The 48,740-nt window shown below is 71.4% G+C and carries 44 protein-coding genes and 1 pseudogene; 34 read left to right on the top strand and 11 right to left on the bottom strand.

The genetic code is table 11. From position 1 onward, the window contains the following. Positions 1-191: 191 nt before the first annotated feature. The 6 genes and pseudogenes from AB0M54_RS30815 (at position 192) to AB0M54_RS30790 (ending at position 3,584) form a co-directional block, all read left to right on the top strand. Positions 192-446 carry a hypothetical protein gene (locus AB0M54_RS30815; protein ID WP_364475192.1) on the top strand — a complete coding sequence of 85 codons (255 nt, stop codon included), beginning with the start codon at positions 192-194 and terminating at the stop codon, positions 444-446. 309 nt (positions 447-755) lie between these two features. Further along, positions 756-1,031, top strand: coding sequence for a hypothetical protein (locus AB0M54_RS30810; protein WP_364475190.1), 276 nt, complete (start codon positions 756-758; stop codon positions 1,029-1,031). Positions 1,032-1,242: 211 nt separating this feature from the next. Continuing rightward, positions 1,243-2,121 (top strand): cyclase family protein, encoded by an 879-nt coding sequence (locus tag AB0M54_RS30805; protein WP_364475188.1) that lies wholly within the window; start codon positions 1,243-1,245, stop codon positions 2,119-2,121. A gap of 362 nt (positions 2,122-2,483) precedes the next feature. After that, positions 2,484-2,810, top strand: a pseudogene (locus tag AB0M54_RS30800) (YihY/virulence factor BrkB family protein); the annotation flags it as partial. 91 nt (positions 2,811-2,901) lie between these two features. After that, a complete protein-coding gene (locus tag AB0M54_RS30795) occupies positions 2,902-3,432 on the top strand; it encodes a YhjD/YihY/BrkB family envelope integrity protein (RefSeq protein ID WP_364475186.1) in 531 nt (176 codons plus the stop codon). After that, the gene (locus AB0M54_RS30790; RefSeq protein WP_364475196.1) at positions 3,429-3,584 is read left to right on the top strand and encodes a hypothetical protein; all 156 of its coding nucleotides are present in this window, start codon (positions 3,429-3,431) and stop codon (positions 3,582-3,584) included. Before AB0M54_RS30795 ends, AB0M54_RS30790 begins: the two co-directional genes overlap by 4 nt. A 57-nt stretch (positions 3,585-3,641) precedes the next feature. On the opposite strand, the gene AB0M54_RS30785 is transcribed toward AB0M54_RS30790, so the two are convergent. Continuing rightward, complete coding sequence (locus AB0M54_RS30785) at positions 3,642-4,349, bottom strand: alpha/beta hydrolase (RefSeq protein WP_364475184.1); 708 nt, start codon at positions 4,347-4,349, stop codon at positions 3,642-3,644. 84 nt (positions 4,350-4,433) lie between these two features. Here AB0M54_RS30785 and AB0M54_RS30780 point away from each other — a divergent pair, with 84 nt between their 5' ends. Next, the gene (locus AB0M54_RS30780; RefSeq protein ID WP_364329301.1) at positions 4,434-5,003 is read left to right on the top strand and encodes a TetR/AcrR family transcriptional regulator; all 570 of its coding nucleotides are present in this window, start codon (positions 4,434-4,436) and stop codon (positions 5,001-5,003) included. A 51-nt stretch (positions 5,004-5,054) separates the two neighbouring features. Continuing rightward, positions 5,055-6,083 carry an alpha/beta hydrolase-fold protein gene (locus AB0M54_RS30775; protein WP_364329298.1) on the top strand — a complete coding sequence of 343 codons (1,029 nt, stop codon included), beginning with the start codon at positions 5,055-5,057 and terminating at the stop codon, positions 6,081-6,083. Positions 6,084-6,207: 124 nt separating this feature from the next. On the opposite strand, the gene AB0M54_RS30770 is transcribed toward AB0M54_RS30775, so the two are convergent. Continuing rightward, entirely contained in the window at positions 6,208-7,398 is a 1,191-nt protein-coding gene (locus AB0M54_RS30770) for a hypothetical protein (RefSeq protein ID WP_364475182.1), read from the bottom strand. Positions 7,399-7,691: 293 nt separating this feature from the next. Between AB0M54_RS30770 and AB0M54_RS30765 the strand changes: the two genes are divergently transcribed. Beyond that, positions 7,692-10,487 carry a BTAD domain-containing putative transcriptional regulator gene (locus tag AB0M54_RS30765; protein WP_364475181.1) on the top strand — a complete coding sequence of 932 codons (2,796 nt, stop codon included), beginning with the start codon at positions 7,692-7,694 and terminating at the stop codon, positions 10,485-10,487. On the opposite strand, the gene AB0M54_RS30760 is transcribed toward AB0M54_RS30765, so the two are convergent. From AB0M54_RS30760 to AB0M54_RS30745, 4 genes are read right to left on the bottom strand one after another with little or no spacing between them, the layout of a single operon-like run. Beyond that, positions 10,477-11,400: an MsnO8 family LLM class oxidoreductase gene (locus AB0M54_RS30760; RefSeq protein ID WP_364475179.1), complete on the bottom strand. Its 924-nt coding sequence runs from the start codon at positions 11,398-11,400 to the stop codon at positions 10,477-10,479. The two genes, AB0M54_RS30765 and AB0M54_RS30760, sit on opposite strands and share 11 nt — an antisense overlap. Then, complete coding sequence (locus tag AB0M54_RS30755) at positions 11,397-11,891, bottom strand: hypothetical protein (RefSeq protein ID WP_364475177.1); 495 nt, start codon at positions 11,889-11,891, stop codon at positions 11,397-11,399. Before AB0M54_RS30755 ends, AB0M54_RS30760 begins: the two co-directional genes overlap by 4 nt. Further along, positions 11,888-12,733: an alpha/beta hydrolase fold domain-containing protein gene (locus tag AB0M54_RS30750; RefSeq protein WP_364475175.1), complete on the bottom strand. Its 846-nt coding sequence runs from the start codon at positions 12,731-12,733 to the stop codon at positions 11,888-11,890. Before AB0M54_RS30750 ends, AB0M54_RS30755 begins: the two co-directional genes overlap by 4 nt. A 9-nt stretch (positions 12,734-12,742) precedes the next feature. Then, the gene (locus AB0M54_RS30745; RefSeq protein WP_364475173.1) at positions 12,743-14,203 is read right to left on the bottom strand and encodes an MFS transporter; all 1,461 of its coding nucleotides are present in this window, start codon (positions 14,201-14,203) and stop codon (positions 12,743-12,745) included. A 171-nt stretch (positions 14,204-14,374) separates the two neighbouring features. On the opposite strand from AB0M54_RS30745, the gene AB0M54_RS30740 reads away from it, so the two are divergent. The 9 genes from AB0M54_RS30740 (at position 14,375) to AB0M54_RS30700 (ending at position 23,568) form a co-directional block, all read left to right on the top strand. Further along, entirely contained in the window at positions 14,375-15,328 is a 954-nt protein-coding gene (locus AB0M54_RS30740) for a helix-turn-helix transcriptional regulator (RefSeq protein WP_364329274.1), read from the top strand. Then, positions 15,325-15,813 carry an SDR family NAD(P)-dependent oxidoreductase gene (locus AB0M54_RS30735; RefSeq protein ID WP_364329337.1) on the top strand — a complete coding sequence of 163 codons (489 nt, stop codon included), beginning with the start codon at positions 15,325-15,327 and terminating at the stop codon, positions 15,811-15,813. Before AB0M54_RS30740 ends, AB0M54_RS30735 begins: the two co-directional genes overlap by 4 nt. Before the next feature lie 362 nt (positions 15,814-16,175). Continuing rightward, positions 16,176-17,825, top strand: a complete 1,650-nt coding sequence (locus AB0M54_RS30730) for an FAD-binding protein (protein ID WP_364475171.1) — start codon at positions 16,176-16,178, stop codon at positions 17,823-17,825. An 81-nt stretch (positions 17,826-17,906) separates the two neighbouring features. Then, entirely contained in the window at positions 17,907-19,097 is a 1,191-nt protein-coding gene (wecB, locus tag AB0M54_RS30725) for a UDP-N-acetylglucosamine 2-epimerase (non-hydrolyzing) (protein ID WP_364329268.1), read from the top strand. 25 nt (positions 19,098-19,122) lie between these two features. After that, positions 19,123-19,731 (top strand): VCBS repeat-containing protein, encoded by a 609-nt coding sequence (locus tag AB0M54_RS30720; protein ID WP_364475169.1) that lies wholly within the window; start codon positions 19,123-19,125, stop codon positions 19,729-19,731. Positions 19,732-19,778: 47 nt separating this feature from the next. Beyond that, the gene (locus AB0M54_RS30715; RefSeq protein WP_364475168.1) at positions 19,779-20,366 is read left to right on the top strand and encodes a hypothetical protein; all 588 of its coding nucleotides are present in this window, start codon (positions 19,779-19,781) and stop codon (positions 20,364-20,366) included. 74 nt (positions 20,367-20,440) lie between these two features. Next, positions 20,441-21,157 (top strand): hypothetical protein, encoded by a 717-nt coding sequence (locus tag AB0M54_RS30710; RefSeq protein WP_364475166.1) that lies wholly within the window; start codon positions 20,441-20,443, stop codon positions 21,155-21,157. A 17-nt stretch (positions 21,158-21,174) separates the two neighbouring features. Then, positions 21,175-22,350 (top strand): MFS transporter, encoded by a 1,176-nt coding sequence (locus AB0M54_RS30705; RefSeq protein ID WP_364475164.1) that lies wholly within the window; start codon positions 21,175-21,177, stop codon positions 22,348-22,350. Positions 22,351-22,395: 45 nt separating this feature from the next. Continuing rightward, positions 22,396-23,568: an acyltransferase gene (locus AB0M54_RS30700; RefSeq protein WP_364475162.1), complete on the top strand. Its 1,173-nt coding sequence runs from the start codon at positions 22,396-22,398 to the stop codon at positions 23,566-23,568. Between the two features lie 64 nt (positions 23,569-23,632). Here AB0M54_RS30700 and AB0M54_RS30695 read toward each other — a convergent pair whose 3' ends face one another. Further along, positions 23,633-24,784: an endonuclease gene (locus tag AB0M54_RS30695; protein WP_364475161.1), complete on the bottom strand. Its 1,152-nt coding sequence runs from the start codon at positions 24,782-24,784 to the stop codon at positions 23,633-23,635. 286 nt (positions 24,785-25,070) lie between these two features. Between AB0M54_RS30695 and AB0M54_RS30690 the strand changes: the two genes are divergently transcribed. Continuing rightward, complete coding sequence (locus AB0M54_RS30690; protein WP_364329251.1) at positions 25,071-26,567, top strand: alpha/beta hydrolase; 1,497 nt, start codon at positions 25,071-25,073, stop codon at positions 26,565-26,567. Positions 26,568-26,578: 11 nt separating this feature from the next. On the opposite strand, the gene AB0M54_RS30685 is transcribed toward AB0M54_RS30690, so the two are convergent. Further along, the gene (locus AB0M54_RS30685; RefSeq protein ID WP_364329248.1) at positions 26,579-27,358 is read right to left on the bottom strand and encodes a PaaX family transcriptional regulator C-terminal domain-containing protein; all 780 of its coding nucleotides are present in this window, start codon (positions 27,356-27,358) and stop codon (positions 26,579-26,581) included. A 129-nt stretch (positions 27,359-27,487) separates the two neighbouring features. Between AB0M54_RS30685 and AB0M54_RS30680 the strand changes: the two genes are divergently transcribed. The 8 genes from AB0M54_RS30680 to AB0M54_RS30645 all read left to right on the top strand — a co-directional run bounded on the left by AB0M54_RS30680 (position 27,488) and on the right by AB0M54_RS30645 (position 36,087). Beyond that, positions 27,488-28,615: an ABC transporter substrate-binding protein gene (locus tag AB0M54_RS30680; protein WP_364475159.1), complete on the top strand. Its 1,128-nt coding sequence runs from the start codon at positions 27,488-27,490 to the stop codon at positions 28,613-28,615. Further along, positions 28,612-29,382: an ABC transporter ATP-binding protein gene (locus AB0M54_RS30675; RefSeq protein ID WP_364475157.1), complete on the top strand. Its 771-nt coding sequence runs from the start codon at positions 28,612-28,614 to the stop codon at positions 29,380-29,382. The genes AB0M54_RS30680 and AB0M54_RS30675 overlap by 4 nt, the downstream gene beginning before the upstream one ends. Continuing rightward, a complete protein-coding gene (locus AB0M54_RS30670) occupies positions 29,379-30,050 on the top strand; it encodes an ABC transporter ATP-binding protein (RefSeq protein WP_364475155.1) in 672 nt (223 codons plus the stop codon). The genes AB0M54_RS30675 and AB0M54_RS30670 overlap by 4 nt, the downstream gene beginning before the upstream one ends. Then, entirely contained in the window at positions 30,047-30,907 is an 861-nt protein-coding gene (locus AB0M54_RS30665; RefSeq protein ID WP_364329236.1) for a branched-chain amino acid ABC transporter permease, read from the top strand. Before AB0M54_RS30670 ends, AB0M54_RS30665 begins: the two co-directional genes overlap by 4 nt. Beyond that, positions 30,904-31,848 carry a branched-chain amino acid ABC transporter permease gene (locus tag AB0M54_RS30660; RefSeq protein ID WP_364475153.1) on the top strand — a complete coding sequence of 315 codons (945 nt, stop codon included), beginning with the start codon at positions 30,904-30,906 and terminating at the stop codon, positions 31,846-31,848. Before AB0M54_RS30665 ends, AB0M54_RS30660 begins: the two co-directional genes overlap by 4 nt. Positions 31,849-31,860: 12 nt before the next feature. Beyond that, positions 31,861-32,469 (top strand): DUF1345 domain-containing protein, encoded by a 609-nt coding sequence (locus AB0M54_RS30655; RefSeq protein WP_364329230.1) that lies wholly within the window; start codon positions 31,861-31,863, stop codon positions 32,467-32,469. 540 nt (positions 32,470-33,009) lie between these two features. After that, on the top strand, positions 33,010-35,304 hold the full coding sequence (locus tag AB0M54_RS30650) for an IPT/TIG domain-containing protein (protein ID WP_364475151.1): 2,295 nt from the start codon (positions 33,010-33,012) through the stop codon (positions 35,302-35,304). 117 nt (positions 35,305-35,421) lie between these two features. Next, complete coding sequence (locus AB0M54_RS30645) at positions 35,422-36,087, top strand: hypothetical protein (protein ID WP_364475149.1); 666 nt, start codon at positions 35,422-35,424, stop codon at positions 36,085-36,087. 4 nt (positions 36,088-36,091) lie between these two features. Here the strand turns inward: AB0M54_RS30645 and AB0M54_RS30640 are convergent, their stop codons facing one another. After that, positions 36,092-36,958: an alpha/beta hydrolase gene (locus AB0M54_RS30640; RefSeq protein WP_364329221.1), complete on the bottom strand. Its 867-nt coding sequence runs from the start codon at positions 36,956-36,958 to the stop codon at positions 36,092-36,094. A gap of 121 nt (positions 36,959-37,079) precedes the next feature. On the opposite strand from AB0M54_RS30640, the gene AB0M54_RS30635 reads away from it, so the two are divergent. Beyond that, positions 37,080-38,312 carry a PP2C family protein-serine/threonine phosphatase gene (locus tag AB0M54_RS30635; RefSeq protein WP_364329334.1) on the top strand — a complete coding sequence of 411 codons (1,233 nt, stop codon included), beginning with the start codon at positions 37,080-37,082 and terminating at the stop codon, positions 38,310-38,312. 22 nt (positions 38,313-38,334) lie between these two features. On the opposite strand, the gene AB0M54_RS30630 is transcribed toward AB0M54_RS30635, so the two are convergent. Next, positions 38,335-39,246 (bottom strand): GAF domain-containing protein, encoded by a 912-nt coding sequence (locus AB0M54_RS30630; protein ID WP_364475147.1) that lies wholly within the window; start codon positions 39,244-39,246, stop codon positions 38,335-38,337. 170 nt (positions 39,247-39,416) lie between these two features. Between AB0M54_RS30630 and AB0M54_RS30625 the strand changes: the two genes are divergently transcribed. Further along, a complete protein-coding gene (locus tag AB0M54_RS30625) occupies positions 39,417-40,772 on the top strand; it encodes an FAD-dependent oxidoreductase (protein ID WP_364475145.1) in 1,356 nt (451 codons plus the stop codon). A gap of 157 nt (positions 40,773-40,929) precedes the next feature. Next, positions 40,930-42,423 carry an RtcB family protein gene (locus AB0M54_RS30620; protein WP_364475143.1) on the top strand — a complete coding sequence of 498 codons (1,494 nt, stop codon included), beginning with the start codon at positions 40,930-40,932 and terminating at the stop codon, positions 42,421-42,423. A gap of 6 nt (positions 42,424-42,429) precedes the next feature. Here AB0M54_RS30620 and AB0M54_RS30615 read toward each other — a convergent pair whose 3' ends face one another. After that, entirely contained in the window at positions 42,430-42,969 is a 540-nt protein-coding gene (locus AB0M54_RS30615; RefSeq protein WP_364329208.1) for a LuxR C-terminal-related transcriptional regulator, read from the bottom strand. 267 nt (positions 42,970-43,236) lie between these two features. Between AB0M54_RS30615 and AB0M54_RS30610 the strand changes: the two genes are divergently transcribed. The 4 genes from AB0M54_RS30610 to AB0M54_RS30595 form a co-directional block, all read left to right on the top strand. Next, entirely contained in the window at positions 43,237-44,316 is a 1,080-nt protein-coding gene (locus AB0M54_RS30610) for a hypothetical protein (RefSeq protein ID WP_364475141.1), read from the top strand. A gap of 82 nt (positions 44,317-44,398) precedes the next feature. Beyond that, positions 44,399-48,157: a hypothetical protein gene (locus tag AB0M54_RS30605; RefSeq protein ID WP_364475139.1), complete on the top strand. Its 3,759-nt coding sequence runs from the start codon at positions 44,399-44,401 to the stop codon at positions 48,155-48,157. A gap of 4 nt (positions 48,158-48,161) precedes the next feature. Further along, on the top strand, positions 48,162-48,401 hold the full coding sequence (locus tag AB0M54_RS30600) for a hypothetical protein (protein ID WP_364329199.1): 240 nt from the start codon (positions 48,162-48,164) through the stop codon (positions 48,399-48,401). 76 nt (positions 48,402-48,477) lie between these two features. Continuing rightward, the coding region (locus tag AB0M54_RS30595; RefSeq protein ID WP_364475137.1) for a hypothetical protein at positions 48,478-48,740 on the top strand (263 nt) is incomplete at its 3' end.

The raw sequence follows: 48,740 nt of genomic DNA, 5'->3' as shown, positions 1-48,740 counted from the left end.
CCGCACCGACGCCCAGAACCTCACCACCGCCGCACCCTGGACCTCACCCTGGCTACCCCAGAGTTACGGGAAACAGTTCCTGCCAGGGGCTTAGGTTCTCCCGCTGGACGCTTCCCGGGAATCCCGGTAGACGAAGCCGCCTGAACCGAGCGGTCGGGGTACCGGTACCGGGCTGCCGCCCGGTCGCGGTCGTGGCCGAAGATTCTGCCGATGCGGTCGAACCGGTGGTGATGGCAGCCGAGCAGCAGGCCGCTGCCGATGAGGCGGCAAGCCTGCCGCTGACGCGTGTAGCCGCCGCACTTGAACGGGGCGATCAGAGCGAGATAGGGCACGAACAGCGCCAGAGCAACGAAGGTCGCGAGACGACGCTGGTCTGCGAACCAAAGCAACACCGCCACGATGACCAGCACGATTCCGATGGTCGCACGCTCAGCGACCTTGGATGACTTGGCCATAGACGGACGTTAATCGCCTTCGGATTGTGGTGGAACATGTCGTCAAGGTAATCAATCCGACAGGGAATAGAGTGTGCGTAGAGCGCCAATACCGGCGAACCCTACTCCTTTCTTCCGGCATGCTCATCTGCCGCGATCCGCGCGGGCCGGTGACCGTGTTGGCGGTTGCCTGATTCCGTCCGGCGGCACTGACCCTGGAGCTCCGGTTCATGTGCATCGCGATCAGGGCAGCCAATCGGCGTTCCACGCCGCAAGTTGGACATCGACCGAGGGGACCTTTCCCGTCTTGCTTACACCTCAGTGACGCACAACCTTCTCGGCGATCTGGACACTCTGAGCAACGACCAGCATCGCAACGGTTCCGGTGGCGGTCTCGGCATCCCACGTGAACAGGTGATGCGCCTCGTCTCCGGTGACCTGTCGGGCGAACGCATTCTCGGAAGGCGTCGCGGGCCGGAAGACTGGGTGATGGAACAGGTCCGCGCAGGCAACCCACACGACGTCTGTGAAGGTGACCTCGACGCTGTGGTGATAGGTCAGGTCGTTGTCTGCGGTGGGGGCGGGGTACGAGATTGAGGAACCTCCTGATGGGACACGGGATTGACTAGATGTGTCACGAATGCGGAGGGGAGCTTGATGTAGCAGAGGTTCGTAACGCGGTGCTGCGTGGAAGATGCGGTAGGCCCATCGGATCCGCTCTGCGGGGGGTTGAACCGCCGATCGGGTCAGCATCGGACCCGGCGACCCGCCAACCGGGAGGATGCCGACATTTACTAGTGTCGCGATCATGGATGAATCAGAAGAGCTGCCGAGCAACTGGGGCCGGTGGGGCGACGATGACGAACTGGGCACCTTGAACCTGATCACCGATGAAGTGCGCGCAGCGGCCGCGGTGGAAGTGCGCCTCGGCCGTTCGGTTTCTCTGGCTGTGCCGATCCAGCCGGCGCCGGTCTTCAGCGGCCCGTTCGGGCCGCAGACGGTTGAGGCGTCACCGGTCCAGCACATCATGCAGTTCACCGGGAGTCCGACGTTGGCCGGCGCTGACGTCATGCTGGTCACCAACCACCACATTTTGTCGACACACCTGGATGCGTTGTCGCACGCCGTGCAGGACGGTCAGGTGTATCCCGGACGTCCGGTGAACGAGGCCATCACCATGGGCGGCGTCGTCCGAGGTTCGACCGCGTCTTTCGCCGCTGGGATCGTGACCCGGGGGATCCTGCTCGACCTCGCGGCCGACGGGCCGGTGCCTGTGGACCACGCGGTCACGTCGCAAGATCTCGAAGCCGCAGAGGAACGTTACGGCGTGCGGCTCGAGTCGGGTGACGCGCTCGTCGTACGGTTCGGGTGGGTGAAGACGCGCTACCGCGGCAATCCGATGCCGGGTATGAGCATCGATGCGGTGCGCTGGATGCACGCCCGCGGCATGTCCGTCTATGCCGGGGACCTCTCGGACTCCCATCCGTCGCTGGAGCCGGGCCGCCCCTCGGCGATGCATGGGGTGGGCCTGCCCCGGCTGGGCATGCCCTTGATCGACGCCGTGGACGCCGATGAACTCGCTGCCGTCTGTGAGGAACTCGGCCGCTACAGCTTCATGTTCGTCGCCGCGCCGCCGCGCATCCACGGGTTGACGGGAGTTCCCGTCAACCCAGTCGCGATCTTCTGACGAGCTCCAGCCCGTAGCACTCCGCGCAGGAAACTACCGCGGGTTGCGCAGGTACTACGTAGCTCCACGGCACCGGCGACGGCTTCGCAGCCGTCATTCGAGACCGCTACCAACGAACCCGACGCACTCTCCGGCAATCAGTCCGACCGGCACACCGATTCGGCTCAAAGCACCGATGAGAATCGCGGAACCCGTCAAGGTCCGTCGTACTTCATCTCGAACGCCCATCCCGGGTCGGCCGGCCGTGCTCCGGCGGCGGCGCCACCGCGAGGGCAGCCAGGCGTAGCTGTTGAGGGCCAGCCCGAGCGAGCCAGAAGTGAAGGTCTTGCGTAACCGGGTGGTCGGCGGGGTATCCGGTCGCCGTGACAGGTCGGCGTTTCGTGCGGACGGGTGCGGCGGCCTGGCGGCGGCTGCGCCGCGTCGGCTGGCTGGACCACGTGGTGCGGGCCGGTCTGCGGTACGACACGGCCGACGGCGGCCGGCTCGCCGCCGCCGTGACCTACTACTCGTTCTTTGCCACGTTCTCGCTCGGACTGCTCGGCGTCGCGGTCTTCGGGTTCATCCTGGACGACCCGGCGGTGCTGCGGTCGGTGGAACGGTACTTCGCCGAGAACCTGCCCCACGTCGACGTCCTGACGTTGCGCTCCGCCCGGAACACGGTCGGCGTCATCGCGTTCATCGGGTTGCCTATCGCGGGATGGTTCTGGGTCGACGTGTTGCGCTCGTCGATCCGCAAGATCTGGCAGCTGCCCCGAGTATCCGGGCAAGCTGGTCGTCCGCGTGCTCGTCGATCTCGTCGTGCTGGCCGGACTGGGCATTCTGCTGGCCGCCTCGCTCGCCGTGGCCTTTGTGACCGCCGTGGCCGCGAACCGGTTGGTCGACGCCGCGGACACCGACACCGGCTCGTCGCGGTGGGTGCTGGCGACGGTCGGGCTCGTGCTGGGCCTCGGGGTGAACACGGTGCTGGCCGCCGGCATGCTCACCGGACTGCCCCGGGTGCGGATGCCGCTGCGCCGAGTGCTGGGACCGGCGCTGCTGGTCGCCGTGGGTCTGGAACTGCTCAAGACCCTCGGGCGGTTGTACGTGCAGCGCACCGAAGCCAATCCCACATATCACCTCGTCGGCGGGTCGGTCGGGCTGCTGGTGTTCCTCAACGCCGTCAATCAGCTCGTCCTGTTCGCGGCGGCGCTCACGGCGACGAGCACGACCGGCCGCCCGGCCGACCTCGCGTCCGAGGGCGGCGGCGAAACGCCGCCCGCGACGACGTCCGGGCAGGCGGCGTCCGGGCAGGCGGACCGGGTGGATCGATGACACGAGTGAAAGGCGCGGCCACGGCGGCCTCCAGCCAGGCGTCCGGGCCGGACGGCGGACGGGTCCCCGCCGGCGAGGTGCAGGCCGAACACGGCTTCGACATCTTCAAGAACAAGCAGGACAACTGCGAGAAGGTCGTCCTCAAACCCTGACCGTCACACGCGTCCGGCCACTGCTACCTCTGCGGTGGCCGGACGCTGCGTTGCTGGTCAGCCGATCTTCAGGAGGAGCCCGGCGAGCTCGTCCGGGACGGTGATCATGCAGTCGTGGCCGCTGTGCAGCTCCCACACCCGGTCGGTGTCCGGCGCCGGGCGCCGGGTGATGCCCTCGATCTCGTGGCCGACGCAGTGGATGTGGGTGCGCGGGATCGCTGCCACGGCCGGGTCGTCCAGACGCACCGGCTGCTCGTAGGCGAGCGCCGGCTCGTCGACCAGCATCGTGCGCAGCCAGGCGACGTCGTCCGGGTCGGTGACCCCGAACAGGCCCAGCGGGGCCGGCCACTCGGGCATCGGCGGGACCCGCCACGGCGCCTCGGACGCCGCGGCCTGGTCGAGCAGGACGCGCGTGATCGGCATGACGTCGGTCGCGGTCTCGCCGTCGGCCGGGACCATCGCGTCGAGGTAGACCAGGTGGCCGATGCGGCCGGGGACCCGGTTGGCGGCGGCCGAGATGACCAGCCCGGCGTAGCTGTGCCCGACGAGGATCACATCGGTCAGGTCCTCGGCGACGATCAGGCCGGCCACGTCGTCGACGTACGTCTCGAGGCCCACCTCCGGGCTCAGCAGGTGCGCGGTGTCGCCGTGGCCGGTCAGCGACGGCGCGAGGACCCGGTGCCCGGCCGCGGCCAGCAGCGGCGTCACCCGGTCCCAGGCCCGGCCGCTGTGCCACGCGCCGTGGACCAGCAGGTATGTGCTCATGAAACTTCCTCTGGCATGATGGAGAAGCGGGACGTTGTCCCGTTTGACGATACGGGACAGTGTCCCGTTTAAGGACGGGGTGTGGTGGGCGACACCGGGAAGCCGAAGCGTGCCGACGCGCGACGCAACGAGCAGGCCCTGCTCGACGCGGCCGCCGCGGTCTTCGTCCGGTCCGGCGTCGAGGCGCCGATCCGCGACATCGCCGCCGAGGCCGGCGTCGGGACGGCCACGATCTACCGGCACTTCCCCGCCCGGGCCGACCTGATCGTCGCCGTCTACCGGCATCAGGTCGAGGAACTGGCCCAGGAGGGTCCCGCGCTCTTGGTGAGCTGCGCTTCGCCGTACGCGGCCCTGCAGAAGTGGTTCGATCAGTTCACCGGCTTCGTCGTGACGAAACTCGGGCTCGCCGCGGTGCTGCAGTCCGACGACCCCTGCTACGACCCGCTGCACTCCTACTTCCTCGAGCGGCTCGAACCCGTCTGTGCCCGGCTGCTCACGGCCGCCGCCGACGCGGGCGAGATCCGCGCCGGCCAGGACCCGGTCGAGCTGATGCGCGGCGTGGGCGGCCTCTGCGCCGGCGGTAACCGACCCCGGTACGACGCCCGCCGGCTGGTCGGGCTGCTGATCGCCGGCCTGCGGACCGGGATCGCGTAGGTTCGTCGTACCCTCTCGTGAACCCTGGCTGTCCCGGCACGTCGAGAGGGCATGACACCGTTCGCTGAAGAGCTCGCCGGCCACCTGCACCGGGAGCAGATCGACTCCGTGCTGCTGCGGGGAAATCCGCTCGGTGACCCGCATGTGCGGCCGCTGTGGGTCTATACACCGCCCGGCTACGACACGTCGGGCGACCGGCGTTACCCGGCCGTCTTCGTGCTGCAGGGCTACGCCGGGCAGGTGACGATGTGGGCCAACCGGACGCCGTTCCGGCCGACGGTCACCGAGGCGGTCGACGGTGTCTTCGCCCGGGGTGAGGCGCCCGGGTGCGTGGTCGTGTTCGTCGACGCGTGGACGGCGTACGGGGGATCGCAGTTCGTCGACTCGCCCGGCATCGGCGCCTACCACTCGTACCTGTGCGACGAGGTCGTGCCGTGGGTCGATCAGCATTTCCGGACGATTGCGGCGCCGTCCGGGCGGGCCGTCGCCGGGAAGTCGTCCGGCGGCTTCGGCGCGATGATCACTCCGATGCTGCGGCCGGACCTGTTCGGCGCACTGGCCACGCATGCCGGTGACACCCTGTACGAGCACAGTTACATCGGCGAGTTCGGCAAGGCCGCGCGGGCGCTGCGGGAGTACGACCACGACATCCAGAAGTGGTGGGCCGACTTCCACGACCGGCCGGCGCTGTCCAAGGAGCACGACATCCCGCTGCTGCTGGCCCTCGGGTGCTCGGCCGCCTACTCGGCGGATCCGGACGGCACCCCGCGGCTGCCCTTCGACCCGAGTTCGGGCGAGCTGATCCCGGAGCTGTGGGACCGGTGGCTGGCCTGGGACCCGGTCCGGATGATCGACCGGTATGCCGACGCGCTGCGTTCCCAGCGGGCGATCTGGATCGACGCCGGCACCCGCGACGAGTGGTACCTGGACCTCGGCGCCACCGCCTTCCGCGACGGCCTGGAGCGCATCGGCGTCGAGGCCGACCGCGTCCACTTCGAGCTTTTCCCAGCCGGCCACGGCGCCATCGACTACCGCTACCCGCAGGCGATCGCCTGGCTGGCACAGCGCCTGGCGGCCTGAGCGGCGGCCCGGCGGCGACGCCTGGCCGCCCGGCCCGCGGCGGTTGCGGCCGTCGCGCGTCGACGGCTATGCGTAGCTGAGCCGGCCCCCGCGCGACCGGGGACCGGCTCGTGCACCCGGTGGATCAGATTCGGCCGGCGGTCTTCTCGGCCGGCGTCAGCTCGACCTGCGGCGGAGCGTCGGGGGCAACCATGCGAGGCAGCGCCCGGTCGAAGTAGGCGGCCAGCGTCGGGCTCGGCAGGACGCGGTAGAACGGCGGCAACGCCAGCACGCCCATCAGCGTGCCCCACTCCGCGGCGCGGGTGCGCTGATTCGGGGTGCCGTGGTGGTTCGGGCTGTCGAAGTTGCAGTCGCCGATGTTGCCGAACGCCTCGATGAAGTGCTTGATGCGGATCCACCGCATGGTCGCGCCGCGTCGGTGGGCCAGGAAGTACGAGCTGAAGGAGTCGGCCATCAGCTCGGTACGCCGGGTCGCCTCCGGAGCCGGCAGGTCGCTGTCGCGCAGGCCTTGCTGGTACTGGATGTGGTGGCCGAACTCGTGGCCGAGGATGGCCTGCGGCGCCACGTCGCCCAGGCCGACGCTCCGGAAGCCGGCCAGCACCCCGTCACCCACGACGATCTTGTCGGTGGGCAGACCGACGCCGGGGACCTCCACACCCTCCGGGGAGTACGCGAACGCGTTGAACGTGAAGATGGGCGCGTCACCATTGTCGTAGACGGGCAGCCCGGCCAGCTCACGGACCGCCTCCGCCGCTTCCCGCGCCTCCTCCGGAGACGAGCCGAACACCACCTGCAGTACGCGCGCCGTCCGGGTCGTGTCGAGCATGGCGTTGCCGTGTGCCGGCAACATCTCGATGCCGGACGCATCGATGTCCCAGAACCCTTTCAGGGCCGGGAAGGTGCGCCGCAACACCGTCGTGTCCTCGCCGTCGAGCCCGAAGAAGCGCTGGTGCTCGGGCTCCGGGAAGAACAGCGCGTCGTACATCGGGGTGTTGAAGAGAAGAAGAATCGAAGCACCGAGCCGGTCCTCGTCGGTCCAGCCGGCGATGGTCGTGGCGAGCCAGTCCTCGAGCGGGGTGGACCCGCATTCGTCATCGTCGGGGTTCAGGACGGCCTGTGCCACGTCGGACAGGTCGTCGTCGATGCCGAGCCGGCGATCGAAGGCGGCTATCCGTTGTTCGTAATCGGCGGGCAGCAGGTGCTCGAGGTGGGCGATCAGCTCCTGTGGCCGGTCGGCCGGTGCGGCCTGCGCGGGCGCGGACAGGCCGAGGACCGCGACGGCCGCGGCGAGCGGCAGGGCGAGATATTTACGCATGAGCTGAGGCTCGCGAAAGCATGGTCCTATGTCGCCAGCATATCGATCGATCTGTGGCGCCTCCGATGGTACGAAAGTGCCGGGAACAGGACCGGGCCACCCCCGTATTACATGGCCCGGGCCCGTCCGAGGTTCCTCCGTATCGCCTTCCGGTGGCCGGCTCGACCATCGTGACAGTGAGTGTGGTCCCGTACCGTTAATGAAATGTTGTCGCCGAGGCCGGCGGATGTGAGGCTGGTCCGCGGAAAGCGTCGGCCTGCCGTCGCGTGTGCGTTCGAGGACGGGAGATCGCGGTGGAGGTCCGCCTGCTGGGCCCGGTGGAGATCTGGGCCGCCGGCCGGTCGGTCGAGCTCGGTCCACCGCAGCGACGGCACACCCTGGCGGCCCTGGCGGTCGACGCGGGTCGCCCGGTCACCATCGAGACGCTGGTCGCGCGGGTGTGGGACGAGCCGCCGCCGACGGCAGCCCGGGTCCTGCAGGTGCACATCACACACCTTCGGCGGGTGCTGGTTTCGGCCGCGGGCACGCCACCGGCCCATCTGCTGCGCCGCTCCAGCGGCTACGTGCTCGATCTCGCGCCCGAACGGGTCGACGCCCACCGGTTCGCCGACCACATCCGCCGCGCCCGCGACGCCGACCCGTCCACCGCGCTGACCCTGCTCCGCACGGCCCGCGGCTGGTGGCGGGGCGAGCCGCTCGAGGGGCTGACCGGGCGATGGGTGGAAAGCTGCCGTTATGCGTACGGGGAGCAGCACCTCGCCGCTTCGGTGGCTTGGGGCCTCGTCGAGCTGCGCGCCGGTAACCCGCTCGCGGTGCTCGGACCGCTGGCCGAGCTCGCGGGTGATCACCCGCTGACGGAGCCGTTGGCCGACGTGGTGATTCGGGCCTACGCGACCGCCGGTCGGCCGGCCGACGCGCTGGCGTACTACGCCGAGTTCCGCCGCCGGCTCGCCGACGAGCTGGGCGCCGACCCGAGCGCCACGCTGCAGGCCCTCCACCAGGCCATCCTGCGCGGGGAACCGGTGGCGCCGCGGGAGCCGGCCGAGGTGGCGGCCCCCGTTGTCGTGCCGGCCCAGCTGCCGGCGGATGTTCCAGGCTTCGCCGGCCGTACCTTGGCGCTGCACACCCTGGACAATCTGCTCGCGGAGAAGGAGCTGGCCGTCGCGGTGGTGTCCGGCACCGCCGGGGTGGGCAAGACCGCCCTGGCCGTGCACTGGTCCCACGCGGTGCGGTCCCGCTTCCCGGACGGCCAGATCTTCATGAGCCTGCGCGGCTTCGACCCCACCGGGCGGGTCGTCTCCCCGCAGGAGGCGCTCCGCGGGCTGCTCGACGCGCTCGGCGTCGCACCCGAGCGCGTGCCGGCCACGCTCGACGCGCAGGTGGCCCTGTACCGCAGCGTGGTGGCCGGTCGGCGGTTACTCATGGTGCTGGACAACGCGCGCGACGTCGAGCAGGTCCGCCCGTTGCTACCGGGTACGGCCAGCGTTGTCGTCGTGGTGACCAGCCGGGCTCAGCTCACCGGGCTGCTGGCCGGCGGCGCGTCCTCCGTACCTCTGGGCCTGCTGTCCCGGGTGGAGGCCGAGGAGCTGCTGACCAATCGGCTCGGCCCGGGGGTCGTCGCGCAGCGTGATGCTCTCGATCAGGTCATCACCGCGTGTGCCCGGCTGCCGCTGGCGTTGAGCATCGCTGTGGCCCGTACCCGGCAGACGAATTTTCCGCTGAGCGCGCTCGCCGCCGAGCTCGGTGAGGCCAGTGACCGGCTGACCGCGTTGGAGGTCGGCGATCCGGCCGGTGACGTCCGGGCGGTGCTCTCCTGGTCGTACGCGGCCCTGAGCGATGCCGCCGCCGGCTTGTTCCGGCTGCTCGGGCTGGCCGTCGGACCCGAGATCGACGTCCCGGCGCTGGCGAGCCTGGCCGGGCGGGACGTTCGCGCGCCCCTGCGCGAGCTGGCCCGGGCCAGCCTGGTGACCGAGCACGCGCCCGGCCGCTTCAGCCTGCACGACCTGCTGCGCGAGTACGCCGCCGAACTCGCCCGGCGCGACGATGCGGAGGATGCCCGCCGGTCGGCCACGGTCCGCCTGCTCGACCACTACACGCACACCGCGTACGCAGCGGATCGCCTGCTCAACCCGGCCCGCGAACCCATCGCGCTGCCGCTCGGCGAGCCGGCCGACGGCGCGCGCCCGGAGCGGCTCGAGGACCTCGCCGCCGCGATTGCCTGGCACGGCGAACACCATGCCGTCCTGCTGGCCGCGTTACGGCAGGCCGCCGCGACGGGGCTCGACCGGCCGGCCTGGCAGCTCGCCTGGTCGCTGGACACCTATTCGTCGCGGAAGGGCCACCTGCACGATCAGCTCGAGGCCTGGCAGACCGCCATCGAGTGCGCCGGCCGCCTCGGCGAGCCGCGGGCGAGCGCGTACGGGCACCGCAACCTGTCCCAGGCCGACACCAAGCTCGGCCGCTACGTCGAGGCCGACGACAACCTGAAGCGCGCGCTGGAGCTCTTCACGACCGCGGGCGACCACGTCGGCCAGGCGCGCACCCAGCACCACCTCGCGTGGCTGTGGGGTCAGCAGGAGCAGCCGGCGATCGCCCTCGACCACGCCCGGCAGTCCTTGGCGCTCTTCGCCGGCACCGACGACCGAGCCGGCCAGGCCGAGGCGCTGAACGCGATCGGGTGGTACCACGCGATGCTCGGCGAATTCGAGCACACCTTGTCGCACTGCCGGCAGGCGCTGGAGATCTTCGAGGCGGACGGCGACCTGCACGGCGCCACCAGCACCTGGGACAGCCTGGGATACGCCCACCACCACCTCGGCCACCACACCGAGGCCATCGACTGCTACCAGCGCGGCATCACGTTGGCCCGCACCCTGGACCACGACTACTTCGTCGCCGAACTGCTGGCACACCTCGGTGACACCCACCTCGCGGCCGGGCAGCCCGCCGAGGCGCGCCTCGCGTGGACGGAGGCGGAACGACTGCTGACGGCGCTCGACCACCCGAGCGTCTCCGGTGTCCGGGAGTCGCTGCGCCGGCTCGACGACCGGGTCGGCGCACCCGACCACAGGTTGAAAATCAGCGGCTGACGTTCTCGCCAGGCTCATGGCATCGCCTCGACCAGGAGCTCGTAGGTGCGGATGCGGTCGCGAGGTCGGGCGCGAGCGTGTTGACGACGACCTCCTCGACGCCGTGCGCGGCCGCGAGCTCGGTGAGGCGTACGCCGACCTCGGCCGGGTCACCCACCACGATCGCCCCCGCGTCGTGAGCCGCGTGGATCCGCTCGGCTGCCGTCCAGGGGTGCCGGTCGGCTTCTCCCTCGCACGGCAACGGCTCGTTGGCGCCCAGATCCTTGCGGGCCCGCCACAGCAGATAGTCCGCGGCCAGCACGCCGGCCCGGCGACCGTTGGGGCTGACGAAGACCCGGACGGCCAGCGTGGGCCGCCGCACCGACCGGGCGGTGTAGGCGGCCAGGGCCGGACCGGCGGCAGGGCTGAGGAAGTGGCCGAAGCAGTAGTCGATGCCCTGCTCGCCGGCCAGTTCGGCGGCGACGGTGCCGCTGCCCAGCAGCCACAACGCGGGCCCGCTGCCCGAAGACCGGCCGGCACGTAGCTGAGCCAGCGTCCGCCGCAGCAGGTCCACCTTGGCCGGAAAGGTGGCGGCCGGTCCGCCGGCCCGCCCGATGCCCAGGTCGACGCGTCCTGGATGCAGGTCGGCCAGCAGATGGAACGTCTCGGCGACGTGGGCCGGGTCGTGCCGGGGCAGCAGGACGCCGCCGGTGCCGATCCGCATCTGCTTCGTGTTCTCCAGCAGCGTGGCGGCCAGCACGACCGGGGCGGCGCCGGCGAAGGTCGCGCTGTTGTGATGTTCGGCCACCCAGAACCGGCGGTAGCCGAGGTCGTCGACGGCACGGGCGAGCCGCACCGTGTCCCGTACCGCCCGGGCGGTGTCCCGATCGTGCGCGACCGGCGATTGGTCCAGGACGGACAGGGCGACACTCACGAGTGGATCTCCGACCGGCCGCGGGCGGTGACCGGCACTATCCGGAAGTCGCGCTGGAACACCAGGTTGTGCAGATCGCCGGTGATGATGGCGCGCAGCGTCGGAGCCTGGGTCGCGGCGTCCTCCGCGGAGAAGACGTTGAACGGCCAATCCTTGACGGTGACGCCCCGCAGGTGCGGGTGGTGAAAACCCTGCCCGTAGTGCGCGATCAGGGCCAACGGAGGAAGGCCGGTGGCGCGCTGCTCGGGCCAGCTCACGGTCCACTGTGCGATCAGGCCGCCCGGGTCGCTCCGCAGGCCGGTTGCGGCGATCTCCCCGGTGCCGAGCAGCAGATGACGGTTGACCTCCTCCAGGACCCCGGCGGCCACCGGGTCGAGATGTCGCACCGCGGCGGCGAAGAGTGTCTCCTTGCCCGCCCGGTCGGTGGCGGTGCCGTGGGTGCCGTCGCGCAGATCGGCGAAGTGGCGCACGAGCGCGTCGAACGGGTTCATGTGACCCTTCCTTGCTGGAGGACGCCGGCGAGGGCGTGGCCGAGAAAGACGCGCAGTGAGGGCTCAGGCGCGAGAAAGGCGCCGTGGGCGGTGCCGGGCAGTTCGCGATAGTGCACGGGCACGCCGGCGTCGGCCAGGCGCTGCCGGTAGCCGCGGACGTCGTCGAGGACCGGGTCGAGGGCGCCGACGGCAAGTACGGCCGGGGCCACGCCGGTCAGGTCGGCCGCCTCCGCCGGCGTGCTGTAGAGAGCCGGGAAGCGGTCGTGAGCCGGAGTGCCGCCGAGCCCGGAGGAGACGTGCGGGTCGGCGCCGCGGTAGGCGCTCCAGGCCGCGACGAGTGCGGCGGGTTGGGGGAAGGCGTACGGGTCGCGCCGGTACGACGGGGCACGGCACTCCGGGTCGATCGGTGGGTAGGCCAGCACCTGCGTGGCCAGGGCACCACCCCGATCGCGGACGACCAGGGCAGCGCACGCGGCGATCGTTGCGCCGGCGCTGTCGCCTCCGACGGCGACGGTGCTGCCGTCGGCGGCCGCGGCCTCCTGCGCAAAGGAGAGGACGGTCAGCACGTCCAGCAGCGCGGCCGGGTGCCGGTGGGTGGGCGCCAGGCGGTAGTCGACGCTGACCACGGTCACGCCGGCCACCCCGGCGAGCTCGGCGCAGGCGTGATGCCACGCCCGCGCCGAGCCGCCGCGCCAGCTACCACCGTGGGCCCAGACCAGCCACCCGGCGCGTTCCCCAGGGGGCTCCAGAACGCGGACGGGCACGGCGACCGGATGGCCTGGGACCCGGATCCGGCCGGTGTGCGGGGTGATCCCGCGGCCGGAGTGGGGTGCTGTCGGCATCGGAGAGCGCTACTCGACCGGCGCGGTCACAGCGCGCGACCGTGGCGCGCTCAGGAAGATGGCCACGGCGATGGCGGTGAGCACGCAGAGGGCGGTGTTCACCCCGATCGCGGTGCGAACGGCGGTGAGGATCGTGTCGGCGTTCTCGGCGTTCCTCGAGGCGACGACCGCGCCGACGACCGCGGACATCACCGGGATGCCGAGGGTGATGCCCACCTGCTGACTCATCGTGGCCAGGCCGGCGGCCAGGCCCTGCTCCTCGTCGGGCAACCCTGAGGTGGCGGTGACCATGAATCCGACGATGGCCACCAGGTTGGCCACACCGCCGACAAACGTGGCGACCAGCAGCAGCGGCATCCACGTCTGGGAGTGGCCGAGGAAGACGAGCACCAGCGTCGCGACGGCCTGCACGGTCATGCCGAGGGCCAGCGCCCGTGGCGGGTGGCCGAGCCGCCCGATCACCTTGGGCCCGAGGATGCCGCCCAGGACGGTGCCGAGGCCGAGCACCGCGAACGAGAGGCCGGCGGTGAGCGGCGAGAATCCGAGGACCTCCTGCAGGTAGAGGGTGAGCAGGAAGACGAGGGACGTCTCGGTGGCGAAGGCGAGCGCTCCGGCGATGTTGCCCCACGCGACGCTGCGGCGGCGCATGATGCGTACCGGAACCAGCGGCGCCGCCACCCGCTTCTCGACGTTCCAGAAGACGAGCAGGAGCAGGGCGCCGGCCAGCAGCGCGCCCCAGGCCCGCGGATCGCCCCAGCCGTGCTCGCCGGCGCTGGTCAGCCCGAACACCAGAGCGAGCAGACCGCCGGTGACCGTGATCGCGCCGGGCAGGTCGAGCCGGGGCCGCTCGTCCGGACGGCTCTCGGTCATGACGGCCGGGGTGACCGCCAGCACGGCCACCGCGACGACGACGTTGATGAAGAACGCCCATCGCCAGCTCAGCAGGTCGGTGACGACGCCGCCGAGAATCGCGCCGGTGGTGAATCCGGCCGCCATCAGCGCGCCGTTGAGCCCGAGGGCCCGTTCGCGCCGCGGACCCTCGGGGAACGACGTGGTCAGCAGCGACAGCGCCGCCGGGGTGACGATGGCCGTGGCCAGGCCCTGCGCGGCCCGGGCGGTGAGCAGCATGGCCGGGTTCGTGGCCAGGCCGCCGGCCAGCGAGGAGACGCCGAGCAGGGCGATGCCGATCAGGAACATCCGGCGCCGGCCGAAGATGTCGGCGACGCGGCCGAACAGCAGCGTGAACCCGGCCGCGCACAGGGCGAACGCGGTGGCGATCCACTGCAGGTCGGACAGCCCGAATCCGACCTCGGCGCCGATCACCGGCAGGGCGACGTTGAGGATGGAGAAGTCCACCGCGAGGGTGAAGCTCGCCGTCAGCAGGACGGCGAGGACGAGCCGGTCACGGCCGCTCGTCGCGGCCCCGGCCTGATCGGTGGTGACCTCGGAAACCGAGTCCGTGCGGGTCATCGGGAGCGACCTCCGCTGGGTAACAGGTGTGTCGTGATGGGGCGTATGGACGCCGCCATCACCCTGACCTGGGTCTGGAACGCCAGCCAGTCCTCTGTTCCGGCTACTCAGCGCGAGAGTGGTACTGACAAGGACAGGCAACCGGCGATCGCGGTGGGCAAGATGGGGGTCATGCAGAGTGACCACGGGGGCCGCAGCGAGCTGGCCGACTTCTTACGGAGCCGGCGCGCGCGACTCCGTCCGGAGGATGTCGGGCTGGTCTCGCACGGGCCCCGGCGGGTGCCGGGGTTGCGGCGGGAGGAACTCGCCCAGCTGGCCGGGGTCAGCCCGATCTACTACACCCGGCTCGAGCAGGGGCAGAGCTCGAACGCGTCCGATTCGGTGATCGAAGCGATCGCCCGGGCGCTGGCGCTCGACGACGACGAGCGCGCCTACCTGCACGAGCTGGCCCGCCCGCGCCCGGCGAAGAGGCGCCGGCAGCGGGCCGACGCCGCCCGGCCCGGTGTCGTGCAGCTGATCACGGCGATGCGCGACGTCCCGGCCCTCGTGCTGGGCCGGCACAGCGAGGTCCTGGCCTGGAACGACCTCGGGCATCTGCTGTTCGCCGGGCACCACGACCGCACCTCGCCCCGTCGCCCCGCCGATCGGCCGAACCTGACCAGGATGTTGTTCCTGGACCCGCATTCCCGGGAGCTCTACCGGCGCTGGGATGAGGAGGCGAGCCGCGCGGCGGCCTCGCTGCGGGTGGCCGCCGGCCGGTTCTCCGACGACGCGGCCATGACCGCGCTGGTCGGCGAGCTGATCGTGAAGAGTCCGGAATTCGCCGCGTGCTGGGCCAAGCACCCGGTGCAGGTGTGCGGGGCGGGGAGGAAATACCTCCATCACCCGGTCGTCGGTGACCTCGAGCTCGACTACGAGGCGCTGCACCTGCCCGAGGACGACGGGCACCGGCTGCTCACGTACACCCCGGTGGCCGGATCGAGCAGCGAGGCCGCATTGCGCCTGCTCCGCGCGTCCGCCGAACCGGAACGCCCGGACGCGTCGTCCAGTACCGCACAGAAGAGGGCGGGCTCGCCCGAGAGCGGTGGCGTGTCCGAGAGGCCGGGCACGCGCACCAGGGGCTGACTTCCGGCCCGGCGATCGCTACGGGCCGTCTTCCGGGCCTGCGGGCCGGTCGAGATGATCGCGGCCGACGTGACCGATCCGGCGACCGCCCGGCCGCGCCGTTTCATCGGGTCCTCGATCGGCACGGCCGGTTGGGCGGGCTGGTCAACGGGGCAGGCGGCCGGCAATCCAGCTCCGGTTTCCTCGAGATCTCCGACCAGCAGGGGGGATCGACGTTCGCCGTCAATCCGCATGCGGCCGTCCGCATGTCCCGGGCCGCACTTCCGCCGCTGCGCAGTGATGGCAGCATCATGCGCTTGACCAGCGAGGCAGCGCGTTTTCGGGTTTCCTCGATTTCTGATTATTCCGCCGCGAAAACCGCGATGCTCGCCCTTTCGAAGGGACTCGCCGCTGAGTTTCGACCGAGTGGTGTCCGTTCGCCGGTGACGAGGCAGGTGACCGGCGCGGAATGGCCGATCGCCGGCGGAGCACTACGCCAGATTTGATCAGGCCGTTCACGAAACGACAATTGTTACGGCGTCGCCCGCACCCGGAAGGACCGCAGCCGACGCCGCTCATTCCTCTATGAAATCTTCGTTTCGCGCGTACAACGGGCCGGGGTCCGGCCATTCACCTGTGGAGTTTGTCACCATCAATCACGGTGTATTTTCATTGACCGAAGTTGATGGGCTCTGTCAATGTCGGGGTTGTTCGATCGACGGGGGAATCGACAAAATCGGCAATCGCAGCGACCGTGGTCGCATCATTGCCGCGATCTTCGCTCGTCGTATTTTCGGGCGTTTCCCGTGGACGATGTGGTCATCGGGGGGCGCCTTCGAGAAACCACCCACCGACGAGGATGAACACAATGATCGAATCCAATCGGCGCGGTTTCCTGGCCGGAGCGGCCACCCTCGGTGTGGCCACCGCCGGCGCCATGGCGGCGGGCCCGGCAGCGGCCACCGCCGCGGCCGCACCGGCCCGCGGTGACGTGATCACCCCGGACGACCCGCGGTACGGCTCCCTGACCACCGGCAACAACCAGCGTTTCGCCGCCCGCCCCGACTACATCAAGATGATCCGGTCGACCGCCGACGCCGTCGCCGCCGTGCAGGCCGCGGTGGACGCAGGCAGGCGCATCTCGGTGCGCAGCGGCGGTCACTGCTTCTCCGACTTCGTCTGCAACAGCGAGGTCGAGGCCATCCTGGACCTGTCCGAGCTGGTCGGTGTCGGCTACGACCCGGGTCTGCGGGCGTTCTACGTCGAGCCCGGCGCACGCCTGATGAACGTCTACGAGCAGCTCTACAAGGGCTGGGGCGTGACCATCCCGGGCGGCATCTGCTACAGCGTCGGCGCCGGCGGGCACATCGCCGGCGGCGGGTACGGCCTGCTGTCCCGGGCGCACGGCCTCGTCGTCGATCACCTCTACGCCGTGGAGGTCGTGGTCGTCGACCGGGCCGGGAGGGCCCGGGCGGTCCGGGCCACCCGGGAGGCGGACGATCCGAACCGGGATCTGTGGTGGGCGCACTCCGGGGGCGGGGGCGGCAACTTCGGCGTCGTCACCCGGTACTGGTTCCGGTCGCCCGGCGCGACCGGGGGGAAGCCGTCCGATCAGCTCATCGCCGCGCCGTCCGACGTGCTGGTCAGCGCGGTGGAGTTCCCCTGGGACCAGCTCGACGAGGGTTCGTTCGTACGCCTGGTCCACAACTTCGGTCAGTGGCACGCGGCCCACAGCTCGCCGGACTCGCCGTACGTCGCCTTGAGCAGTCTTTTCAACGTCAGCCATCGGGCGCACGGCAGTCTCGGCATGTTCACCCAGGTCGACGCCGGCGTCCCGGGCGCGGCCGACCTGCTCGACTCCTATCTCGCCGCCATCACCGCCGGTGTCGACGTGACCCCGCGGCCGGCGGTGCGGCCGATGGGGGAACTGCCCGCCCTGCCCGGTCTGGCCCAGCCGCGGCGGCTGCCCTGGATCCAGGCGACCCGGCTGGTCGGCACGAACAATCCGACGATCACCAATCCCACGTCGCGCGGTGTGCACAAGTCGGCGTACATGAGAAGGAACTTCACCGACGCACAGATCCGCACCCTCCACAAGCACATGACCGGCGACGACTTCCACAATCCGGACACCATGCTGGTCCTGTTCTCGTTCGGCGGCAAGGTCAACGACGTTGCCGCCGACGCGACCGCGAACGCCCAGCGCGATTCGATCTTCAAGATGTGCTTCCAGACCTTCTGGGCCGACGCCGAGGACGACGACATCCACGTCGGCTGGGCGCGTGGCATCTACGAGGACGTCTTCGCCAGCACCGGCGGTGTGCCGGCGCCGGGTGACAGCTACGACGGCTGCTACATCAACTATCCCGACAACGATGTCGCCGACCCGGCGCACAACCGATCAGGCGTCGCCTGGCCGCTGCTCTACTACCGCGGCAACTATGCCCGCCTGCAACGGGTGAAGCGGCGCTGGGACCCACGGGACACCTTCCGTCACGCCCTCTCCATCCGGCCGTGAGGAGAAGGCCGTGAGGAGAAGGCCGTGAGACAGAGGCCCTTGCACACCAGGAACAACCCCGATCCAACCGGAGAAGGCCCCATGCCCAAGTCCATTGCCGTCATCCTCGGCACCCGGCCCGAGGCCATCAAGATGGCGCCCGTGATCCGTGCGCTGCAAGACGATTCGCGATTCATGCCGCTGGTCGTCTCGACCGGCCAGCACCGGCAGATGCTCGACGAGACGCTGGCCGTGTTCGGCATCACGCCGGACGTGGACCTCGACATCATGGCCCCGAGGCAGACATTGTCCGAGGTCACATACCGGATCATCGAGGGTCTGGTCGGTCTTCTCCCGCGGCTTACACCAGACGCCGTCATGGTGCACGGTGACACCGCGACCACGCTGGCCGGCGCGATCGGCGGATTCCAGCACCATGTGCCGGTCATCCACGTCGAGGCGGGCTTACGGAGCGGCAACGTGCACTCGCCGTTCCCCGAGGAGTCCAACCGCCGGCTGGTCGGGCAGATCGCCGCGCTCCATCTGGCGCCGACCTCCGGCAACGCCGCCAACCTGATCCGTGAGGGCGTGGACGAGTCGACCATCGTCGTCACCGGCAACACCGTCATCGACGCCTTGCGCTGGGCGTCGACGCGGCCGGAGGATGACGCCCGCGACCGGTTCGCCGACCTGGGCGGCGGCTGGACGGTGCTGGCCTCGGCCCACCGGCGCGAGTCCTGGGGCGAACCGATGCCGGAGATCGCTCACGCCCTCTGCGACCTGGCCGACCGCCCCGACGTGCGGGTCGTGGTGCCGCTGCACCGCAACCCGGTGGTCCGCGACGCGATGCTACCGATCATCGGGCCGCACCCGCGCATCACGGTCGTCGACCCGTTGCCGTACCTCGACTTCTGCCGGTTGATGCGACTGTCCGACATCATTCTGTCGGACAGCAGCGGCGCCGAGGAGGAGGGGCCGTCGCTCGGCAAACCCACGCTGGTGCTGCGCGACATCACGGAGCGGCCCGAGGCGGTACGCGCCGGGACGGCCCGCCTCGTCGGGCGTACCCGGGCCGGCATCGTCGGTGAGGTCACCCGCCTCCTCGACGATCCCGCGGCCTACAGCCGGATGGCCGAAGCCACCAACCCGTACGGCGACGGGTACGCGACCGAGCGCGTGCTCGACGCGACCGCGCACTTCTTCGGGCTGGGCCTGGCCACCGCGCCGTTCATCCCCGGCCTTCGCCGTGCCGCTCCGGGCGCGGCCGCCCCCTCGCTGGTGACCGCGGCATGAACCCTGCGAGAAGGAGCGACGTGCCATGACCTATCCGGAACCGAAGTTCACTCCCGAGATCGTCGCCGAGCAGCTGCGCGACGGCTACTGGATCGAGGCCGCCGACGTCGACGGCGACGGCCGCGCCGACCTCATCGGATGCGGCCTGACGCTGGGCGAGATCGCCTGGTACCGCAACGACGACTGGCAGCGGAACCTCGCCGTCTCCAAGGTGCGGATGCCGGTCGGCCTGGACGTCGCCGACATCACCGGCACCGGCACACCGGACATCGTCGCCTGCTACGAGCTCTACGGCGAAGGCGGCACCATCCACCACCCGAACGCGTCCGGCGGGAAGATCGACTGGCTGGAGCACCCCGGCGATGGCCTGGCGGCGGGCGTGCCGTGGGCCCGGCACTACGTCGGCAACACGGTCGGGATGCACCGGCTGCGGATCGGGCACTTCACCCGTACGGATCGGTGGGAGATCGTCGGTCTGCCGATCGTCGCCATGGAGGGCGTGCACGCGCTGCTGCCGGTGGTCATGTTCACCCAGCCGGGCGATCCGCGCGCCGCGGAGCAGTGGCCGATGACCGTCATCGACGACACCCACTTCCGCATGATCCACGGCGCCATCCGCAAGGCGGGGGGCTGATCCCCGGGTCCGACCTGGACTCGCTGCTGCTCGCCTCGGACGAGGGCGTGACCTGGCTGTACTACGACACCACGACGGCGAGCTGGCAACGTCACCTGATCGGCGCCGGCGAGCTCGGCGTCTTCGAGAGGACCGGGTTCAAGGGCAGCGGCGACGTCGACGCCGGGCGCATCGGCGACAACCCGATGGCCTACGTCGCCGCGATCGAGCCATACCACGGCAACAGCGTCGTGGTGTACGTGCCGGACAGTGCCGCCGCGGGCGAGACGCCGGGCTGGCGTCGCGTGCTGCTCGACATCTTCGGGGAGCCGAACGAGAACGGTGAGGGCACCGGCCACTCGGTGCTGTGCGCCGACTTCGACGGCGACGGCGACGACGAGTTCCTGATCGGACTGCGCGGTCCGGCGCCGTGGCAGGGCGTGATGCTCTACAAGGCCGTCGACGCCGCGAACGGCGCCTTCCTCAAGTGGCGGGTCTCGAGTGAATCGGCCGCCCGCGTGGTCGCCGCCGACTTCAACGGCGACGGGACGCTCGACTTCGCCTCGATCGCCTACAAGGTGCCGCACTACTACGAGGCGCAGGACGCCAAGCTCATGGTCTTCCGCAACGAGCTCGGCAAGCCGCAGCAGCGCTGATCCGGCCGGCGCGGGCTCCTGGTCCCCGGAGCCCGCGCCGGCCCCGGGAGCGACAAGCGTGAGGAGAAGGACACGTGCCATCCATCAACCAGGTCAGACCCCTTGCGTTCTCCGGCCGCCACGTGCGGGCCGAGATCGCCACCGACGTCAAAGGCCTGCCGTTGCCCGGCCGGACAATCGTCGTCAACCTCGACACCACCCCCGCCTTCCTCGCCAACGAGCCGCGCACACCCATCCCGGCGCTCTCGTCCACCATCGCGGTCGGCGCCACGCTCGAACAGGCTGCCGCCGTCGTGCTGCTCCGGGCCGACGACGACCGGTCCGCCGCCGGCATCATCGACGAGCCGGGCTGGCAGCACTTCTCCGACATCGCCGGCGAGACCGTCTTCCCGCGGAGCACCTCGCTGTTCCGCTCGCCGCAGGCCGGCGCCGGTGTCGCTCGCCTGGACCCGGCCGCGCTGCTCGGCGCCGCACAGCCGGCCGGCCGGGAACGCACTTTCGCGATCCGGCTGATGCTCTGGTTCTCCGCGGCGGGCACCGACTGCGGCATCCACAACAGGCACGACTTCATCGAGACCCACGCCCAAATTCTCGGGTACGGGCGGATGCAGAAATTCACCGAGCCGGACACGGTGTCGCTCTACGAGGACATCCTGATGAGTCCCGGGTACGCGACGCCGGTCCCGTTCTGCGCGACCGGCCCGGACGACACCTTCGTCTATCCGTGGCACCAGTACCGGGCCGACACCGACTGCGTCTGGCTCGCCGTCGAATACCACCTGACCGACTGACGTCGAGGGGACACACCATGCCGCCGGCTCTTCTGGCCCTGGCAATCAGCGCGTTCGGCATCGGCACGACCGAATTCGTCATCATGGGACTGCTGCCCGAGGTGTCCGCCGACCTCGACATCAGCATCCCCGTCGCCGGAACCCTCGTTTCCGGGTACGCCCTGGGCGTCGTCGTGGGCGCGCCGATCCTCGCCCTCGCGGCGACCCGGGTGAACCGGCGCCGCGCCCTGGTCGGCCTGATGCTGCTCTTCGTCGCGGGCAACCTGCTGTCCGCGGTCGCGCCGACGTACGCGGTGCTGATGTCCGGCCGCATCGTGGCGGCGCTCTGCCACGGCGCCTTCTTCGGGATCGGCTCGGTGCTCGCCGCCGACCTGGTGGCCGTGGAGCGCCGGGCCAGCGCCATCGCGCTCATGTTCAGCGGGCTGACCCTGGCCAACGTGCTCGGCGTGCCGTTCGGCACCGCGCTCGGACAGCATTTCGGCTGGCGATCCACCTTCTGGGCGGTGACCGTGCTCGGCCTGGTGAGCCTGGCCGGGCTGCTGGCGTTCGTGCCGGCCGAGGCCGTCCGCGCCCGTGAGACCGTACGCTCCCAGCTCGTCCCGCTCCGCCGCCTCGACGTCTGGCTCGCCCTGGCCACCACGGTTCTCGGCTTCGGCGGGCTGTTCGCCTCGTTCACCTATGTGGCGCCCATGATGACCGACGTGGCCGGGTTCTCGGCCGGAGCGGTGACCTGGCTGCTTGTCCTGTTCGGCGCCGGGCTGTGTGCCGGCAACGCCATCGGCGGCCGGTTCGCCGACCGGTCGCCGGCCACCACCCTGGTCGTGCTGCTGCTCCTGCTCACGGCGGTGCTGACCGTTTTCCGGTTCACCGCGGCCGGACCGGCCGGCGCGGCAATCACCCTGTTCCTGCTCGGCGTCATCGGCTTCGCCACCGTGCCCGGCCTGCAGATGCGCGTCATCGAGGAAGCCGGCGGCAGCACCACGCTCGCGGCCGCAGTGAACATCGCCGCCTTCAACCTGGGCAACGCGATCGGCGCGTACCTCGGCGGTCTGGTCATCGACGCCGGGTTCGGTTACGCCGCACCCAATCTGGCCGGTGCCGCCTTGGCCGCCGGAGGCCTGGCCCTCGCCAGCGTCGGCGCCGCCCGACGGGCCCGGTCCTCCCCGATCCGCCTCGCCGCGGCCGACGCCTGACTCTCGCGATTCCGCTGACCTTCGCCAACCTGGAGGCAATTCGTCATGTCCCCATCCGAGAAGAGACCCGCGCGACTGCCGTCCCTGACCGGGCTGCGATTCTTCGCGGCGCTGCTGGTCTTCTGCTTCCACATCACCCTGGCCAACTCGCCCATCCCGCCCAACAAGGCCATCAACCCGTTCGCCGATCCGGGCGTCGCCGACACCACGGCCTGGCTGTTCAGCAAGGCCGGCTACGTCGGCGTCTCGTTCTTCTTCGTCCTCAGCGGATTCGTGCTCACCTGGTCGTCGCGGCCGGGCGAGCGGGTGCGCAGCTTCTGGCGCCGGCGGGTCCTCAAGATCTTCCCCAACCACCTGGTGATGTGGGCCGCCGCCATGCTGCTGTTCGCCGCGGCGATCACACCGTGGCAGTCGTGGCTGCCCAACATCTTCCTGATCCATTCGTTCTTCCCCCAGGACGTCACGTACGTCGGGGTCAATCCGCCGAGCTGGACCCTCTGTTCCGAGCTGTTGTTCTATCTGGCCTTTCCTTTCCTCATCGGTCCGATGCGCCGCATCCCGGTCCGGCAGCTGTGGTGGTGGATGACCGCCGCTGTCGCCGCGATGGTCGTGGTCGAGCTCATCACCCAGTTCCTGATCGCGGACACCCCCCGCTCGCCCATCACGCCGGTGTCCACGCTCCAGTTCTGGTTCGGCTACATCTTCCCGCCGTCGCGCATCTGGGAGTTCCTCATCGGTGTGCTGCTCGCGCGCATCATCCATGCCGGTGTCTGGCCTCGGGTGCGGATCTCGCACGCGCTGCTGCTGATGGTGCTCGGGTACGCCGCGGCGCTGGTCGTGCCATTCCTGTACGGCTTCACGGTGGCCACCATTCTGCCGATCGTCGCGCTGATCGGCGCCGTCGCCACCACCGACCTCAACGGCACGCCGACCTGGCTGGCCCGGCCGTACGCCCGCTGGCTGGGCGAGATCTCCTTCGGTTTCTACCTGTGCCAGGGCGTCACCGTGTTCTACATCCGGCGCCTGCTCGGTCACGAGGCCGGATTCGGCACACCGCTCGCGATCGCCGTCATCGCGATGTTCCTCGCCATCACGCTGGTCGGTGGCTGGCTGCTCTACTCATTGGTCGAGCGCCCGGTCATGAACCGGTGGAGTCGTCCCCGGCGCCGCGAGGGCGCGCCTGTCGTGACACCGGTGCCCGAGCCCACCACGGCCTGACCGGAGGGTCCGCGTGGAGGACCGGACACCGCTTCGGCCCTCCACGCGCCCTTACGGCCGGCTCCTAGCCGAAGATCGAGGCGGCCCACTCCGGGTGGTCGATGAACGGGTTGCGGTTGTGCTGGTAGCCGGCGTAGATGACCTCGTTGCGGTTGCGCTCGAAGGCGTCCGGCGGGTCCTGGGCGTTCCAGGTCAGGAGGGCGGACAGCCGGCCCAGCCGGGGCGCGGTGCCGCCGCTGGTGGCGTTGTCCACCTCGAGGTCGGGCCAGGAGTCGCCGCCCTCGTAGCGGACCGCCATGTAGAAGATCATCCGGGCCACGTCGCCCTTGACCGCGGCGCGGGGCTCCCACGAGTCGGCGTCGGTGCGGTTGCCGGGCGCGTCGGCGACCGCGGCCCCGCCGTTGTCGAAGTCCTTGTTGTCGCGTTCGGAGTTGACGTGTACGTCCTCCGGGCGCAGATGGTGCAGGTCGGTGCCGGGGCCGTTGGCGGTGCCGAAGTCGCCGTGAGACTTCGCCCAGACGTGTTCGCGGTTCCAGTCGCCCGGGTCGCCGCCGTTCAGCGACTTCGACCGGCTGGTCCCGGAGTAGAGCAGGATCACGTTCGAGGAGTTCGCCGGGTCCTGGTCGGTGACCTTGAGCGCGTTCCACACCCCGTCGTAGGACAGCGTGGTCACCCCGCTGGAGATGATGCCGTGCAACGCGGTCTTCAGCGCCTCCCCGGTCCGGCCGGCCGCGGCCGCGTAGTAGCCGCCGGGGTCGCTCGGCGGCGGGGTGGAGCCGCCGCCCGTCATCGCGGTCGGGGACTTCAGGCCGGGGTGCGAGAAGTACCCGGTCAGCGTGCCGGTCACGGTGACGACGCCGCCGACCAGACCGGGGTTGCTCTGCAGGCCGAAGGCGCTCCGGTACGCGCTGGTGATCTGCACGTACAGCATGTCGCCGGTGTCGGTCTCGCCGCTGCGGTCGGCGATCGCGAGGGCGGTGTCGCCGGTGAAGTTCCGGAACAGCACCGTGTTGGCGGCGGTCGGCTGGCCGACGATGTACCCCCGGACCGTCCCGGTGCCGCTCTGGTTGCTGATCGCCTGCGCCACGGTCAGCGGTTCGGCCGCCGTCAGCACCGTGCCGCGGGCGCCGAGCACCGTGCCGAGCAGGGCGAGAACGGCGACGAGGGCCGGCATCGTGACGGCCGTGAGACGTCGGCGCGGGTTCCGAGCGGACATGAGCTCTCCGTTCACCGGGCTGCTTCGACAGCAGCCTCAGTATGGACGGACCGGACGCACCCGCAGTCATACCAAGTGCGTCATAGGTCCGTCCATCGGAGAAACAGAGCCGGCCGATCCGCCCGCATCGGCGGGCGTCGAACTCGTCCGGGCGCGGCCGGGTGGGCGTATGGTCGGCCCGATGCCCTGGTCACCGATGTCCGTGCTTCCTGCCGAGCAGTGGGAATCGCTGGAGCCGCGCGACCGGCGCGGGCCCGCGAGTGGCCAGGAACAGGGAGACGACGCCGTGAGACGGAACCTGCTTGCCGCCGCGACCGCCGCGGTTCTGATGTGCACGCTCGTGGTGTCGACGCCCGGGTGGGCGGGTGACCGCGCCGCCGTCGAGGGCCGAGTCTCGGCGCCGGCGTGGGGATCCTGTCCACCGCCTCTGATCGAACGCGACCCACGGCAGCAGTGCGCCACGCTGCCGGTTCCGCTGGATTACCGGTCGCCCGGCGGGCGCACCATCGATCTGGTCATCTCCCGCATCGCGAGCGCGAAGCCCGGCCCGCGTCGCGGGGTCCTGGTCCTCAACACCGGCGGCCCGGCCGACATCGGCGTCGACGCGCCCTCCTTCTTCGCCCCGCTCATGCCGTCAGCGCTGACCGACCGCTTCGACCTGGTCAGCTTCGACCCGCGCGGGGCCGGTTCCAGCGCGCCGATCAGCTGCCATTTCCCCGACGTGCCGTCCGAGATCGGTCAGCGCTACCCGGCCGTCGACGGGTCGATCGACCGCAACATCGCTTTCGCCCGTGACCTCGCCCAGCGCTGCGGCCGGAACGCCGGTGACGTCCTGCCGTTCATCACGACCGCCAACACCGCGCGGGACATGGACCGGATCCGCGCGGCGCTGGGTGAACCCCGGATCTCCTACCTCGGCTACTCCTACGGCACCTACCTCGGCGCGGTGTACCGAACCCTCTATCCGCACCGGGCCGACCGGTTCGTGCTCGACAGCTCCTACGATCCCGCCCTGAGCCGCTACGACCAGCTCCGGCAGGCCGGCCTGGGCGCCGCGCTCCGCCTGCCGGACTTCACCGGCTGGGCCGCCGCCCGCAACGACCGTTACGGCCTCGGCGCCACCGCGACCGCGGTCCGGTCGGGTTTCGACGTGCTCACCGCGGCTCTGGACGCCACCCCACTGACGCTGCCCGACGGCACCGTGGTCACCGGCAACCTGTTGCGCATCGTCACCTTCGAGGGAATCTACAAGGACGCGGGCTTCCCCGCCCTGGCCGAGACCTGGCAGTTCCTGGCCGCCGCAGTGGCCGGGTCGCGGATTCCGGCCGGTCGGAACGTCACGTTGACCGTTCCCGCCGACAACCAGCCGTCGGTGCAGGTCGCCATCCACTGCAACGACGACGCCTGGCCCCGCGACATCGCCACCTACCGGCGCAACGTTGCCCTGGACCGGCGCGTCTTCCCGGCCACGGCCGGCTTCCCGGCCAACATCTGGGCCTGCGCCTTCTGGCCTGCGCCGCGGATCGAGCCGGCGGTGCGCGTGCGCGGGACGGGGGCACGAAGCGTCCTGATCGTGCAGAACCTGCGCGACCCGGCGACGCCGTGGATCAGCGCCGTGGGCATGCGGCGAGCGCTCGGATCGGACGCGGTGCTGCTCAGCGTCGATCAGGGCGGTCACACCGCCTACCTGACCACGGACAACACCTGCGTCAAGGACACCACCACCGCCTTCCTGACCCACGGGGTGCTCCCACCGGGCCCGCGCTTGTGCCCGGCCGGCTAGGCGACCTTCATCTAGGTGAGGGCCGGCTGCAGGTCGAGAAGATCGGCGGGCGGTTTGGCGTACGCGGCCTCCAGATCTCGGAAGAGCTTCTGCGCGCGGACGGCCGGCCAGCCGTCCGGGAGGTGCTCGACCGGGAGCCGGGGGTCGCGACGGATCGCGTCGAGCCACTCGGCGGTCAGGCGCAGGCGGGCGGCCAGTGGGTCGCTCTCGGACGGTGTCTCCCAGCGGGCGAGGAAGTGCTGGTAGCGGGCGGCCACCTCGGCCAGGTCGTACGCGTCCTTGATCATGCCCTTGATGTCGGTGATCTCGTCGACCCGGGCGTGGAAGACCCGGGCGTGTGACGCCAGGCCCAGGCCGGTGACGATGTCGCGGGCGTTCACCTCGCCGGGCGCGATCCACAGCCCGCCCTGCAGCGGGCCGAAGCCGGTCCAGGTGAGCTGGGACCGCAGGTCGTGGCGCTGGCGCTGCCACGACTCGGGGAGCGAGAAGCTGAGCAGGGTCCAGGTGCCGTCCCACCGGTCGTTGACGGCGCCGGTCTCCCAGATGCGGCTGCGGCCGTCGCGCAGGATCGCGGTCGATCGCGGGGTGAGGCCGAAGTACATCTTGCGGCCGTGGCGCTGGCGGCGCAGCAGGTCGCGCCGGGCCATCCGGGTCAGCGTCGAGCGGGTGGCGTGCGACGTGATGCCGAGCCGGGCCAGCGTGTCGATGACGCTGCCGGAGTAGACGCACACGTCCCGGTCGAGGACGAGGTCGCCGAGCAGCATCAGGAGCAGGGTCTGCGGGGACGGCATGGCAACGATGTTAGGCAGATTGTTGACGGTCGACACGAAAGAGCCTAACTTCGGAACCTACCGTAACGGGACCGAAACGCGGAGGTACTCGTGCGTCGAGCAGCGCCGCTCCTTCTCGCCCTCATCCTCGTGACTGCCACGGCCGGCTGCGGCGGCGACGCCGCGGACGGCGACGATCCGATCCGGGTCGCCCAGATCGTCTCGCTGACCGGCAACTACTCGCCCCTGGGCAGCGAGAACCAGAAGTCCGTGGCCCTCGCGGTCAAGCAGATCAACGACGCCGGCGGGGTCGGCGGGCGCCGGATCGAGCTCACCGTCCGCGACGACAAGAGCCTGCCCGACCAGGCTGTGCTGGCCTTCAACGAGGTCAAGGGCGACGCCGACGCGATCATCGGCTCGCCGTTCTCCAACTCCGCGCTGGCGACGATCCCGCTGGTCGACCGGGAGAAGATCCCGTACCTGTCGCTCACGCCGGCCGACGAGCAGGTCAAACCCATTCATCCGTACGTCTTCGTCGTGCCCGCCACGGCCGGCACCTACGCCGAGGCCACCCTGCAATACCTGAAGGCCACCGGGGTGAGCCGGCTCGCGGTCGCCTTCGACACCCGGAGCAGCTACGCCAACGCCGGGGCCAAGGGCCTCAAGGACAAGGCCGCGGCGTACGGGGTGACGCTCGCGCCGATCGAGGAGTTCCAGACCAGCGCCACCGAGTTCGGCGCCGTGTTCACCCATGTCCGGTCGTCGCCGGCGCAGGCCCTGATGGTGTGGGCGACCGGCGCGCCGGCGGTGGCGCTGACCAAGCAGTACGCCGCGTCCGGCCTGAAGATCCCACTGGTGATGACCGGCTCGCAGGCCAGCAAGCTGTTCCTCGACCCGGCCGGCCCGGCGGCCGAGGGCGTCACCATCGCCAGCTCGATCGGGGTGGTCGGCAACGCCCTGCCGGCCGGTCCGCAGAAGGCCGCGATCGACGAGCTCGCCACCGCGTTCACCGCCGCGCACGGATACCCGCCGCCGCAGTTCGCGCAGGACGGCTACAGCGGGGTGAAGCTGCTGGCGGCGGCCATCAGCAAGGCCGGCAGCTCGGACCGGGCCAAGGTCCGCGACGCGCTCGAGGGCCTGACGCTGACCACACCCAACGGCGCCTACAAGTACTCGGCGACCGACCACAGCGGACTGACCACCGACTACATCGCGATCACCACGGTCCGCGACGGCGGCTTCGTCCCCACCGATTATTCCAAGGCCAAACTCCGGTGACAGGTGGCGCCGCGCTGACGGTGTCCGGGGCGTCTCGCGCCTTCGGCGGTGTTTTCGCCGTACGCGATGCCGACCTCGCCGTGGCGCCCGGTGAGCTGCGGGCGGTGATCGGGCCGAACGGCGCCGGCAAGTCCACGTTGTTCGGCCTGATCGGGGGCCAGCTGGCCCCCGACGCCGGGTCGGTGCTCCTCGACGACCTCCGCATCGATCGCCTGCCCGCGCATCGGCGGGCCCGGCTCGGCGTCGGCGTGGTGTTCCAGGCGGCCCGGGTCTTCCCGGGCATGACCACGCTGGAGAACGTCATGGTCGGCGCCCACGCGACCACCCGCGCCGGGTTCCTCGCGGCGGCGTTCCGGCTGCCGGCCCACCGCCGCGAGGAACGCGAGATCCGCGAGCGCGCCGCCGACTGCCTGCGTCGCACCGGCCTGGAGGACTGGGCGCATCGCCCGGCCGAGGAGCTGCCGCTCGGCCAGCAGCGGGCGTTGCAGCTGGCCCGGGCGCTCTGCGGCCGGCCCCGGCTGCTGCTGCTCGACGAGCCGGCCTCCGGGCTGCGTACGGCCGAGCGTGAACGCCTCGCCGACCTGGTCGAGGACCTCCGCGGCGACGGGCTGACCATCCTGCTCGTCGAGCACGACGTGGCCTTCGTGATGCGGCTCGCCGACCGGGTCACCGTGCTCGACCTGGGCCGGGTGATCGCCGACGGGACCGCGGCCGAGATCCGGGCCGACCCCCGGGTGGTCGGCGCCTACCTGGGCACCGCCGCGTGAACGTGGTCGAGGTCGCCGGGCTGACGGTGCGCTATGCCGGCGCCACCGCGCTCGACGACGTCGACCTGGTGGTGGGCGCGGGCGACCTGGTCGCGCTGATCGGCGCCAACGGGGCCGGTAAGACGACGCTGGTGAAGGCGTTGTCCGGGCTGGTGCGCCCGGCGGCGGGCCGGGTCACGGTGCGGGGCCGGCTCGCGCAGGTGCCCGAGGGCCGCGAGATGTTCGGCGACCTGAGCGTCGACGACAACCTGCGGCTCGGCGGCTGGCGCAACGGCCGGAAGGGCCGCGACACCGCCGAGATCTACCGGCTGCTGCCCGCGCTCGACGGCCTGCGACGCCGCCGGGCCGGCCTGCTCTCCGGCGGCGAGCAGCAGATGGTGGCCATCGGCCGGGCATTGATGGCCCGCCCCGACGTGCTGGTGGTCGACGAGCTCAGCCTGGGACTGGCCCCGCTGGTGGTCACCGACCTGATCGCGCACCTGCGCACGCTGAACGCCGAACGGGGGCTGGCCGTGCTGCTGATCGAGCAGAACGCCCGCCTGGCGCTCGAGCTCTGCCGGCACGCGTACGTGCTGGAGGCCGGCCGCGTGGTCCTCCATGGACCGGCCGACGACCTGGCCCGGAACCCGCGGGTGACCGCCGCCTATCTGGGCGGGCCGGTCCGGTGAGCGACTTCCTCGGCTACCTGCTGACCGGACTGGGCATCGGCGCCGGCTACGCGCTCGTGGCCAGCGGCCTGGTCGCCATCCACCGGGTCACCCGGGTGGTCAACTTCGCGCAGGGCGCCTTCGCCGTGGTCGCGGCCATGCTCACCTCCTCGCTGCTGGCGGCCGGGCTGCCACACGGGTTGGCCGAGCTGACCGGGGTGCTGACCGCCGCGCTGACCGGGCTGCTCGTCGGCCTTGTCGCCGTCGGACGTCCCGGCACCACGCCGGGCACGTCGCTGATCGTCACGCTGGGGCTCGGCATCTTCGCGTACGCGATCGAGATCGTGATCTGGGGTGACCAGCCGCGGTCCTTCGCCGGGCTGTCCGGCGTGGCGGTCATCGGCGGCGCCCGGCTGCAGGCCCACTACCTGCTGATCCTCGCCGTGACCGTGCCGGTGTTCCTGGCCATGGCCGCGTTCTTCGCGCGAACGGACGTGGGCAAGGCTTTGTCGGCCTGCGCGTCCAACCCCTACGCGGCCCGGGTCGTGGGCATCGACGTACGCCGGATGGGCCTGCTCGCGTTCGCCCTGGGCGGCGCGCTCGGCGGCCTGGCCGGGGTGCTGACCACGCCGGTGCAGCAGGTGACCTTCGACAGTGACGTGACCCTGCTGGTCAACGGCTTCGCGGCGGCGATCCTCGGCGGACTGACCCGGCCGGTGGTCGCGCTCGCCGGCGGCCTGCTGCTCGGCGTCGCCCAGACCATGATCGCCGGGTACGGCGGCAGCGCCTACCAGCTGGAGGCCGCGCTGGTCCTGATGCTCACCGTGATGATCGTGCAGGCCGCCCGCCGCGGCGCGGTGCCGGAGCCGGCCCGATGAACCGCTGGGTCCTGATCGCCGCGGCCGTCGTCACGCTCGCCCTGCCGCCGCTCCTGCCGGAACGGCACCTCGCGACCTACGTGCTGCTCGGCCTGGCCGCGACGGTCACGGCCGGGGTGTCGATGCTGATGGGGTACGCCGGTCAGGTCTCGCTCGGTCAGGCCTCCTTCTACGCGATCGGCGGGTACGCGGCCGGTCTGCTCACCGTGCACGGTGTGCCGACCGTGGCGGGCCTGCTGGCGGCGCCGGTGGTCGCGGCCGCGGCGGCGGTGCTGATCGGCGCTCCGCTGCTGCGGTTGCGCGGTCACCACCTGGCCTTCGCCACGCTGGCCATGCAGCTGATCCTGCTGTCGCTGCTCGGCCGGGGCGACTGGGCGGGCGGCGCGATCGGCCTGCAGGGCATCCCGACCCTGCCGGTGGGCGGCGATCTCGGGTACGCGTACCTGGCCTGGGCCGTTCTCGCGGTGGTGCTGGTGATCTCCCGCAACATCGTCGCCTCGCGATCCGGGCGCGGGCTGCGCGCCGCCGCGACCAGCGAGATCGCCGCGGCGGCCGGGGGAGTGGCGATCGGCCGCTACCGGCTGACCGTGTTCGCCCTGTCGGCCGCGTTCGCCGGGCTGGCCGGCGGCGTCTACGCGTTCTACCTTGGCTATCTGTCGCCGGGCTCGTTCCCGGTGCTGCTGTCCATCGAGTTCGTGGTGATGGCCGTGGTCGGCGGCCTCGGCACGATCGCCGGTCCGGTGGTCGGCGCCACCGTCATCGTGCTGCTGGTGCAGGCCCTCACCATGCTCGGCACCCAGCCCGGCCTGCCCGGCTACGCGCCGAGCGTGCTCTCGTACGCCGTCTACGCCCTGCTCCTGGTGGTGACCGTGCTCTTCCTGCCCCGCGGCATCGTCCCCGCCGTGACCCGACGCCTCAGCAAGAAGGACGGCCCGCTGTAGCAAACTGCGGTCATGAGGCTCTTCTCCGTCCGGCGCACGCTCATCTCCCTGGCCGCCGGCGTCGCCGCCGGGGTGATCGCCTGGCTGGCCGGGGCGGCGTCGCTGGCCCCGAGCGCCGGCTGGACGGCCGGCACCACGGTCTTGCTGGTCTGGGTGTGGTGGATCAGCTGGCCGCAGGACCCGGCCGGCACGAAACGTCTGGCCGAGCACGAGGGCAGCGCCTTCTCGATGGACGGTTTCGTGCTGGCGGGCGCGGCCGCCGGTCTGGCCGCGGTGGTCAACGTCCTGGTCCGGGCGTCCACCGCCGCGGCGGTGATCCTGGCCGTCCTGGCCGCGATCCTCTCCTGGGCGCTGGTGAACACGGTGTACGCCTTCAAGTACGCCCGGCTCTACTACGTGGACGAGGACGGCGGCATGGACTTCAAACAGCCCGAGCCACCCTCGTACAGCGACTTCGCCTATCTGGCCTTCACGGTCGGCGCGTCCTTCGCGGTCTCCGACACCGACATCAAGAACACCGCGATCCGCAGGGTCGTCCTGTCCCACGCCCTGCTGTCCTACGCCTTCGGCACCATCACCATCGCGGTGGCCATCAACCTGGTCACCAACCTCGGCCGGTGACGCCTCCCAGCGAGGTCCAATGTGTACGTCAAAGACGCAGTGTCACCCGATCTCGCGGCAGCGTCCCGGCCAGAGCCTTGCCGGCCAAAAGGAGCGTTCTGCGTCGCCGCGCCCTCGGGTCGTGGCATCATCGCTGTGGGCAAGGGTGGACCGGCTGTAGGGCAGCGGCCCCAAGACCCGCTGCCCTTCAGTCGTTCCCGGGGTGTCCCGCCGGTTCTCGTCGTGGAACCGGCGACGTGTGCTGTGCAGGCTTCGTCGCTCAGGATGGCGCTCAGCGCGGCCGCCTCGGGGGAGTCGCCCGGCGATCAGCGCCCGCTCGGTGTACGGAGACGTCTGCGGCAGCGGCCGCCGGCCAAGCGGACTGGAAGCGCTCAAAATTGTCTGCTCTCAGCGCTTGATCCAGCAAAATCGCGACTCTATGAAATCAGGCAGTTACTTATGGTTACGCTTCCGGCGAGATGGCTCGCGCCGGTGTCTTCGCGCGTCGGGCCCCACCCAATCCAGAGACGCGGTCCAACGGACCCGTAGGAGGACCCTCGCATGCGTAAGTCAACATCACGATCGAAAGTCCGGGTGGCGACGGCCGCCGGACTGACGACCGGAGCGGTCGCTGCCGCTCTGCTCGTCGCTCCCGCGGCCGCGTCGGCCGCCACCACGGTTTACCCTCCGGTGGTCGCCGTCGGCGACCTGGTCACCATCACCGACACCGAGGTCAGCTTCTCTAGCGGCACGAACGGCACGGCCTCGCGGGCGGTGATCCTCACGTCGCCCGGGACGACCACCCCGGTATGCAGTGCCACATATCCGACGACATCGACGACCATCGTGGCTGCGGAACAGACCGCCGGCTCCATCAGTACGAGCAAGACGGTGACGTTCAAGGTGCCCACTGCTGCCGTGGCGGGGACCAATGGTCTGGCCAAGCGATACGTCGCCTGTTTCTACGCGCCTACCGGCAGCACTGCCCGCGAAGGTAACCAGAACGGTTACCCCTTCTACGTGGGTACGGCGCCAACGCTGAACCCGACCTTTGGCCTGACCGGCACCGCGAACACTGTCACGCTCACGGCGGCGACAAACGTCTTCACCGGCGTCACCGCCCTCGGCGCCCAGTACACGACTGAGCCGTGCCCGGCCGCTTACGGCACGCCCGCCGCCGGCACGACGGGAACGCCCACGAGGACCGGCGACGCAAGCGCGACCGTCACCGTGCCGGCCACGCTGACATCCACCAGCGGGAACACCCGCTACAACCTGTGCGTGTACAACGGCACCCTCGCGGCCTCCACGCTCGTCACGATCGGCTCGTACGCCGTGACCCAGCTCGTGCTGAGCCAGGGGACCGGCCCGTGGCAGGGTGGCAACTCGCTGGACATCACCTCGCCGAACCAGGTCCTCGCCGGCATCGACTCTCCCGGCGTGAACCTCACCGCCGCGGCCTGTCCGGCCAAGTACGAGTCGACCGACACCGTGGGCACGAGCCTGGTGGCCGACGTCCGCAAGATCAGCAACAGCCGCTTCGCGTTCACCGTGCCCGCGCTCAGGAGCTCCGCTCCGGCGGCGCCGCCGACCGCACAGCCGGTATGGAACGTCTGTCTCTACGGAGGCACCGACGACGGCGCGTCCGACCTCGTCGCGAACATTCCGTACACCATCACCACGCTGCACACCGCCACCGAGGTCGCGCCGAAGGCGGGCCCGGCTCTGGGTGGCTCCAAGATCGTCGTCAGCGGCACCGCGTTCCCGACCGACGGCACGCTGACCGCCACCCTCGGCGGCATGGCGCTGACCGGCGTCAAGGTGCTCAGCCCGACCGCGTTCGAGGCGATCACCCCGGCGCACGCCCCGGGCAACAACATGGCCCTGACGGTCACCACCGCCGCCGGCACCTTCCTGCTGACCAACGCGTACTCATTCACCTCGGCCCTGATCGTCGACCCGAACACGGCGCCGAACACGCGCACCGTGAACGTCGTCATCAAGGGCGTCGGTTTCCAGAGCGCGAACTTCAACGCGGCCGGCACTGCCCTTACCCTGACGGGGTCGCACTTCTACCTCGTCGAGGGCGTCTACGCCGGCAACGAGGGCGATGCGGCCAGTGGCGTGCGGGCGAACCCGCCCGTCGCGGAGTGCCGGAACGTCCTGGTCCTGAAGGACACCGAGGCGATCTGCAGCCTCAACCTGGCGCGGCGGCTGGACGCCGAGGGGGTCGACTACCTGGTCCCGGCGGCTCCCGCTGAGGCCGGCACCATCGGCACCCCGGCCGTCACCACGATCGGCAGCACGGTCACCAGCCGGGTCATCCGGTCCTCCGCGGCCCTCTTCACCCGGGACCACGAAGGACTGACCATCTACGAGGCCACGCCGACCAACTTCGCGCCGGGCACCCGGATCGTGGACGTCATCAGCCCGACCGTGGCCGTCATCTCGGCGCCGGCCCAGGCCACCGGCACCGGGATCACCCTGGCGCTGCTGCCGCCGACCGCCCGGACGGTCACCGTGACCACCGGCAACGCGAGTACCGCGCTGGGCGCCCCGGCGGTGGACACGTTCCTCACCTCCGACGACGAGCGCTACATCGTCGGTCCCAACATCGCCCTCGGTATCAAGCTCAATTCGATCACTGACGGCGACACCGCCGTGCTGAGCGCGGTCTCCGGGGGGACGGGGAGCACCGCCAGCGCCAACCTGCTGTCGATGAACGTGCCCGTTCCCGAGGGCGCCTACAACATGACCTACGTCAGCAACGGTGCGCTCAACGCTTCCAGTACCGACCCGAACTACGTGCAGAGCACCGTCTCCAGCACCTCGACGTTCGCGGTCTCGTCCTTCTGACCGGACGGCACCACACGTAGAACAAACCATCGGCGGCCCGGAGCGCATGCTCCGGGCCGCCGCTCGCTTTGTGGCGTTTTCGTCACCATCGGCGGGGTCTCTTGGGAGAATGGGGGCATGCGCAACCCATCCCGCAGACGCAAGCAGGCCATTGCTGGTGCGGCCGGCCTGGCCGTCGTGCTAGGTGGCGCGACGGTTGCCGCGACCCGGTGGCCCGGCCACCAGGACGCGACCGTGGCCGTGGAAGTGGCTCCGCCGGCCGACGTGACGGCCTCGCCCTCGCCGACCGGGTCCTCCGCCTCCGCGACGCCGAAGCCGAAGGACGCATCGGCCAAGCCCACGCCATCCCTCTCGCTGCCCGCGGACGCCGCCGAACGCATCGCCGACGCGCGGGCCGCCGCCGCCAGGGACGGCGTGCCCGTGAAGCGGCCGCTGCCGCAGGCCACCGTCGCCCAGATCCCCGATGACGAGGTCACGGTCCGCGAGTCCGGCTCGGTGCAGAAGGACAAGGCGACCATGCGCGTGGTCTCCGCGCGTGGAGATCTCACCGGTCAACGGGAACTCGACTGGGTCGCCGACGACGGCGAGAGGTTCGGCGACGCGTTGTGCTCCCAGACCATAACGCTCAGCAACATGCCGCCGGAACGGAAGCCGACCTTGCTGATCTGCTGGCGTACCAGCGCCAAGAAGAGCGTCTACACGGTCGCGGTGAGCCTCGACGGCCACCCATCCAGGAAGAAGAGCGTGTCCGCCATCGACGCGGAGTGGAAGAGACTGGGCTAGTCGCCTAGGTGGCGGACAGGAAGTCGAGCAGTTCCCCGGCCACCGGGCCGGGCGCCTCCTCGGCCTGATGGTGCCCGGAGTCGATGACGCGGTGGCGCAGGGCGCCGGCGATCCAGGGAGCCCAGATCGCGGCCGGGTCGCCATGGAGGTCCAGATCGTCGTGCGCGGCCTCGAGCAGCAGGGTGGGGCACCCGATCTTCCGTCCGGCCGCCCGGTCGGCCTCCTCGTGGTCGCGGTCGACGCCCAGGCCGGCCCGGTAGTCCTCGCACATGCCGTGGACGACGGCCGGGTTGTGGACGGCCGCCCGGAGGTCGGCGTGCTGGGCGTGGCCCATCGCGGCGGGGTCGCCGGTGCCGTACCAGGCGTCCGGGTCGGCGCTGATCACCCGCTCGGCCGGCTTGTCGGTCTGTGCGAGGAACCACCAGTGCCAGTAGGCCTGGGCGAAGGCGGCGTCGGTGCGCTCGAGCTGCTCGACGATCGGCAGGCCGTCCATCACCACCAGGTGGGACACCGCCTCGGGGTGATCCACCGCGGTGCGGAACGCGACCAGGGCGCCACGGTCGTGACCGACGACGGCGAACCGGTCGTGGCCGAGGCGCGCCATCAGCCGCACCACGTCACCGGCCATCGCGCGCTTGCTCGACTGCGCGTGGTCCGGCTCGTCCGGTGGCAGGGTCGACCCGCCGTATCCGCGCAGGTCGGGCGTCACCACGAAATGGTGCCGGGCCAGCCTCGGGGCGACATCGAACCAGGTCGTGTGCGTACGGGGATGGCCGTGCAGGAGAACGACGGGTGAGCCGGCGCCGCCGTGCCTGAACCGCAGCGTGACCTCACCGACGTCAGCATGGTCCAGCCGAAAGCCCTCGAACATCGATCAGACGCTAGCAGCCGGCCACGGCGTCGGATCACGACCGGGGCCGGTGATTGCGTCGGAACGGCTCGGATGAGGCATGCTCGACCGGGCCGACTCGGAGGGATCTCGTGTGAACACCATGGAAGCGCTCCGGCAGCTGCTGCGCCAGTCGCATCATGCCCGGCCGGAGGACCTGCCGGAGATGGCCATGCGGGCCGCCCCGTCCGTGAACGCCACCGCCATGATCATCTATCTGGTGGACCATCAGCAGCGGGTGCTGCTGCCCCTGCTCGGCGGCTCGGCCCCGCACCGCGCGTCGACCACGGTCGACGGCACCCTCGCCGGCCGGGCGTACTCGCTGGTCAGACCTTGTGTGAGCGAGGGGGACGAGGCCGGCGCCCGGTTGTGGTTGCCACTGCTCAACGGCAGCGAGCGGATGGGCGTGCTCGAGATCGTCTCGCCTTCGGCGCTCGATGAGCGGGCGGTCGACGACTGCGCCCTGGTGGCGACCCTGCTGGCCGAGCTGGTGATCACGCGCAGCTTCTACAGCGACACCATCGAGCGGGTCCGCCGCCAGGAGCCCATGCGGCTCGCCGCCGAGATGCTGCGGGCGCAATTGCCGCCGCTGTCGTTCTCGACCGGCCACCTCGTCATCAGCGGCATTCTGGAGCCCTGCTACGACGTGGGCGGGGACGCCTTCGACTACGCCGTCAACGGCGACACCGCGCATCTGGCGCTGTTCGACGCCGCCGGGCACGGCTCCGCCGGCGGGATGCGCGCGGTCATGCTCGCCTCGCTCGCCCTCGCCTCGTACCGCAACGCCCGTCGCGCCGGCCTGACCCTGATCGACAGCTACCACCACATCGACGACGCCGTCCGCGCACACGACAAGTTCGGCATGATCACCGCGGTCCTGGCCGAGATCGACCAGCGCACCGGCGTCCTGCGGGTGATCTCGGCCGGACACCCCAGCGGCATCGTCATCCGGCAGGGCCGGGTGGCCAAGGTCCTGCCCACGCCGACCGCCCTGCCCGTCACCCTCGGCGACCGGCGACCGCCGGTGATGGTCGAAGAAGCTCTCGAACCCGGCGACCGGATCCTGCTCTACACCGACGGCATCATCGAGGCACGCTCGGCCGAGGGCGAGTTCTTCGGCATCGAGCGGCTGACCGACTTCGCCGTCAAAGCCTCGGCCGACCAGCTTCCCGCTCCGGAAACCGCCCGCCGGCTGGTCCACGCGATCCTGAAGTACCAGGACGACCGGCTGCAGGACGACGCCACCATCCTGCTCGCCGACTGGCACAGCCCCGCCCCGGCGGACTCCGACACCGAATTGATCGTCGTACCCGCCGACCACCTGCTCGAGCCGTGACCGAACGGCGTGGGCGGCCGGATCAGCGGTTGACGTAGGCGGCCAGGCCGCCGAGCTCCTCGCTGGCGATGAACACCGATCGCACGTTGATGATGGCTTCCTCGACGTGGTCGGGGCAGCCCCACGCCGCGTCACCCCAGGAATCGGCGATCTTGATCTCGGCGGGCGCGGTGCAGCCGGGCCGGCCGCCGAGCTGGCAGTGCTCGGGGTGCGGCATGGCGGCCTGGGCGGCCGCGGCGGTGCGCATCCGGGCGGTGAGTTCCGCGGCGGCGGCGGCCCGCCGCTCGGCCTCGGCGCGCAGGTGCCGCTCCGAGCTCACCACTTTGGCCAGTTCGTCGTGGGCGGCCTTGGCGCGGGCTTCGGCGGCCTGTCGTGCCTGCTCGCTGTGGTGACGTTCGATGGCCAGGGCGGCGGTGCCGGCGAAGACCGCGGCCAGGGCGAGGTCGGTGTCCTGCGGGACGCGCGGGGTGCGGTGGTACATGGCGAAGGTGCCCAGCAGGCCGCCGTCGCGGGCCAGGATCGGCGTGGACCAGCAGGCGGCCAGCCCGGCCCGGTCGGCCAGGTCGCGGAAGTCGGTCCAGAACGGGTCGGTGGTGATGTCGGTGACGATGACCGGTTGCCGCCGGTGGGCGGCGGTGCCGCAGGAGCCGACGCCTTCACCCGTGGCGATGCCGTCGATGGCCTCGTTGTAGAACCCGGGCAGGCTCGGCGCGGCCCCGTGCCGCAGGTGCTGCCCGTCGGGATCGGCCAGCAGGACGGAGGCGAGCACCTCCTGCGGAGCCAGATCCTCGATGCAACGGGCCATCCCGTCGAGCACCTCGGTCAAGGGCGCCTGCCGGGCGATCTGCTCGATCAGGGCACGGTGTTCGGCCATCAGCCGTTGCGCGTGCTTGACCTGGGTGGTCTCGATGCCGATGACCCGGATGCCGGTCACGGTGCCGTCGGCGTCCCGGCGCGGCTCGTAGGTGAAGTCGAAGAACGCGTCGCGCGCCTGCGGGCCGGCGCCGAGCGTGACCCGGACGTCACGACCGGTGTAGGACTCGCCGGTGCGGTAGACCTGGTCGAGCCGGGTGATGAAGCCCTGACCGGCCAGTTCGGGTCACCTTGCTCGAGCGTGACGCCCAGCTGGGCGGGCGCCTCGCGGCGTGGCCCCGCATCGTCGCGGACGGCTCGCGGCAGATGGTGGAGCACGGGTTCCACGGCTTCTTCCGCCAGTACTACAACTGGCACAACGTGCTCCGGCGGATCGATACCGAGCTGTCGTTCCTGCGGCCCGCCGGCCGGTATCCGGTCGTCTCCCGGCACTGGCCCGAGGAGAGCTTCTCCGGGCTGCCCCGGCGGCCACCGGCCAACCTGCTGGCCCTGGTGGCCCGGTCACCCAGCCTGAAACTGCGGGAGCTGCGCGGGGTCGACGGCCAGGCCGCCGTACCGCTGCTGAGCTATTCCCGCGAGGAGACCTATCGCCGCTTCGACCACATCTCGGCCAAGGACTTCCTCGACACGCTGGGCATGCCGGCCCGGGCCCGCGCGCACCTGTTCGACGTCTTCGCGCACTCGTTCTTCAACCACCAGGAGGACATGTCCGCGGCCGAGATGATCATGCAATTCCATTTCTACTTCCTGCGCAATCCCGAGGGGCTCGACTTCGACGCGCCCACCCAGGACTACGAGACGGCGATCTGGGCGCCGCTCGCCGGGCAGTTGCAGGCCCTCGGCGGCGACATCCGCACCGGGGCGGCGGTCGACCGGATCGATCCGGGGTGGACCGTGACCCTGCGCGGCGGCGCCGAGCTGACCGCCGATCACGTCGTCCTCGCGACCGACCCCCGCTCGGCGCGGGAGATCGTCGCCGGCTCGCCGGGGCTGGCGGCCGTCGCGCCGCGGCTGGCCGCCCAGATGGCGACGGTACGGACGGCGCCGCCCTACGCGGTCAGCCGCATCTGGACCGCCCAGGACTGCGCGCCCCGGCGCAGCGTCTTCACCAGCGTCGCCGAAGAGGCCACCCTGGACTCGGTGACGCTCTACCACCGGATCGAGCGAGCGGCCGGCCAGTGGGCCCGCCGCACCGGTGGCAGCGTGATCGACCTCCACGCGTACGCGGCGCCGGACGGTGTCGGCGCCGCCGACCTGACCAAGCGGATGTGGGCCGAGCTCGGCGCGCTCTGGCCGGAGACCACCCGGATGGCCATCGTCGACGTCGAGGAACGGGTCGGCGACGACGCGCCCGCCTTCGCCCCGGGCAGCGATGCCACCCGGCCGGGGGTGCGGTCCGACGCGAAGGGTCTCCACCTCGCCGGCGACTGGGTCCGCGTGCCGTTCCCGGCCGGCCTGATGGAGCGTGCGGCCGGCTCCGCGATCCTCGCGGTCAACGCCATCCTCGGTGACCACGGGGTCCGGCCCGCGCCGTTGCTCTCCGTCGCCCCTCGAGGCCTGCTGGCCCCGCGCGGCCGCCGCCTCTGAAAGGCCGGCGGCCTCTCGCGGCCGCCGCCCCTGAACGGCCGGCGGCCTCTCGCGGCCGCGCTTCTGAAAGGCCGGCGGCACGAAAAGCGATCGCCGCCGACGACCTTCGCCCCTAGGGTGGCCGTGGCCTCTTCCCCGACACTTCCGAAGGTTGTCCATGCCCCTGCCCAAGCGGCCCGACCGGCGCCTGGTGCGTACCGATGACTCCTGGCTCACGCTGCCCAATCCGGCCGACGTGCCGGTGGAGATCTGCGCCGGCCCCGAGGTTCCGATCGAGTCGGCGGCGATCGACGAGCTGCTCACCGTGCTGGAGACGGACCGCACGCTCAGGGAGCTGGGCCAGGCGACGCCGGGGCTGGAGTTCGAGCCGCGCATCGACCGGGTGGTGTGCACCCCCGACTTCCACAAGGGAGCCGGCATCCCGATCGGCACGGTGCTGCGTACCGTCGGCGCCCTGGTGCCGCAGGCGGTCGGCAACGACATCAACTGCGGGATGCGGGTGGAGGTCACCTCGCTGACCGTCGATCGGGTACGGCCACATCTGGACCGCCTGGAACGGCGGCTGCGGCACCTGTTCTTCGAGGGCGGCCGCCGCATCGGTCTCACCCCGGCCCACCGCGAGGGGCTGCTCCGCGACGGGCTGCCCGGGCTGATCGCCGAGGGTGTCCCGGCCGACGCCGACGGCGCCTGGGGGCAGGTCGGCCCGGACGACACCGCCGACCTGGGCGGGCGGCTGCACGCCGCCGGATATCCGGCCCGGTCCGCGGACGCGTTCCGGGACTGGATCACCAGCGGTGGCGGGACGAGCTACGACAGCATCATCGGCAGTGTCGGCGGTGGCAACCACTTCGCCGAGTTGCAGTACGTCTCGGCCATCCACGACGGCGCGGCGGCGTACGCGTGGGGTCTGGCTCCTGGTCGTGTGGTCCTGATGGTGCACACCGGCTCGCTCTCGCTGGGCCACCAGGCCAACGCCACGGGCCACGACCAGGCTCGGGCCGCCTGGCCCCGGACGGTGCCCAGGCCGGCGAACCGGATCCTGCCGATGCTGCTCGACGAGCGCGGCGCGGCCGGGCGGGAACGCTATCTGACCGCCTTCGCGAACGCGGCCAACTTCGCCGTCGGCAACCGGTTCTTCCTGGCCATGATGCTGCGGGCCGGCCTGGCGAGCGTCGCCGGCGACCCCGGTTCCCGGCTGATCTACGACGCGCCGCACAACCTGATGTGGCCGGGCGCGGACGGTTCGGCGGTGCACCGGAAAGGGGCCACCCCGGCCGAGCTGGGTGAGCCGGTCATCGTGCCCGGGTCGATGGGCGCGCCCAGCTACCTGTTGCGCGGGCTCGGCAACGACCGCGCCCTGGGCAGCGCCTGCCACGGCGCGGGCCGCAGCATCCCGCGGGGCGCCACGGCCCGTGGCAGCGACGCGGAGCTGGACGCCTTCCTCCGTGAGTTCCGGGTCGTCACCCCGCTCAACCATCGCGACCCCGCGGTGGCCGGTCGGCGCGACATCATCGCGGCGTGGCGTCGCGACCTCAAGCAGGAGGCGCCCTGGGCCTACAAGGACGTCGGCCCGGTCGTCGACACCCTGCGCATGGCCGAGGTGGCCCAGCCGGTCGCGGAACTCCGGCCGATCCTGACCGTCAAGGGCTGATCCGGCTCACACTCTGATCGGGTCGTGGATCTGCCTGCGGTAGGCCAGCGCCACCGCGTGGGCGCGGTCCCGGGCGCCCAGCTTCATCAGCAGGTTCGACACGTGGTGCTTGACCGTGCGGACGGTGACCACCAGGCGTACGGCGATCTCCTGGTTGGACTCGCCATCGGCGATCCGGGCCAGGACCTGCTCCTCCCGCGGCGTGAGATCGCCGCGGGCGGGTGGCGGCACCGGCTGCCGCCGGCACAGTTCGAGCAGCCGGCCGCCGATGTCACTGCTGGTCCAGCCGTGGCCGGCGTGCACCGACCGGATCGCCTCGACCAGCCCGGCGATCGGCTCGTCGGCGGCCACGATCGCGCCCACCCCGGCGGCCGCGGCCGCGCACAGCAGGTCGTCGGCCGGTGCGGGCGGCGCGAGCAGGACGGTCCGGGCCGGAGCGGCCGCGCGGCCCAGCTGTTGTCGCAGGACCACGTCGGCGTCGCCGGTCAAGGCCATCACCAGGTGCTCGTGGTCGCGCAGGACGGCTTCGATGCCCACACGCAGCACCGCGTTGTCGATATCGATCAGAACTCTGGTCGTCGGCTGGCACTGCATCGTTCTCCCCGTGTTGTGACGATCAACGATTCCGGAGGAGCCGCGGCCGGTCCAACCCTTTCGTTTCTGGTCGAAGCCTGTCCCCTGGTACAGGTCGCAGGACTGGACCAGGGCCGGATGTCCGGCACCGCCCCGATCCATAGCGTCGGTGGGGCGGCGATCCCGTCGCCACCTCGCCATGACCGAAAAGGACAAGAGGGCAGCATGACGATGACCCGGATGGCGCGACTCATCGCCGCTACCGCGTTCGCCACCGCGGCCACGGTGCTGCCCGCCGGCAGCTTCGCGAGCGCCGACGGCGGTAACCAACGGACGTCGTACGAAACCTTGGCGAACGCCGCCGACAACGCGGCCGCGGACAAGGCGTTCGTGCGGTTCGTCGCGCTCCGGCATCCACAGTCGACAGTCCGGGCGGCGGCGTGGCTGGCCCTGCTGAGCAGCACGCCGGACGCGGCGATCGCGGAGTTCCTGGCGTCGGGGTACGAGCCGGCCCGGGCCCGGGCGGCGGCGCAGGACCAGCAGGACCTGGACTTCGCCAAGCGGATCCTGGCGACGCACATCGCGGCGTACGCGCCGGAAACCCATGCCGCGGCGAAGCGGGCGGTGAACGGATCGGCCGCGGATCGCGAACGATTCGCCCGCACCGGGTACGCCGAGGCCGCGGCCCGGGACCGTCAGGTGCGGGAGGCCGACGGGACCCATGCCGCGGCGCTGGCGCAGGCCGACCGGGACTTCGTGGCGGCGCTGCGCGACTCCGATCCGGGCGCGCAGGTGCGGGTCGGCGCGGGCTACGCGTTGCGTGCCGGTGCGACGGACGCCGATCTGGTGGAGTTCTTCGCGTACGGCTGGAACAGCTCGGCGAGGCTGGATCTGGAGTTGCATCAGAGCGCGATCGCGGACAACGACGTGCGGTGGCGGGCGACGATCAACCGGCTGACCGCCGACGCGCGGGCGGCCGAGACGGCGGCGCGGGAGGCCTCCGGCGAGGCGGCCGCCGCGGCCCGGGCGCAGGCCGCGACGGCGTGGCGCACGGTGGTCGAACAGACCACGCCGGCCCGGTCGGCCTGGCGCCAGGCCGAGGATGTGGCAGCGGCCCAGGCGGCCTCCTGGCAGGCGATCGCGCTGGCCGCCGCGGCGGCCGAGAGCGTGAACTGGGAGTCGATCGCCTCGTCGTCGGTGTCCACGGCGGCCGCGTGGAGCACCGAGCGGGACTCCGCGGCCGAGCAGGCCCGGTACTGGACGGCGCTGCTGGACCAGGCTCGCGCGGCCGAGCTGGAGATGACCGACCCGCCCGGCTGACCCCGCGGCGACCACCACGCACCGTCTGTTCCGACTTCACGGGGGTTTCATCATCAACATCACCCGGCTACGCGCCCTGATCGTGGCTACCGTCACCGCGGCGCTGGTGGTGAGCGGCGCGGATGCCGCCGCCGCCACGCCTCCACCCAGAACCGAGGCGCCGGCGGCGACGCGTGATCTGCGTGAGCCCGCGGCGCCCGGCGACACCCCGTCGTTCGATCCGGGGACCTTCACGCCACCGGAGAAAGCGTGGGACGGGGAGTCCGGAGTCGCCGACATCGGTGATCCGCGGATGCGCGCCCTCGTGGTGGACATCGCCGGCCTCGCCGAGGACGCCGAGGTTCGCACGGCGGCCGACGCGGCCCTCTCGGCCGGCACGGCGCAGGCGGTCGAGGACTTCCTGGTCTCCGGCGAGGACGCGGCGAAGGCGCTGGCCACGGCGCGTAAGGCGAAGACCGCCAAGGAGAACAAGGACAAGATCACCGAGCTGGCGGGTACGGGCGGACCGGTCTTCAACGCCGAGGTCCAGCGGGTGCTCCACGGCACCGACTACGACCGCGAGTCGTTCCTGATCTACGGGGCGGACCTGGTCCGGGCGCGGGACGAGAAGACGACCGCCGACGCGAACGCCCGCGCGGGTCAGCTCCGGGCCCGGGTCCAGGTGCTGGCGGACCTGCCCGACTCGGAGGTCTCCCGGGCCGCGCGGACGGCGATCGCGTCCGGCGACAGCGCGATCGCCGCGTTCCTGAACGGTGGGTACGCGACGGCGGCCGCGAAGGACGCCGACGCCCGTGAGCGGTACCTGGCCGATCAACGCGCCCGGGAGGACGCCGCCGAGGAGCTGTCCGAGCTGGCCCGGAGGGCCGCACGAGCCTCCGCGGCCCGCCGGAACCTGGTGGTGGCGCACGGCGAAGGCGTCCAGGCGCTGCGCCGGTCGGCCAACTCCCTCGTCTCGGCCGGGAACGAGGCCCGCAAGGCCGAGCAGATCCTGGCCGCCAACACCGCCGCCAACCGTCATCCGGCGGACGCCTACGACGGGGTCAAGGCCGAGGTGTCCCGGCAGGTCGGGTACGCCGAACAGGCCTCGGCGGCGGCCGTGCAGGCCTCGGCCCGGGCCCAGGCGGAAGCGCACATCCTGGTCGAGGCGGGCCTGCCGTACGGGATCGAATGGGCGCGGATCGCACAGGGCATGGCTGCCGCGGCGCAGGCGGCGCAGGCCGCGGCGGTCACCGCCCGGCACGCGATCGACGCCACGGCCGCCACCGGTGCGGCCCGTGACGCTGAGGAAAGGGCGATCGCGCACGCCGAGCAGGCGAGAAAGTGGCGCGAGTACGCGCAGGAGCACGCCAAGGCGGCGGCGGATCTCGCGGCGGCGGCGGCGAAGCAGGCCGACGCGGCCAGGGACGCGGCGGCTCGGACGAGGGCCGCCCGGCTGGACGCCGAAGCCGCCGAGGCACGGGCCTGGGCGGCCGCGAAGCGGACCCGGGACCAGCGGATCATCGCCGAGAACGAGGCGACCAAGGCCGCGGCGGCGCGGCAGCGGGCCGAGGCCGAACGTGCGACGGCGGCGTCGGCGCGGGCGCGGGCCGAGTCCCAGGCCGCGATCGCCAGTTCCGCCCGAGGACAAGCCGAACAGCTGGCCGGCGTGGCCCGCACCGCGCGGGAGAACGCCGAGGCGCAGGAAGGTTTGAGCGCCACCGCCCGATCCCGGGCCGAAGGCGCCGAGAGCACCGCGGTGACCGCGCGCGACCGGGCCCAGGCCGCCGAACGGGACCACCGCACGGCGGACGCCAAGGCCGCCGCGCTGGAGGCCGGCGCCGCGGCCCAGGCCGGCGGGCCGGACGCCGCGAACGCGCGAGCGGCCGCCACCCAGGCCCGCATCGAGGCGACCACCGCGCGCGGCGCGGCCACCGGTGCGCGATCGGCGGCGGACACCGCCACCGGCGCCGCAGCCAACGCCCGGGCCGCGGCGACCGAGGCCACCCGCGCCGCGGCCCGGGCCCGGGCCGCCGCGCAGGAGGCCGAAGCCGCCGCCGCCCGGGCCCGGGCCGCCGCGGCGAACGCCGAACGCGAGGCGGCCACCACCCATCACGAGGCGAGCCGGTCGAATGCCGCCGCCGCCGAGGCCACCGCACAGGAGGCCAAGGCCGCGGAAGCCGCCCGGGCCGCGGTCCGGCTGGCCGAGGATGCCGCGCAGGAGGCCGCGGCGGCGTTCCGGGCCGCCGGTCGGACCAGGGACGAGGCCGTGGCGGCCACCGCCGAGTCGGTGTCGGCCGCGACGCAGGCCACCACCGCCGTACGCGCCTCCACCGCGGCCCGGCAGGCCTCGGCCGGCATCGCCGACCCGGCCAACACGGCGATCACCATCGTCGCACCGTTCACCGGGTCCGACCTGGACGCCGATTTTGTCATCGAGGTCGCCGAGCAGGCCACCAAGGTCGGCGCCGAACAGGTGCGGGCCGCCGAGACGCGGGCCGCCGAGGCGATCGCCGCCGCGACGGCCGCCGCCGAGGCGGCCGCGCGGGCCAACGCGGACGTGAAGCCGGCCTATGACGCCGCCGCCGCGGCAGCGCGGTCCGCGGCCGACGCGGCTCGTTCGGCCGCGGACGCCCAGGGCGCCGCCGCCGACGCCGCGGTCGACGGCGCGGACGCCCGGGACGCCGGCGCGCGGGCGAACCAGGCCGACGCCCAGGCCCGCCAGGACGCGGTCCTGGCCCGTACGGCCGCCAACCGGGCGAGCAACGACGCCGCGATCGCCGGTCGCAGCGCCGCCGCCGCCGAGAACGACGCCGCCGCGGCCCGCGGCGCGGCCACCCGCGCCGAAAATGACGCCGCCGCCGCCCGCGGCGCCGCCAGCGCGGCGGAAGCCGACGCGACCAGGGCGGAAACCGCCGCCGACAACGCCAAGAAGAACGCCGACGCCGCGACCCAGGCCGCCAAGAACGCCATGGACGCGGCCATCGCGGCGCAGGAGGCCGCCGACCGGGCCGAGGCCGCGGATCGGGCGGCGGAACGACAGGCCCGGGAGGAGGCCGCCGCCAAGGACGGCACCGGCGGGATCGGCCTCAGCCCGGATGACGAGAACTACATCAAGGCCGTCTGCATGGGCGAGCCCGACCCCGAGCAGTGCATGACCGAGATCCGCGCGGACATGGCCGCCGCCAACAGCGGCATCGTCGATTTCCTCATCGAGAACGGCGCGCAGGTCCTGCTCGAGGTCATCGGCTGGGAGGACCTCAAGGCCTGCTTCACCGAGGGCGACATCGAGGCCTGCCTCTGGACGGCCGCCAGCCTCATCCCGTGGTCGAAGCTCGGCCCGGTGGCCAAGGCCTTCTTCAAGGTCGCCTCGGACATCGGCACGTTCCTCTCCCGGTCGGCGAAGGCCAAGAAGGCCGTCGAGAAGATCAAGGACCTGCTGAAGCTCGGCAACAAGGCGTGCAAGGTGCCCGGCAAGAGGGCCGCCGCCGGTCACCTCAGTACGGCCACCGATCCCGAGGACGCCATTCCGCTGGCCGGGTGCACGCCCGGCATGAAGGTCAGCGATGTGGTCAGGGCGATGGCGGAGGAGACCAAGCGGCTGCTCGTCGAGAAGTACGGGTTCGCCAGCTTCAACGATGCCGGCCAACATCTCTGGAAGGGCGCGAACCGGAATGGGGAGAACCTCAAGACACCGGAGGTTCTGGAGCTCGTACGCCAAAAAGGAATGACCAAAGAGGACCTGGAGTACATCAGGAATTACTTCGCCTCCGTTGACCAGCACAGCGTCTTGCGAGAAAAACCGAACCCGAGCGCCAAGCCCCGCGCCGAGATGTTCGCGTGGATTATCGAGCAGTTAGGTTGACGCGATGAAGCTGCTGATAACCACCGACGGCGAGCCCTTGCGTGTGATCTTCGAACCGGCCGGAACAGAGGTGCTGCTTCCGGTCGGCAAGAACATCATCGTCGAGATCACCGGCGATGAGATGGGCGAGCTCGGGCATGAGCCGGGCTGCCTGCTGATCTGGAGCGGCCTGGGCGGGAGCCTGCGTGCCTGGTGGTCGGAGGGCCGGAATCACGTGGGTGAGGAGATCCTGACCTATTCGTAAGTGGAGCACGTGACGAGAAGGAGATTTTCGGGTGCGAGCACGGGGGCTTGTGGTGCGTGGTTTTGCGGTGGTTGGTGTGGCCGCGTTGGTGTTGTCGGGGGTGGCGGTGCCGGGTGCGGAGGCTGGGGTGGCGCGGCCGGTGGCCGGGCGGTCGGCTGCGGTGGCTTTGCCGGAGGCGACGGAGGTGGAGAAGGCGCGGGCGTTGGCGGCGGTGGGGATTGTCGCTGATGGTGAGTGGATCATTTTGCCGGATCGTGGGTTGGTGAGCCGGTTGTTGACGGATGTGAAGTCGGCGCCGTTGCTCGAGGTGCGGGCGAGGGCCCGGGCGGCGTTGGATGT

The sequence above is a fragment of the Actinoplanes sp. NPDC051470 genome (assembly GCF_040682035.1).
Classification (GTDB): Bacteria; Actinomycetota; Actinomycetes; order Mycobacteriales; family Micromonosporaceae; genus Actinoplanes.
This window is presented reverse-complemented; position numbering and strand designations above follow the sequence as displayed.

What these genes read in the sequence shown, in the direction of transcription:
- AB0M54_RS30645 (WP_364475149.1), top strand. Translation starts at nt 35,422, where the DNA reads ATGCGCAACCCATCCCGCAGACGCAAGCAGGCCATTGCTGGTGCGGCC.
- wecB (WP_364329268.1), top strand. Translation starts at nt 17,907, where the DNA reads ATGCCCAAGTCCATTGCCGTCATCCTCGGCACCCGGCCCGAGGCCATC.
- AB0M54_RS30805 (WP_364475188.1), top strand. Translation starts at nt 1,243, where the DNA reads ATGGATGAATCAGAAGAGCTGCCGAGCAACTGGGGCCGGTGGGGCGAC.
- AB0M54_RS30660 (WP_364475153.1), top strand. Translation starts at nt 30,904, where the DNA reads ATGAACCGCTGGGTCCTGATCGCCGCGGCCGTCGTCACGCTCGCCCTG.
- AB0M54_RS30730 (WP_364475171.1), top strand. Translation starts at nt 16,176, where the DNA reads ATGATCGAATCCAATCGGCGCGGTTTCCTGGCCGGAGCGGCCACCCTC.
- AB0M54_RS30720 (WP_364475169.1), top strand. Translation starts at nt 19,123, where the DNA reads ATGACCTATCCGGAACCGAAGTTCACTCCCGAGATCGTCGCCGAGCAG.
- AB0M54_RS30695 (WP_364475161.1), bottom strand. Translation starts at nt 24,784, where the DNA reads ATGTCCGCTCGGAACCCGCGCCGACGTCTCACGGCCGTCACGATGCCG.
- AB0M54_RS30750 (WP_364475175.1), bottom strand. Translation starts at nt 12,733, where the DNA reads ATGCCGACAGCACCCCACTCCGGCCGCGGGATCACCCCGCACACCGGC.
- AB0M54_RS30700 (WP_364475162.1), top strand. Translation starts at nt 22,396, where the DNA reads ATGTCCCCATCCGAGAAGAGACCCGCGCGACTGCCGTCCCTGACCGGG.
- AB0M54_RS30635 (WP_364329334.1), top strand. Translation starts at nt 37,080, where the DNA reads ATGGAAGCGCTCCGGCAGCTGCTGCGCCAGTCGCATCATGCCCGGCCG.
- AB0M54_RS30755 (WP_364475177.1), bottom strand. Translation starts at nt 11,891, where the DNA reads ATGAACCCGTTCGACGCGCTCGTGCGCCACTTCGCCGATCTGCGCGAC.
- AB0M54_RS30775 (WP_364329298.1), top strand. Translation starts at nt 5,055, where the DNA reads ATGACACCGTTCGCTGAAGAGCTCGCCGGCCACCTGCACCGGGAGCAG.
- AB0M54_RS30705 (WP_364475164.1), top strand. Translation starts at nt 21,175, where the DNA reads ATGCCGCCGGCTCTTCTGGCCCTGGCAATCAGCGCGTTCGGCATCGGC.
- AB0M54_RS30790 (WP_364475196.1), top strand. Translation starts at nt 3,429, where the DNA reads ATGACACGAGTGAAAGGCGCGGCCACGGCGGCCTCCAGCCAGGCGTCC.
- AB0M54_RS30650 (WP_364475151.1), top strand. Translation starts at nt 33,010, where the DNA reads ATGCGTAAGTCAACATCACGATCGAAAGTCCGGGTGGCGACGGCCGCC.
- AB0M54_RS30610 (WP_364475141.1), top strand. Translation starts at nt 43,237, where the DNA reads ATGGCGCGACTCATCGCCGCTACCGCGTTCGCCACCGCGGCCACGGTG.
- AB0M54_RS30620 (WP_364475143.1), top strand. Translation starts at nt 40,930, where the DNA reads ATGCCCCTGCCCAAGCGGCCCGACCGGCGCCTGGTGCGTACCGATGAC.
- AB0M54_RS30600 (WP_364329199.1), top strand. Translation starts at nt 48,162, where the DNA reads ATGAAGCTGCTGATAACCACCGACGGCGAGCCCTTGCGTGTGATCTTC.
- AB0M54_RS30655 (WP_364329230.1), top strand. Translation starts at nt 31,861, where the DNA reads ATGAGGCTCTTCTCCGTCCGGCGCACGCTCATCTCCCTGGCCGCCGGC.
- AB0M54_RS30740 (WP_364329274.1), top strand. Translation starts at nt 14,375, where the DNA reads ATGCAGAGTGACCACGGGGGCCGCAGCGAGCTGGCCGACTTCTTACGG.
- AB0M54_RS30785 (WP_364475184.1), bottom strand. Translation starts at nt 4,349, where the DNA reads ATGAGCACATACCTGCTGGTCCACGGCGCGTGGCACAGCGGCCGGGCC.
- AB0M54_RS30770 (WP_364475182.1), bottom strand. Translation starts at nt 7,398, where the DNA reads ATGCGTAAATATCTCGCCCTGCCGCTCGCCGCGGCCGTCGCGGTCCTC.
- AB0M54_RS30745 (WP_364475173.1), bottom strand. Translation starts at nt 14,203, where the DNA reads ATGACCCGCACGGACTCGGTTTCCGAGGTCACCACCGATCAGGCCGGG.
- AB0M54_RS30640 (WP_364329221.1), bottom strand. Translation starts at nt 36,958, where the DNA reads ATGTTCGAGGGCTTTCGGCTGGACCATGCTGACGTCGGTGAGGTCACG.
- AB0M54_RS30685 (WP_364329248.1), bottom strand. Translation starts at nt 27,358, where the DNA reads ATGCCGTCCCCGCAGACCCTGCTCCTGATGCTGCTCGGCGACCTCGTC.